The 57671-nt window shown below is 62.0% G+C and carries 46 protein-coding genes and 1 other RNA gene (1 of these 47 running past the window's edge); 19 read left to right on the forward strand and 28 right to left on the reverse strand.

Annotation, left to right across the window (positions count from 1 at the left end; translation table 11 throughout):
* Positions 1–405: 405 nt before the first annotated feature.
* Positions 406–1215 (reverse strand): alpha/beta fold hydrolase, encoded by an 810-nt coding sequence (locus B9Z34_RS08990; protein WP_108427787.1) that lies wholly within the window; start codon positions 1213–1215, stop codon positions 406–408.
* Between the two features lie 203 nt (positions 1216–1418).
* Here B9Z34_RS08990 and B9Z34_RS08995 point away from each other — a divergent pair, with 203 nt between their 5' ends.
* On the forward strand, positions 1419–4070 hold the full coding sequence (locus tag B9Z34_RS08995; protein ID WP_108427788.1) for a circularly permuted type 2 ATP-grasp protein: 2652 nt from the start codon (positions 1419–1421) through the stop codon (positions 4068–4070).
* A 16-nt stretch (positions 4071–4086) separates the two neighbouring features.
* Positions 4087–4986, forward strand: coding sequence for a transglutaminase family protein (locus tag B9Z34_RS09000; RefSeq protein WP_108427789.1), 900 nt, complete (start codon positions 4087–4089; stop codon positions 4984–4986).
* A gap of 34 nt (positions 4987–5020) precedes the next feature.
* Here B9Z34_RS09000 and B9Z34_RS09005 read toward each other — a convergent pair whose 3' ends face one another.
* Together B9Z34_RS09005 and B9Z34_RS09010 are read right to left on the reverse strand one after the other, a co-directional pair.
* Positions 5021–5998, reverse strand: coding sequence for an alpha-E domain-containing protein (locus B9Z34_RS09005; protein WP_108427790.1), 978 nt, complete (start codon positions 5996–5998; stop codon positions 5021–5023).
* A gap of 11 nt (positions 5999–6009) precedes the next feature.
* Positions 6010–7461 carry a circularly permuted type 2 ATP-grasp protein gene (locus tag B9Z34_RS09010; RefSeq protein WP_108427791.1) on the reverse strand — a complete coding sequence of 484 codons (1452 nt, stop codon included), beginning with the start codon at positions 7459–7461 and terminating at the stop codon, positions 6010–6012.
* 304 nt (positions 7462–7765) lie between these two features.
* On the opposite strand from B9Z34_RS09010, the gene B9Z34_RS09015 reads away from it, so the two are divergent.
* Positions 7766–11185 (forward strand): DUF2126 domain-containing protein, encoded by a 3420-nt coding sequence (locus tag B9Z34_RS09015; protein WP_108427792.1) that lies wholly within the window; start codon positions 7766–7768, stop codon positions 11183–11185.
* A 113-nt stretch (positions 11186–11298) separates the two neighbouring features.
* On the opposite strand, the gene B9Z34_RS09020 is transcribed toward B9Z34_RS09015, so the two are convergent.
* The 3 genes from B9Z34_RS09020 to B9Z34_RS09030 are packed head-to-tail and all read right to left on the reverse strand — an operon-like array spanning position 11299 to position 15713.
* The gene (locus B9Z34_RS09020) at positions 11299–12126 is read right to left on the reverse strand and encodes a proteasome-type protease (RefSeq protein WP_108427793.1); all 828 of its coding nucleotides are present in this window, start codon (positions 12124–12126) and stop codon (positions 11299–11301) included.
* Between the two features lie 11 nt (positions 12127–12137).
* Complete coding sequence (mutS, locus tag B9Z34_RS09025) at positions 12138–14765, reverse strand: DNA mismatch repair protein MutS (RefSeq protein WP_108427794.1); 2628 nt, start codon at positions 14763–14765, stop codon at positions 12138–12140.
* Between the two features lie 3 nt (positions 14766–14768).
* The gene (locus tag B9Z34_RS09030) at positions 14769–15713 is read right to left on the reverse strand and encodes an inositol monophosphatase family protein (protein WP_108427795.1); all 945 of its coding nucleotides are present in this window, start codon (positions 15711–15713) and stop codon (positions 14769–14771) included.
* A 149-nt stretch (positions 15714–15862) separates the two neighbouring features.
* Between B9Z34_RS09030 and B9Z34_RS09035 the strand changes: the two genes are divergently transcribed.
* A complete protein-coding gene (locus tag B9Z34_RS09035; protein WP_108427900.1) occupies positions 15863–16594 on the forward strand; it encodes an RNA methyltransferase in 732 nt (243 codons plus the stop codon).
* An 11-nt stretch (positions 16595–16605) separates the two neighbouring features.
* The gene (gene cysE / locus B9Z34_RS09040; protein WP_108427796.1) at positions 16606–17373 is read left to right on the forward strand and encodes a serine O-acetyltransferase; all 768 of its coding nucleotides are present in this window, start codon (positions 16606–16608) and stop codon (positions 17371–17373) included.
* 48 nt (positions 17374–17421) lie between these two features.
* Here cysE and dnaG read toward each other — a convergent pair whose 3' ends face one another.
* A complete protein-coding gene (dnaG, locus tag B9Z34_RS09045) occupies positions 17422–19548 on the reverse strand; it encodes a DNA primase (protein ID WP_108427797.1) in 2127 nt (708 codons plus the stop codon).
* Positions 19549–19676: 128 nt separating this feature from the next.
* Here dnaG and B9Z34_RS09050 point away from each other — a divergent pair, with 128 nt between their 5' ends.
* Entirely contained in the window at positions 19677–21335 is a 1659-nt protein-coding gene (locus B9Z34_RS09050) for an acyl-CoA synthetase (RefSeq protein ID WP_108427798.1), read from the forward strand.
* 133 nt (positions 21336–21468) lie between these two features.
* On the opposite strand, the gene B9Z34_RS14470 is transcribed toward B9Z34_RS09050, so the two are convergent.
* From B9Z34_RS14470 to B9Z34_RS09080, 6 genes are all read right to left on the reverse strand, one after another.
* On the reverse strand, positions 21469–21708 hold the full coding sequence (locus B9Z34_RS14470) for a hypothetical protein (protein WP_146179629.1): 240 nt from the start codon (positions 21706–21708) through the stop codon (positions 21469–21471).
* An 87-nt stretch (positions 21709–21795) separates the two neighbouring features.
* Complete coding sequence (locus B9Z34_RS09060; protein WP_108427800.1) at positions 21796–22344, reverse strand: NUDIX hydrolase; 549 nt, start codon at positions 22342–22344, stop codon at positions 21796–21798.
* A 2-nt stretch (positions 22345–22346) separates the two neighbouring features.
* The gene (locus B9Z34_RS09065) at positions 22347–23669 is read right to left on the reverse strand and encodes a TRAP transporter large permease (protein WP_108427801.1); all 1323 of its coding nucleotides are present in this window, start codon (positions 23667–23669) and stop codon (positions 22347–22349) included.
* Positions 23666–24187 (reverse strand): TRAP transporter small permease, encoded by a 522-nt coding sequence (locus tag B9Z34_RS09070; RefSeq protein WP_108427802.1) that lies wholly within the window; start codon positions 24185–24187, stop codon positions 23666–23668. Before B9Z34_RS09070 ends, B9Z34_RS09065 begins: the two co-directional genes overlap by 4 nt.
* Before the next feature lie 89 nt (positions 24188–24276).
* Positions 24277–25308 (reverse strand): TRAP transporter substrate-binding protein, encoded by a 1032-nt coding sequence (locus tag B9Z34_RS09075; protein WP_108427803.1) that lies wholly within the window; start codon positions 25306–25308, stop codon positions 24277–24279.
* A gap of 242 nt (positions 25309–25550) precedes the next feature.
* Entirely contained in the window at positions 25551–26246 is a 696-nt protein-coding gene (locus tag B9Z34_RS09080) for a fumarylacetoacetate hydrolase family protein (protein ID WP_108427804.1), read from the reverse strand.
* Positions 26247–26431: 185 nt separating this feature from the next.
* Between B9Z34_RS09080 and B9Z34_RS09085 the strand changes: the two genes are divergently transcribed.
* Complete coding sequence (locus B9Z34_RS09085; protein WP_108427805.1) at positions 26432–26869, forward strand: MarR family winged helix-turn-helix transcriptional regulator; 438 nt, start codon at positions 26432–26434, stop codon at positions 26867–26869.
* Between the two features lie 29 nt (positions 26870–26898).
* On the opposite strand, the gene B9Z34_RS09090 is transcribed toward B9Z34_RS09085, so the two are convergent.
* The 6 genes from B9Z34_RS09090 to trxA all read right to left on the reverse strand — a co-directional run bounded on the left by B9Z34_RS09090 (position 26899) and on the right by trxA (position 32638).
* A complete protein-coding gene (locus B9Z34_RS09090) occupies positions 26899–27201 on the reverse strand; it encodes an antibiotic biosynthesis monooxygenase (RefSeq protein WP_108427806.1) in 303 nt (100 codons plus the stop codon).
* A 36-nt stretch (positions 27202–27237) separates the two neighbouring features.
* Positions 27238–28599 (reverse strand): MATE family efflux transporter, encoded by a 1362-nt coding sequence (locus tag B9Z34_RS09095; protein ID WP_108427807.1) that lies wholly within the window; start codon positions 28597–28599, stop codon positions 27238–27240.
* Positions 28600–28602: 3 nt separating this feature from the next.
* On the reverse strand, positions 28603–30336 hold the full coding sequence (locus B9Z34_RS09100) for a hypothetical protein (protein ID WP_108427808.1): 1734 nt from the start codon (positions 30334–30336) through the stop codon (positions 28603–28605).
* 114 nt (positions 30337–30450) lie between these two features.
* Positions 30451–30711, reverse strand: coding sequence for a type B 50S ribosomal protein L31 (locus B9Z34_RS09105; RefSeq protein WP_108427809.1), 261 nt, complete (start codon positions 30709–30711; stop codon positions 30451–30453).
* 85 nt (positions 30712–30796) lie between these two features.
* Positions 30797–32059: a transcription termination factor Rho gene (gene rho / locus B9Z34_RS09110; protein WP_108427810.1), complete on the reverse strand. Its 1263-nt coding sequence runs from the start codon at positions 32057–32059 to the stop codon at positions 30797–30799.
* A 246-nt stretch (positions 32060–32305) separates the two neighbouring features.
* Positions 32306–32638, reverse strand: coding sequence for a thioredoxin TrxA (gene trxA / locus B9Z34_RS09115; protein ID WP_108427811.1), 333 nt, complete (start codon positions 32636–32638; stop codon positions 32306–32308).
* A 104-nt stretch (positions 32639–32742) separates the two neighbouring features.
* Between trxA and B9Z34_RS09120 the strand changes: the two genes are divergently transcribed.
* Positions 32743–34059: a TIGR03862 family flavoprotein gene (locus B9Z34_RS09120; RefSeq protein WP_108427812.1), complete on the forward strand. Its 1317-nt coding sequence runs from the start codon at positions 32743–32745 to the stop codon at positions 34057–34059.
* Positions 34060–34142: 83 nt separating this feature from the next.
* Entirely contained in the window at positions 34143–34436 is a 294-nt protein-coding gene (locus B9Z34_RS09125; protein WP_108427813.1) for a hypothetical protein, read from the forward strand.
* Between the two features lie 88 nt (positions 34437–34524).
* On the opposite strand, the gene B9Z34_RS09130 is transcribed toward B9Z34_RS09125, so the two are convergent.
* Complete coding sequence (locus B9Z34_RS09130) at positions 34525–36225, reverse strand: AMP-binding protein (protein ID WP_108427814.1); 1701 nt, start codon at positions 36223–36225, stop codon at positions 34525–34527.
* Positions 36226–36528: 303 nt separating this feature from the next.
* Here B9Z34_RS09130 and B9Z34_RS09135 point away from each other — a divergent pair, with 303 nt between their 5' ends.
* The gene (locus tag B9Z34_RS09135) at positions 36529–37698 is read left to right on the forward strand and encodes a serine hydrolase (protein WP_158268708.1); all 1170 of its coding nucleotides are present in this window, start codon (positions 36529–36531) and stop codon (positions 37696–37698) included.
* A gap of 61 nt (positions 37699–37759) precedes the next feature.
* On the opposite strand, the gene ffs is transcribed toward B9Z34_RS09135, so the two are convergent.
* Positions 37760–37856: signal recognition particle sRNA small type (gene ffs, locus B9Z34_RS09140), an RNA gene on the reverse strand.
* Between the two features lie 155 nt (positions 37857–38011).
* Here ffs and dnaX point away from each other — a divergent pair.
* The 4 genes from dnaX (at position 38012) to B9Z34_RS09160 (ending at position 42185) form a co-directional block, all read left to right on the forward strand.
* Entirely contained in the window at positions 38012–40000 is a 1989-nt protein-coding gene (gene dnaX / locus B9Z34_RS09145) for a DNA polymerase III subunit gamma/tau (protein WP_108427816.1), read from the forward strand.
* A 41-nt stretch (positions 40001–40041) separates the two neighbouring features.
* The gene (locus B9Z34_RS09150) at positions 40042–40365 is read left to right on the forward strand and encodes a YbaB/EbfC family nucleoid-associated protein (protein WP_108427817.1); all 324 of its coding nucleotides are present in this window, start codon (positions 40042–40044) and stop codon (positions 40363–40365) included.
* Between the two features lie 10 nt (positions 40366–40375).
* Complete coding sequence (gene recR / locus B9Z34_RS09155; RefSeq protein ID WP_108427818.1) at positions 40376–40966, forward strand: recombination mediator RecR; 591 nt, start codon at positions 40376–40378, stop codon at positions 40964–40966.
* Positions 40967–41144: 178 nt separating this feature from the next.
* Positions 41145–42185, forward strand: a complete 1041-nt coding sequence (locus B9Z34_RS09160; RefSeq protein WP_233249510.1) for an ABC transporter substrate-binding protein — start codon at positions 41145–41147, stop codon at positions 42183–42185.
* Between the two features lie 24 nt (positions 42186–42209).
* Here B9Z34_RS09160 and B9Z34_RS09165 read toward each other — a convergent pair whose 3' ends face one another.
* Positions 42210–43709 carry a transglycosylase SLT domain-containing protein gene (locus B9Z34_RS09165; RefSeq protein WP_233249511.1) on the reverse strand — a complete coding sequence of 500 codons (1500 nt, stop codon included), beginning with the start codon at positions 43707–43709 and terminating at the stop codon, positions 42210–42212.
* A 65-nt stretch (positions 43710–43774) separates the two neighbouring features.
* Positions 43775–44545, reverse strand: a complete 771-nt coding sequence (gloB, locus tag B9Z34_RS09170; protein WP_108427821.1) for a hydroxyacylglutathione hydrolase — start codon at positions 44543–44545, stop codon at positions 43775–43777.
* Between gloB and B9Z34_RS09175 the strand changes: the two genes are divergently transcribed.
* The 4 genes from B9Z34_RS09175 to B9Z34_RS09190 all read left to right on the forward strand — a co-directional run bounded on the left by B9Z34_RS09175 (position 44544) and on the right by B9Z34_RS09190 (position 50408).
* The gene (locus tag B9Z34_RS09175) at positions 44544–45374 is read left to right on the forward strand and encodes a class I SAM-dependent methyltransferase (RefSeq protein WP_108427822.1); all 831 of its coding nucleotides are present in this window, start codon (positions 44544–44546) and stop codon (positions 45372–45374) included. The genes gloB and B9Z34_RS09175 overlap by 2 nt on opposite strands.
* Positions 45361–45807, forward strand: coding sequence for a ribonuclease HI (rnhA, locus tag B9Z34_RS09180; protein WP_108427823.1), 447 nt, complete (start codon positions 45361–45363; stop codon positions 45805–45807). Before B9Z34_RS09175 ends, rnhA begins: the two co-directional genes overlap by 14 nt.
* Before the next feature lie 178 nt (positions 45808–45985).
* A complete protein-coding gene (locus B9Z34_RS09185) occupies positions 45986–47329 on the forward strand; it encodes an efflux RND transporter periplasmic adaptor subunit (RefSeq protein WP_108427824.1) in 1344 nt (447 codons plus the stop codon).
* Complete coding sequence (locus B9Z34_RS09190; RefSeq protein WP_108427825.1) at positions 47316–50408, forward strand: efflux RND transporter permease subunit; 3093 nt, start codon at positions 47316–47318, stop codon at positions 50406–50408. The genes B9Z34_RS09185 and B9Z34_RS09190 overlap by 14 nt, the downstream gene beginning before the upstream one ends.
* A gap of 202 nt (positions 50409–50610) precedes the next feature.
* On the opposite strand, the gene glp is transcribed toward B9Z34_RS09190, so the two are convergent.
* The 4 genes from glp to B9Z34_RS09210 all read right to left on the reverse strand — a co-directional run bounded on the left by glp (position 50611) and on the right by B9Z34_RS09210 (position 56003).
* Entirely contained in the window at positions 50611–51921 is a 1311-nt protein-coding gene (gene glp, locus B9Z34_RS09195) for a gephyrin-like molybdotransferase Glp (RefSeq protein WP_108427826.1), read from the reverse strand.
* A gap of 35 nt (positions 51922–51956) precedes the next feature.
* Positions 51957–52589: a molybdenum cofactor guanylyltransferase MobA gene (mobA, locus tag B9Z34_RS09200; protein WP_108427827.1), complete on the reverse strand. Its 633-nt coding sequence runs from the start codon at positions 52587–52589 to the stop codon at positions 51957–51959.
* A 5-nt stretch (positions 52590–52594) separates the two neighbouring features.
* Complete coding sequence (gene moaA / locus B9Z34_RS09205; RefSeq protein ID WP_108427828.1) at positions 52595–53737, reverse strand: GTP 3',8-cyclase MoaA; 1143 nt, start codon at positions 53735–53737, stop codon at positions 52595–52597.
* 196 nt (positions 53738–53933) lie between these two features.
* Complete coding sequence (locus B9Z34_RS09210) at positions 53934–56003, reverse strand: sodium-translocating pyrophosphatase (RefSeq protein WP_108427829.1); 2070 nt, start codon at positions 56001–56003, stop codon at positions 53934–53936.
* A gap of 216 nt (positions 56004–56219) precedes the next feature.
* On the opposite strand from B9Z34_RS09210, the gene ppa reads away from it, so the two are divergent.
* Positions 56220–56756, forward strand: a complete 537-nt coding sequence (gene ppa / locus B9Z34_RS09215; RefSeq protein ID WP_108427830.1) for an inorganic diphosphatase — start codon at positions 56220–56222, stop codon at positions 56754–56756.
* A gap of 82 nt (positions 56757–56838) precedes the next feature.
* On the opposite strand, the gene B9Z34_RS09220 is transcribed toward ppa, so the two are convergent.
* Positions 56839–57671 carry the 3' portion of a GNAT family N-acetyltransferase gene (locus tag B9Z34_RS09220; protein WP_233249514.1) on the reverse strand. Its footprint extends 355 nt past the window's final position, so 833 of the gene's 1188 nt are visible here — the last part of the coding sequence; the start codon falls outside the window, past its right edge — the gene reads right to left on this strand; its stop codon occupies positions 56839–56841.

Below are 57671 nucleotides of genomic sequence, written 5' to 3' on the forward strand. Positions count from 1 at the left end.
TTGAGCGTTATTGGATAAAACTTTATTGCGAACTTTGCCGTCAGGGCGCAGCAAAGCGCAATCGAACTTTGATTTGGCGATGTCGATGCCAAGAAAGTGTGTGTGCATAAAAACTCGAAAGATCAACCTTGTGAATGCGGGCTCACGCCAGGGGCGGGCCAAAGATACTGTCCGATCGTGGAACGAGGGTGAGCGCTTGGTGCAAGGAATCTACGTCACGGGCGGTCAAGCCCAAGGTCGGAGGCGGCATCCAAGCGCTCAGACCGAGGTGCCCCTCGGCCATGTCTTGAATATGTTTCAGAGGAAAACACATCCAAAGGCATTGAGAAAAATCATACAAGGTCGGTGGCTTTAGCCCCGACTTGAATTCGTTTCAACGTTCATGTCGGGGCTAAAGCCGCCGACCTACAGATCAGCGCCGATGTTGCGCAGACTGGCTTCGATCGCCGCCGCCGTGGCCAGGGGTTTTTCCATGGGGAAGAGGTGTGAGCCGTCGAGCATCATGATGCGGCCTTTGACCACCTTGTGCGTCAATTCGGCACCCGCTTGCCGCATTTCGGCCGAGTGTGTGCCGCCGATGAAGGCGGCGGGGCATTTGAGTGGTTTGCGCTTGAGCAGGCTGTCGAGTTTGTGGGGCAGGCTGTTGTAGATGGCGGTTTCGATGTCGCGGTCAAAGCTGAGCACGCGTTGGCCTCCCTCGTCGCGGGTGCCGTAGGCAATGTAATCCTGCAGAACCTGTGGGTCCCAACGCGCAAAGGATTTTTTGTGTTGAAAGCTCTCCAGCGCGGCTTGTGCACTGGGCCAGTGATTCCGGCGCTTTTGGCTGATGCGCCCTGGTGACAGGGAGCCGACCAAAGCCGTGCGTTTGGCCAGGCCCAGGGTGGTGGCCCGCCAGCCGCCCAGCACGGGCGAGTCGATCAGCACCACACCCCGCGCCAGATCGGGGTGACGGGCTGCACACATCAAACTCAGGATGCCGCCCAGCGAGTGGCCAACGAGGAAAGCGGGTTCGCCATCGCCTTGTTTGTCGCGTGCAAAGTCGGCCAGTTGCTCCACCAGATGCGGCCAGTTGTTGGTGACCGGGTATTTCGGATCATGGCCATACATCTCGACCGCATCGACTTGAAAGCCGCGCTGGCGCAGGTTGTCGAGCATGACCCGGTAGGTGCTGGCCGGAAAGCTGTTGCCGTGCGAGAAGATGATGCGTGGGGTCATGCTTTAAAAACAGAGTGAGTAAGAGATGGGAGGCAGGTTGACCCCGCTGCCATGTATTGGATGTGTCGCATCATCGACCAGCGACGACAAGTCCAATTGCGCAGGCATGGGCCTATTGTCAGCTCACTTTTTGTGGTCTTGGCGCAGTCGTGTCGGCATCTTAATACACGTGAAAAAGGTCAAAATCCAGCGACAATGGTCTGATGAACGACACCTCGCTCCAAAAGCTCAGTGCATTTGAAGTCGAAGCCATGAACTGGCTGGCGCTGGAACAAGAGCGTGCGCCTGTCGGGCATTGGGATGAGTTGCGAGGCGAAGTCGCACCCCAAGCCATCGCGCAGATACCTGCCGACTCCAACATGACCACCAGCTCGCTCAGCGAGGCATGGCAAACCTTCATTGACCCTCTCGCGGCAGAAACCACAGGCCGACTGTCAGACTTGAACAGCCGTATGGCCAACCTCCAGCGACAGGTGTGCGACAACGGCGTCACCTACAACGTGTATGCCTCTGCTGACCAGCCGCAAAGACCTTGGTCGCTCGATCTGTTCCCGCTCATGCTGGGACACAAGGATTGGCAGAGAATTGAAGTCGGGGTGATGCAGCGCATGCAACTGCTCGAACGCATCATGGCCGACGCCTATGGTCCGCAGAGTTTGGTGCTCAGCGGCCAGCTGCCTGCCGCTTTGGTGCAGGGCCATCCCGCTTACCTGCCTGCCATGCAGGGTGTGTTGCCTGTGGGTGGGCGCTACCTGTCTTTGGCTGCATTCGACTTGGCGCGCGGGCCTGACGGTGGCTGGTGGCTGTTGTCGCAGCGCACTCAAGCGCCTTCAGGCTTGGGTTATCTGCTCGAAAACCGGCAGATTGTGTCGCGTCTTTTTCCGCAAGCCTTCGAGGCATTTTCTGTGCAGCGGCTGGCCGAAACCTACAGCACGCTGATTGATGGCATCAAGGCTCGCAGTCCCGCCGGAGATCGCGCCCATATCGCCTTGCTGACGCCCGGTCCTTACAACGAAACCTATTTCGAGCATGCCTACTTGGCGCGCTATTTGGGTTTGAGCCTGGTACAAGGCAATGACCTGACCGTCCGTGACCAAAAGCTTTATTTGAAAACCTTGCAAGGCTTGCAACCTGTGCACGGCTTGCTCAAGCGTGTCGATGATGACTGGTTGGACCCCCTGGAAATGCGCGCAGACTCTACGCTGGGCGTACCTGGTTTGTTGCAAGCTGTGCGCAGTGGCCATGTTCTGGTGGCCAACACCCCGGGTTCGGGCTTTCTGGAGTCAAGTGCGCTGCTGGGTTTCATGCCCACATTGGCGCGTGATCTGCTGGGCGAAGAGCTGCAATTGCCCGCTATACCGAGCTGGTGGTGTGGAGAAGCCGCTGCGCTGCAAGACGTGTTGCCCCGCATCTGCAGCTGTGTCATCAAACCCACCTACCCCCACAACACCGACCGCCAAAGCTTTGAGCCCGTTCAGGGTCACACGCTTACCCCGCAGGCACAAGATGAATGGGCGGCTCGCATCTTGCGCGACCCGGATGCTTACACGCTCCAGTCGTGGCTGCCCTTGTCGCACCAACCGACATGGCAGACCGATGCCGATGGTGTGCCTGGCATTCAATCTCGCCCCTTGGTGCTGCGTGTATTTGCCGTGGCAGATGCCCGGGGTGGTTGGCAAGTCTTGCCTGGGGGCTTGGCTCGTCTGGGGACTCGCGAAGGCATTGCCTCGATGCAGCGCGGTGGCAGCAGCGCCGACGTGTGGGTGCAAAGTGTTGGCGCCGAACGCGGCAAGACAGCCTGTGAGCCCGAGCCATCAAAGCCTCAAAGCGCGGTATTGGCTGGTCTGTCGCAACGTCAACGCTTGGTCACCAGTCGCGCCGCTGAGAACCTGTTCTGGATGGGGCGCTACACCGAGCGGACAGAAAATACTTTGGGTCTGGTTCGCCTGAGTCTGGAAATTTTGGGCAGCGAAAACCAGCATCAGCCTGGTCTGCTCGATTTCATAACCCGCCTGGCCAATCGGCACGGTCTGGTGCGAGCAGGGGTGCCGCCAGCATCTCAGGCACACCGGGTGTTTGAGCGCTCGCTTGTTGCAGGCCTGTGGGACTCAAAGCTGGCCACCAGCGTCGGTTTCAATTTGCGCGCTGTGCGACTGGCCGCTGCTTCGGTGCGCGAACGCCTTTCCCCCGAGCATTGGCGTTTGCTCGAACAAGCCGAGTCACGCTTTTTCAATTCGGATGGGTCGAGTGCCACACCCGATACGCTGTCGGTGCAAAGCCTTCTGGCCGAAACCAGTCAAAGGCTGGCCGCTTTGACTGGTGCGCAAACAGACCGCATGAGCCGAGATGACGGTTGGCGTTTGCTCTCTATTGGGCGGCATATCGAGCGCATGCAGTTCTTGTCCAGCGCTCTATCAGAAGCCGTGCAGTTGGGTTTGATCGGTGAGCAAGCCGGCTTTGATGCTGTACTCGAGCTGTTTGACAGCACCATCAGTTTCCATGCGCAGTATCAGCAAAGCCGCACGCCCCAAGCTATGATGGATTTGCTGGTAACCAATTCTGACAATCCACGTTCTTTGGGCTGGGTTGCCCACACCTTGCGCGCGCGCTTGCTGCGCATGGGCCAATTGGCCGATGGCGCCACCTTGTCTTTGGCTGAGCTGGTGCCGCAACTCGTTGAAATGACGCCTGAGTCGCTGTGGCCTTGGGAGAACACTGGGGCTCAACCCGGTAAGACATTGCCTTTGCATGCCGCTCTGGTCCAGTGTCAAACCGCTGCCCGAGATGTTTCTGACCAACTTTGCGGCCTGTTCTTCACCCACAGCGGCGAAGCCCGCTACAGCGTTGGCGCCTGACTGGGCCCTCTAACCTATGCGCTTGGCCATCACCCACGAAACCCGCTACCGCTATAACCCTTCGGTACAAACCGCACAGCACGTGGCGCATCTGCAACCTGCCAATACGCCTTGTCAACAGGTCATCAGCCATGGGATGCACATCGAACCTGAAGCTGCAGTGCACCATAATGTGGATGCTTTTTTCAATCATCGGACGTATTGGGCCTTCACGAACCCACACGGTAGCCTCATGGTTCGGGCGCACAGTGAACTGGACACCATGAGCGTGGAGCCGTGCACATCGGTGCAAAGCTGGGAGTCGGTGCGCGAACGTTTCCGTTACCGGGCAGGGCAAGCTGGCGATGTGCACAGCCAATTTGTATTTGGCTCACACCATGCGCCCGTGCATGAAGCGTTCCGAGCCTACGCGCAAAGCAGTTTCACGCCCGGCCGCCCTCTGATGCAGGCCGCGCAAGAATTGACAACGCGCATGTACCGCGATTTCCGTTACGAAACGGCAAGCACCGACATCAACACCCCTGCTCTGGAAGCTTTGCAAAACAAACGCGGTGTTTGCCAGGATTTTGCACACATCCTGTTGGCTTGCTTGCGTTCATTGGGATTGCCAGCGCGTTATGTGAGTGGTTATCTGTTGACCGAACCGCCTGCGGGTCAGCCAAGGCTGCAGGGGAGTGACGCTTCACATGCCTGGGCTTCGGTTTATTTGCCCGAGCTGGCCGGGCACGTTTGCCAAGGTTGGCTGGATCTGGACCCGACTAATGACCGTACTGGCCTGGCCAGTCCGGGGGAGGACTATGTGCGGTTGGCCGTTGGCCGTGACTTTGCCGATGTTTCGCCACTGCGCGGCGTCTTGCAAGGCGGCGGTTCGCACACCCTCGAAGTGGCGGTGACTGTCGTGCCCCTGGATGCCTAGATGGGTGCTGGCCGAAGGCCTGAAAACCTTGTCCTCAAGAGGATTGAGGCATCAAAAATTCACGGCTGATGCGCCCGCCCAGAACATTCACACGCTCAAGGAACTGGGTCAAGTAAGCGTGCAGGCCCGTTGCCAGGATTTCGTCAATGCGGCCGAAAGCCAGTTCTGAGCGCAGCCGACCAGCATGGCGCAGCGTGTCGCTGTCCACATCATGCGAGACCAGTTTCAAGTTGGAGACCACTTCGTTCAGGCTGGCGTGCAAAGAACGCGGCATGTCGGGCCGCAAGATCAATAATTCGGCCACGCGCTCAGGGCGGATCACATCGCGGTAGACCTTGCGGTACACCTCAAATCCACTGACGCTACGCAAAATGGCGCTCCAATGGTAAAAATCGTATTCCTGAGAACTCTCGGTCTCTGATGTGCCGTATTGGGGCGCACCAAAAAAATCGTTTTGCATGGCGTGGAATTTCACGTCAACCAGCCGCGCTGTGTTGTCGGCGCGTTCCAGAAACGTACCCATCCGCATGAAGTGAAGCGACTCGTCCATCAGCATGGTGCCCACGGTCACGCCGCGTGACAGGTGAGAGCGGAACTTCACCCATTCAAAAAATTGACCTGGATCACCTTCCAGCTCACCGTTTTTGAGCATGCGGTTCACCTCCAGCCAAGTTTGATTTTGGGTTTCCCAAACTTCGGTGGTCAGCGTGCCGCGCACGGCACGCGCGTTTTCACGAGCTGCACGCAGGCAGGAAATGATGGAGGAGGGGTTGTCCACGTCTTTCACCATGAAGGACATGACATCTTTAGGGGTGATGGTTTTGTACAGCGCCAGGTAAGAGGGCAGCAACTCGCTGATGGACAAAATACCTTCCCAGCCCGCCTCGACCGCCGCAGCCGATTGGGGCAACAGCGAAGTCTCGTAGCTCACATTGAGCATACGGGCGGTGTTCTCTGCCCGCTCCATGTAGCGGGACATCCAGAACAGGTGGTCGGCGGTTCTTGAAAGCATGTGTGTTCTCCTCAGTCCTGCAAAATCCAGGTGTCTTTGGTGCCACCGCCTTGGCTGCTGTTGACCACTAATGAGCCTTTTTTGAGCGCTACGCGCGTGAGGCCGCCGGGCACCATCTGCACGGTGCGACCACTCAGCACAAATGGCCGCAGGTCGATGTGGCGTGGCGCGATGCCGCTGTCCACAAAGGTGGGGCAACTGGACAGGCTGAGCGTCGGCTGCGCGATGTAACCCTCGGGGTTGGCCAGCAGTGCACCACGGAAGCGTTCGATCTCTTCTTTGGTGGAGGCCGGACCGACCAGCATGCCGTAGCCGCCTGCGCCGTGAACCTCCTTGACCACCAGATCTTTCAGGTTGGCCAGGGTGTACTGCAGGTCGTCGGGCTTGCGGCACTGAAAAGTGGGCACGTTTTTGAGGATGGGTTCCTCGCCCAGATAGAACTTGATCATGTCGGGCACGTAGGGGTAGATCGACTTGTCGTCCGCCACACCTGTGCCCACCGCGTTGCAAATCGCGACATGCCCCGCCTTATAGGCCTCCATCAGGCCCGCGCAGCCCAGCGTCGAGGTGGGGCGGAACACGTTGGGGTCCAAAAAGTCGTCGTCCACCCGGCGGTAGATCACATCCACCCGCTTGGGGCCTCGCGTGGTGCGCATGTAGACGAACTTGTCTTTGACAAACAGGTCTTGCCCTTCGACCAACTCCACGCCCATTTGCTGCGCCAAAAATGCGTGCTCGAAATAAGCGCTGTTGTACATGCCGGGGGTGAGCACCACCACCGTGGGCTCGGCTGTGGTGGCCGGGCTGCTGGCGCGAAGGGTCTCCAGAAGCAGGTCGGGGTAATGCGCTACCGGGGCCACGCGGTGCTGGCTGAACAACTCGGGGAACAGCCGCATCATCATCTTGCGGTCTTCGAGCATGTAGCTCACGCCGCTGGGCACGCGCAAGTTGTCCTCGAGCACGTAGTACTCACCGTTTCCCGCACTGTCCGGGGCGCGTACGATGTCGATGCCACTGATGTGGGAATAGATGTGGTTGGGCACATCCACGCCCGCCATTTCGGGGCGAAATTGAGCGTTGTTTTCGATCTGCTCGCGGGGGATCACTCCGGCCTTGAGGATGTCTTGGTCGTGGTACACATCGTGGATGAAGCGGTTGAGGGCCGTGACGCGTTGCACCAGACCCGTTTCCATGCTTTTCCATTCTTGGGCGGCGATCACCCGGGGGATCAGATCAAACGGGATGAGGCGCTCGGTGCCTGAGCCATCTTCGTCTTTGTCGCCATAAACCGCAAAAGTGATGCCGACGCGGCGAAAAATCATCTCGGCTTCTTCACGCCTTGCCGTCATGGTCTGAGGGGCCTGTGTGTTCAACCAACGGGCGTAGGCTTCATAGTGTTGGCGGACTTCTCCTGCATGGCCTGGTGTGGGCAGGCGGCTGTACATTTCGTCGAATTGGCGCATGGCTCTTCACTCCTGGATCAGTATTAGCAAGATGTATACCTATGCTGGCTTGCCTGAATCCAGCAGATCTGAACGGGTATGCCGTCCGACTCTCTGCGGTCAGCGGTCATAGCCGTGTCGCACCCAAAATTGGGCTAGATCGTGCACATTGACGGTGCCATGTCGCGATTGGCACCAAAGAAGTGCGGCCTGGCACTCGTCTGGCGCTTTGAGCCTGGCGTCGGTGATTGGCGCGTGTCTTGCTAGTTGCACAGGCCCAAGCTGCATTTGTCATGCATGTAGCCCCTGTTGCGCTGCCAGAGATATGTCCATCCACGTTGCCCTGCACCACGTCACCCACTACACCTACGATCGACCTGTGCAATTGGGCCCGCAGGTGGTCCGCCTGCGCCCGGCCCCACACAGCCGCGGCCGCATCCTGAGCTACAGCCTCAAGGTCGAACCCGAAGAACACTTCATCAACTGGCAGCAGGACGCTTTTGCCAATTACCAGGCACGCTTGGTTTTCCCGAAAAAAACCACCGCCTTCAAGGTCACGGTGGATGTGGTCACCGAGATGGCGGTGTTCAACCCCTTTGATTTTTTTCTGGAACCCTCGGCCGAGGAAGTGCCCTTCAGGTACGCAGACCTGGTGAAAGAGGAATTGCAGTCCTACTTGGTCAAGGACCACAAGACACCCCAATTCAAAAAATACCTGTGCAGCCTGGACCGCAAGCGCCAGCGCACCATCGACTTCCTCGTCCAGATCAACCAGCGCCTGCACCAAGATATCCGCTACACCATTCGGATGGAGCCGGGTGTACAAACGCCTGAACAAACACTGACCCTGAAAAGCGGCTCCTGCCGGGACTCGGCCTGGCTTTTGGTTCAGCTGTTTCGCCACATGAACATCGCGGCCCGCTTCGTCTCGGGTTATCTGATCCAGCTGGCGCCCGATGTGAAATCGCTCGACGGCCCGAGTGGCACCGAGGTCGACTTCACAGACCTGCACGCCTGGTGCGAGGTGTACTTGCCTGGTGCAGGCTGGATCGGGCTGGACCCGACCTCGGGCCTGCTGGCCGGTGAAGGCCACATCCCGCTGGCTTGCACACCGCAACCTTCGGGTGCCGCCCCCATCGAAGGATTGATGGACAAGGCCGAGGTCGAGTTCAGCCACGAGATGAAGGTCACCCGCATCCACGAATCGCCTCGCGTGACCAAACCCTACTCCGATGAACAATGGGCCGATGTTCTGAAATTGGGCGAACAGGTCGATGCCCAGCTGGTCGCCGAAGATGTGCGCTTGACCATGGGCGGCGAGCCCACCTTTGTGTCCACCCAAGACCGCGATGGCGCCGAATGGAACACCGACGCCCTGGGCCCCACCAAACGCGGCCTGGCCACCGAGCTGGTGCACAAGCTGCGCCAGCAATACGGCCAGGGCGGCTTTTTGCATTTTGGCCAGGGCAAGTGGTACCCGGGCGAGCAGCTGCCACGCTGGGCGCTCAGCATCTATTGGCGTGCCGATGGCACGCCCTGCTGGCAAGACCCGGCGGTGTTTGCCGACGAACGCGAACCCAGCCACTACACCAGCGCTGACGCCCAGCGCTTCATGCAAACCCTCACACAGCAGCTGGGTCTGCCCGCAGACACCGTGCTGCCCGGGTTTGAGGACACCTGGTACTACCTTTGGCGCGAACGCCGATTGCCTGTGAACGTGGACCCGTTTGACGCACGGCTGGACGACGAGATGGAGCGCAACCGCCTGCGCCGCGTCTTCAGCCAGGGTCTGGACCAGGCCGTGGGCTATGTGCTGCCACTGCAAGCGATGGAGACGGGGGACCCGGCCCTCTCGGCCTGGCAGACCGGGCGCTGGTTTTTGCGCGACGAACGCATGTACCTGATGCCCGGCGACTCGCCCATGGGCTGGCGTCTGCCGCTGGACTCGCTGCCCTGGGCCGCGCCTACCGACCGCTGGCACCAGATCGAGCAGGACCTCTTCGCCCCTCGCGCCGCCTTGCCCACCTCGCCCAAGCTGCTGCAAACACGCCCACAGGGCATGACAGCCCATGCGGGGGCCAGCGCAGCCCATGGCTCGGTCACCGTGCCCGCTCAGCCCGTGTCGCGCTTCACGTCTGACCCGTCGGTGGTGCGTACCGCCTTGTGCGTGGAAGTGCGCGACCCCAGCCGGGCCAATGGGCCCAAAGCCGAATCCGACGCTGAGAAAAAAGGCGAAAAATCCGGGGTGCTGTATGTCTTCATGCCGCCCCTCGACCGCCTCGAAGACTACCTGGCGCTCGTGAATGCTGTCGAGGCCACCGCGCGCCAGCTGGGCATCAAGATCGTGCTCGAAGGCTACCCACCACCCCGCGACCCGCGTCTCAAACTTTTGCAAGTCACGCCCGACCCGGGTGTGATTGAAGTCAACATCCACCCGGCCCACAACTGGACCGAGCTGGTCGAGCACACCGAGTTTTTGTACCAAGCCGCTTTCGAGACGCGCTTGTCGGCCGAGAAGTTCATGACCGATGGCCGCCACACGGGCACAGGCGGTGGCAACCACATGGTGATGGGCGGGGCCACACCCGCCGACAGCCCGTTCTTGCGCCGCCCCGAGCTGCTGGCCAGCCTGATTCTGTATTGGCACAACCACCCGAGCCTGAGCTATTTGTTCAGCGGCATGTTCATCGGCCCGACCAGCCAGGCCCCGCGTGTGGACGAGGCGCGCAACGACCAGGTTTATGAGCTGGAGATCGCGCTGCGGGAGATCACGCGCAACCGCCAGAAGTACGGCGTCGATATGCCGCCGTGGCTGGTTGACCGCACGCTGCGCAACATCCTGATTGACGTGACGGGCAACACCCACCGCAGCGAGTTTTGTATCGACAAGATGTACTCGCCTGACAGCAGCACCGGGCGTTTGGGTCTGTTGGAGTTACGCGCTTTCGAGATGCCGCCGCATGCCCGCATGAGCATCGTGCAGCAGTTGCTGCTGCGTGCGCTGGTGGCCCGTTTCTGGGACGAACCCTATTCAGCACCCGTGACGCGCTGGGGCACCGAGCTGCACGACCGCTTCATGCTGCCGCACTGGATCCACAAGGACTTTGACGACGTGCTGACCGAACTGGGTGATGCGGGTTTCCACTTTGACCCAAGCTGGTTCGCACCGCATTTCGAATTCCGTTTTCCGCTGGTGGGTCAAGTCCAGGTCGACGGCGTGGTGGTGACCTTGCGCAACGCGCTGGAGCCCTGGCACGTCATGGGTGAAGAAAGCGGCGCAGGTGGTACCGCCCGTTACGTGGACTCGTCATTGGAACGCATCGAGGTGCATGTGACGGGCATGAATTCTTCGCGCCATACCGTGACCGTGAATGGCAAGCCGTTGCCCCTGCAACCTACGGGCGTGGTGGGCGAATACGTGGCCAGCGTGCGCTACAAGGCCTGGAATCCGCCTTCGTCGCTGCACCCGAGCATCGGTGTGCATGCACCGCTCACGCTGGACCTGGTGGACACTTGGATGAAGCGGTCTCTCGGTGGTTGTCAGTACCACGTCGTCCACCCCGGTGGTCGCAGCTACGACAGCTTCCCGGTGAATGCCTATGAGGCCGAAAGCCGTCGTCTGGCTCGTTTCTTCCGTATGGGGCATACCCCAGGTGCGATGCACCATTTGGCGACACTGGGGCCGAACGCTGGCTTGCATGCCAGCCTGGAGTTTCCGCACACCCTGGATTTGAGGCGGGTTTGACGCTTTTGAAACAGCCCGGGGTCTCTTTTGCAGAGCTTGCCCGTGCGGACGAAAGTGGACATGGTTTGACCGCATTCGCCCGCAGTGAACGAGCGTTTCAAATCGTCGTCAACTCAAATCAGCTTCTCGTCGGGTGTGGTGATTTTTTTGAGCAGGGCATTGCGCAGCGCGGGCACCATGAGCGGGATGTCGGTTGCGCCGCCATTCCACATGGGGTCTTCGATGCTGTCGAACATCTGGCGCAGCTTGTCACCCCAGCTGCTGCGCAACATCTGAAAGTACGGGTTGTGCTCGTCGATGCACATGATGCGGTCGGTCTGCAAGCTGCCCGCTTGGTACACCACCATGTCCAGCGGCAGGCCGACCGACAAGTTGGATTTGAGGGTGGAGTCCATCGACACCAGGGCGCATTTGGCGGCTTCGTCCAGCGGAGTGTTGGGGGTGATGACGCGGTCGAGCACGGGCTTGCCGTATTTGGATTCGCCGATCTGGAAGTAGGGTGTTTCGTCGGTTGCTTCGATGAAGTTGCCGGGCGAGTAGACCTGGAACAGGCGCATGCCTTCGTTGCCAATTTGGCCGCCAAAAATCATCGACACGTTGAACTCCACCCCTGAGGCGCGCAGTGCAGCGGCATCGCGCTCGTAGACACGGCGCACGGCTGCGCCCAGCACGCGGCAGGCGTCGAACATGCTCTTGGCGTTCCAGATGGTCAGGGGTTCGTCCTGGCCGGGTTCGACCAGTTTTTCGATCTGCAGCACTTCGCGCACCGATTGCGAAATGCTCAGGTTGCCCGCCGACAGCAGCGTCATGAAGCGGTCGCCCGCTTTTTCATAGACGATCATTTTGCGGAAGGTGCTGATCTGGTCGAGCCCCGCATTGGTGCGTGAATCGGACAGGAACACCAAACCTGCGCGGGTTTTGACGGCAACGCAATAAGTCATGTGGGGGCTCTTTAACTTTTGGGCAGCAGGCGCTGCAAGGCATACAGGGCGTCGAGCGCTTCGCGCGGGCTCAGGGCATCGGGGTTGATTTGGGCCAGCGCCGCTTCCACAGGGGATGGGCCTGTGGCTTCGGCCTCGGGCGGGGCAGCAAACAGGTCGACTTGCTGGCGGCTTTCGCTGGCCCCGGCTTCCAGGGCGCTGAGCGCGTGGCGGGCGTGGTTGAGCACCCCCGCAGGCATGCCTGCCAGGCGCGCCACCTGCACGCCATAGCTTTTGCTGGCGGGGCCAGGCTGCAACTCGTGCAAAAACACGATGGACGCGCCCGATTCGGCCGCGCTCACATGCATGTTCACCGCGGCGGTGTGTGTGGCCGGAAATTCGGTCAGCTCAAAGTAGTGTGTGGCAAACAGCGCAAAGGCTTGCGTTTTGTTGTGCAGGTGTGTGGCGATGCCGCTGGCCAAGGCCAGGCCGTCAAACGTCGAGGTGCCGCGGCCGATCTCGTCCATCAGCACCAGGCTGTGCGGTGTGGCGCTGTGCAGGATTTGCGCGGCTTCGGTCATCTCCAGCATGAAGGTCGATTGGGCGTTGGCCAGATCGTCGGCCGCGCCGATCCGGGTGTGGATGGCGTCGATGGGGCCGAGTCGGCAGCGGCTGGCGGGCACATGGCTGCCGATGCTGGCCAAAAGCACGATCAGTGCCACCTGGCGCATGTAGGTCGATTTGCCGCCCATGTTGGGGCCAGTGATGATCTGCAAGCGCTGGCGCGGGCCGAGTACCGTATCGTTGGCGATGAAGCTGGCACCAGACATTTCAGCCAGCCGCGCCTCGACCACCGGGTGGCGGCCTTGGCGTATTTCGATGCACGGCTCTTTGGTGAACTCGGGCGCGCACCAATTCAGGGTGAGCGAGCGCTCGGTCAGGGCGCACAGCACGTCCAGGCTGGCCATGGCTTGGGCCAGTGCGGTGAGCGCAGGCACAAAAGGCTGCAGCTGGTCGAGCAGGCCTTCATACAGCCACTTTTCGCGGGCCAAGGCGCGTTCTTGCGCCGACAGGGCCTTGTCTTCAAAGGTTTTGAGCTCGGGGGTGATGAAGCGCTCGGCGTTTTTCAGGGTCTGGCGACGGCGGTAGTCGTCGGGCACCTTGTCGAGCTGGCCTTGTGTGACTTCGATGTAAAAGCCGTGCACCTTATTGAACTGCACCCGCAGGTTGGCGATGCCTGTGCGTTCTTTTTCGCGGGTTTCCAGGTCGAGCAAGAAGGCGTCGCAGTTGGTCTGAATGCCGCGCAACTCGTCCAGCTCGGCGTCCAGACCGTCGGCGATCACGCCACCATCGCGCACCAGCGCGGCGGGCTCTTCGAGCAGGGCCATTTGCAGCAGCTCGGCGCAGTTTGTGGGCGGTGTGAGCCAGCGGGTCATGCCGGCCAGCAAGCTGCCGGGCTCGGGGTTCAGGGCTTGCAGTTGCGTGGACAGCGAAGCCGCACGCGCCAGCGCATGGCGCAGGGCCACCAACTCGCGCGGGCGCACCTGGCGCAGCGCAGTGCGGGCGGTGATGCGCTCCACGTCGCTGGCGCCTTTGAGCTGTTCACGCAGGCTGCTCCAAGGGCCTGCGCCGCTGTCGCCGCGCAACACGGATTGGGCGTGCAGGCGGTCGATCGCCGTCTGACGATCTCGCGGCGGGCTGAGCAGCCAGTTGCGCAGCAAGCGGCTGCCCATGCCGGTCATGCAGGTGTCCAGCAGCGAGAACAGCGTGGGCGAATCTTCACCACGCAACGTTTGTGTCAACTCCAGATTGCGGCGGGTGCTGGCGGGCAGGTCAATGAGCGCGTCCGAGCGCTGCACCTGCACGCGTTGCACATGCGGCAGGCTGCGGCCCTGGGTGTGTTCGGCGTACGTCAGCAAGGCGGCAGCGGCGGCGTGCGCGTCGGCCAAGGCGTCCGCGCTCCAGGCGGCGAGCGACGCAGCTTGCAGTTGTTCGAGCAGTTTGCGTTGGCCCAGGCCTGCGTCAAACTGAAAATCAGGCCGCAGGGCCAGGGCCCAGCTGCCGCGACCGGTGGTCTTGAGTGCGCGCAGTTTTTGCTCAAACGTAGGCGTCATGCCCGCGCTGGCCAGCAGTTCGCTGGAGCCGATGCGGTCGATCCAGTCGGCCAGTTCGTCCTGTGCGCATTCGGCCAGGTGCACCACGCCTTGCGTGACGCTCAGCCAGGCCAGACCGCAGCGGTTTTTGGGGGCCTGGTGCACGGCCAACAAAATGGCTTCGCTCTTGTCGGGCAGAAGTTCAGTGTCCGTGAGCGTTCCGGGGGTGACCACGCGCACCACTTTGCGCTCGACCGGGCCTTTGGCTGTGGCCACATCGCCCACCTGCTCGCACAGGGCCACCGATTCGCCCAGCTTGATCAGCCGGGCCAAATACGTTTCGACCGAATGGAAGGGCACGCCCGCCATGACCACGGGTTGGCCAGCGGACTGGCCGCGTCGCGTCAAGGTGATGTCGAGCAGGCCAGCGGCTTTTTCGGCGTCGGCAAAGAACAACTCGTAAAAGTCGCCCATGCGGTAGAACACCAGGGTGTCAGGAAATTCCGCCTTGATGGCCAGGTACTGGGCCATCATGGGGGTGTGGGCACTCAGGTCGAGCGCTGACATGGCTTAAAACGGTGCGTCTTTGGGTTCGGTGCCGTCAGCGGGGTCGGCTGCGACCTCGGCTTCCGGTTCGCCGCTGTCCGAGGCGCGGTCGCGGCTCAGGGTCTCGACCGCGGTGCGCACGGCGGCTTTGTCGCCCGCACTGGCGAATTTGCTGTACTTGCCCAAAATGGTGACCAGCTGGCCGTAAATGCGCGGCGCGCCAGCCAGGCATTCTTTTTGTTCCAGGAAGTCGGACTCACCCGTGAAGTTGCCGATCAGGCCCCCGGCTTCGGTGACCAACAGCGAGCCCGCAGCCACGTCCCAGGGGGACAGACCCGTTTCAAAGAACCCGTCGGTGAAGCCTGCGGCCACATAGGCCAGGTCCAGGGCGGCGGAACCCGGGCGGCGCAAGCCAGCAGTGCGCTGCATCACATCGCCCATCATGCGCAGGTACTGGTTGAAGTTGTCGCCCTTGCGGAAGGGGAAACCGGTGGAGATGATGCATTCCTGCAGGCGGATGCGCTTGCTCACGCGCAGACGGCGGTCGTTCATGAAGGCACCACGGCCTTTGGTGGCGGTGAACAGGTCGTTGCGGGTGGGGTCGTAAATGACGGCTTGCTCGACCTTGCCGCGCACTTGCAGGGCAATGCTCACGCAGTAAACAGGGAAGCCGTGGATGAAGTTGGTCGTGCCGTCCAGGGGGTCGATGATCCAGATGTGGTCAGCGAGCGGGTTGCCATGCGTGCTGCCCGATTCCTCGGCCAGGATGCCGTGGTCGGGGTAGGCGGTCAGCAGGGTGTCGATGATGACTTTTTCGCTGGCGTGGTCGATTTCGGTGACGAAGTCATTGACCTGCTTTTGCGAGATGCGAACCGCTTCAACGTCGAGCGCAGCACGGTTGATGATGGCGCCAGCGGCGCGTGCAGCCTTGATGGCCACGTTGAGCATGGGGTGGAGATTGGACGACATGAATTGTGTGAAGAACTGGACTGGCCCACGCACGATCGCGATGGCGAAGTGGGGATTTTCTCATGAAAAGCAGGGCGGACCGTCATTTTGGCGTCATGCAGCGCAGAGGCGCCTGCGGGCTGACGCTTCGCAGCGTGGACAATCGGGGCATGCAAACGCGATTCATCCTGATAGAAACCAGCCATGCGGGCAACGTGGGCGCAGCCGCCCGGGCCCTCAAAGTCATGGGTTTTGACGACCTGGTCCTGGTCAAGCCGCGCTGGCCCAATGTGCTGCGCAAGGAAGAAACCATCCAGCGCGCCAGTGGTGCCAACGATGTGCTGGCCAAGGCCCGCGTGGTTGAGACGCTCGAAGAAGCTTTGGATGGCGTGACCCATTTGTGCGCCACAGCCATGACGCCGCGCGACTTTGGCCCGCCGACCCGCTCGCCGCGTGAGCACTTTGCCGAGCTGACGCAAGCGGGAGCCCCCGCGCAGAGCGTGGCGTTTTTGTTCGGCTCCGAGCGCTTCGGCATGAAAAACGAGGATGTGTACCGCTGCCATGTGGCGCTGTCGATCCCGACGAATCCGCAGTTCGGCTCGCTCAATCTGGGCTCGGCGATTCAGGTCATCGCCTACGACTGGCGGGTGGCGCTGGGCGGTTTTCCGGTGCAAGACGCCGTGCCGCCTGCAGACAAGGCCGACGCGCAGCAGGTGGCGGGCATGCTCACGCATTGGGAGCAGGCGCTGACCGACATCGGTTTTCTGGACCCGGCCGCGCCCAAAAAGCTCATGCCGCGCCTGAACCAGTTGTTCAACCGGGCCGACTTGAGCCCGGAAGAAATCCACATCTTGCGCGGGGTGGCCAAGGCCATGATCCAAAACGCCAGCGCCAAGCGATAGACTCAAAGCCTATGTTTTCTCGCCTTCGCTCCGACATCCAATGCATCCTTGACCGGGACCCTGCTGCTCGCACCGCCTGGGAGGTGCTGACCTGTTACCCGGGGCTGCATGCCTTGGTGTTGCACCGCCGGGCGCACTGGTGCTGGAACCACGGCTTCAAGTGGCTGGGGCGTTTCATTTCGCATGTGTCGCGCGGTTTGACCGGCATCGAAATCCACCCGGGGGCCAAGATCGGCGAGCGGGTGTTTTTTGACCACGCCATGGGTGTGGTGGTGGGCGAGACCGCCGAGATTGGCGACGGCTGCACGATTTACCAAGGCGTGACGCTCGGCGGGACATCGCTCTACAAAGGCGCCAAGCGCCACCCCACGCTGGGCAAAGACGTGGTGGTGAGCGCCGGGGCCAAGGTGCTCGGCGGCTTCGAGGTGGGCGATGGGGCCAAGATTGGCAGCAATGCGGTGGTCATCAAGCCGGTGCCTGCCGGGGCCACGGCGGTGGGTATTCCGGCGCGCATCATCCCCTCCAAAGCTGGCGAGAGTGCCGATGTGTCGGGCACCGACCGCAAGTTCACGGCTTACGGCATCACCCAAGACGATGACCCGGTCAGCCAGGCACTGCGTGGCCTGATCGACAACGCCGCCGGGCAAGAGCACCAGATCGCCATGATCTGGAAAGCGCTGGCGCAGTTGTGTGCCCAGCAGCAGGTGGCCATGCCCGGCGATGCCGCCACCCGCGAGACCTTCGAGGCGGACAAGTTCAATCAGCTGGTGGGCAAGTGAGCGCTGCCTGACAAAGCCTTGTAGGAAGCTGCCCTTGCGGCCGAATCTTCAAGGCGTGGCTTGCAGTGCAGCCGCTGCCGCCATCAAGGCTTTGCGCCGTTCATGCAGGCTGCGCCAGCGTTGTTGGGCTTCGGGGTCTTGCCCGGTGCTGGCCTGGGTCAGGGCTTCGGTTTCGAGCTGCTTGAGGCGGTCGATCATCAGCATGTTGAGCAGTCGGCGCAGCTCCTGCCGGGCCTCTTGCGGGTCGGGCGGGGTGGTGTCTTCGCTGCCGGCCACGGCACTCAGTTTGTCTTGCGCCATCCAGCGGGTGGCGTCCTCGGCAAAGGGCTGCCCTTGCATGTGCTCGCGCAGGGTGGACCAGCCCAAAGCCCCTTGTTCATGGAACTGCGATTCAAGCCAGGCAAACAGCGGGCCGTGGGGGGCGGGCAGGGCGCACAGCATGGCGTGGTCTTCGCCCGCCAGGGTTTCCCACAGCGCCATATTGCCTAGGAGCAGGCGCGCGGCGTGGTCTGCACGGCTGGCGGGCACGGTGCGCGGGCCGGTGTAGACCGGGGGCTGCTCGCGTTTGTATTTGCCGTTGCCGAACTTGCTGCCCGGCGTCCAGTTGGAATTTTTGCGAGGCCAGTTGCCACCGCCTGAGAAATTCCCACCTGCGTTGCCATACGCGTTGCCGTAAGTATTGGCGTAGCCCGGTGCGCTGCCCGCCTGAGCGGCATCCATGCCCCAAGTGGGCGGTTCGCCGTAGTGCGGCTCGAATGGCTGGAATTCATGACCCCCCGCGCTGGCAGCCTGGCTGGAAGCAGCGTTGGCGGCAGAGGTGGAGGAGGGCGCAGCGCCAGGCCCCCGCGCCGCAGGCGCGAAGCGCTGTTCGCTGGCCGTTTGCTGGCCCCAGAGTTTTTCCAGGCCTGCGGTTTCCAGCTGGATCAGCTGGGCCAACTCCGACAGCAGTTGTTGTTTGAGGGCGCCTTCTGGCAGCAGCTGCCACAGTGGGCGGGCTTGGCTCGACAGGCGGGCGCGGCCCTCGGCGGTTTGCAGGTCGCAGTCGGCGCTGGCCGCTTCGATCAAAAAGCGCGACAGGGGCATGGCTTGTTTGATCTGCTCGGCAAAAGCTTCTTGCCCGAATTCGCGCACATAGCTGTCGGGGTCGTGTTCGGCGGGCAAAAACAGGAATTTGATGCTGCGCACATCGGTGGCGTAGGGCAGGGCACCGTCGAGCGCCTTGCGGGCGGCGCGGCGGCCTGCGCTGTCGCCGTCAAAGCCGAAGACCACCGAGTCGGTGAAGCGGAACAACTTTTGCACATGCTCGGGCGTGCAGGCCGTGCCCAGCGTGGCCACGGCGTTGGCAAAGCCCAGCTGGGCCAACGCCACCACGTCCATGTAGCCTTCGGTCACCAGCACATAGCCCGCGCTGTGCAGGGCTTCGCGCGCTTCGTACAGGCCGTACAGCTCGCGGCCTTTGTGAAAGACAGGGGTTTCGGGCGAGTTCAAATACTTGGGTGTGCCGCTGCCGATCACCCGCCCACCAAAGCCGATGCATTCGCCCTTGATGTTGCGGATCGGGAACATGATGCGGTCCCGAAAGCGGTCGTAGCGTTTGTCGTCCTCTTCGTTGACGATCACCAAGCCCGACTCGGCCAGCAGCGGATCGTCGTATTTGGGGAACACGCTGACCAAACTGCGCCAGCCTTCGGGCGCGTAGCCCAGGCCAAAGCGCTTGGCGATCTGGCCGGACAGGCCCCGCCCTTTGAGGTAGTCGATGGCGCGGGGCGTGATCTTGAGCTGTTCGCGGTAGGCCTCGCCCGCTTTTTCCAGCACATCGCTCAGGCTGTCTTGTTTGGCCTTGGCTGCGGCGGCGCGGGCGCGGTCCTCTGGAGACTGTTGTTCTTCGGGCACCACCATGCCGGTTTGCTGGGCCAGGTCTTTCACCGCTTCGATGAAGGTCATGCCCGCGTGTTCCATGAGGAAACCGATGGCATTGCCGTTTTTACCGCAGCCAAAGCAATGGAAAAATTGCTTGGTGGGGCTGACGCTGAAGCTGGGGGACTTTTCGCCATGGAAGGGGCACAGACCCATGAAGTTGGCGCCGCCTTTCTTGAGTTGCACGTACTTGCCCACCACCTCGACCACGTCGACGCGGGATAGCAACTCCTGGATGAAAGACTGGGGGATGGCCATAAGCGGGCTATTTTCGCCGATAAGGGCGGTTCATCCCGTGCAGGTTTCGGGGCAAACCAGCATGGATTTCAGCCACGGGTCAGGCAAACTGTTCAACATCCAACCGTCAGTCGCAACAGGAACCCTTCATGACCGATACCAAAGTCAGCATCTTTGACCAGGATTTGCCCCAGACCCCCGCCAACCACGCACCGATCTCGCCGCTGAGTTTCATTGAACGCACCGCCGAGGTGTACCCCAAGCGCCTGGCCATCGTGCACGGCGATTTGCGCCAGGACTGGGCCACCACCTACCGCCGCTGCCGCCAATTGGCCAGTGCGCTGGCGCATGCTGGCATTGGCAAGAACGACACGGTGGCCGTGATGCTGCCCAACACACCGCCCATGGTGGAGGCGCACTTTGGCATCCCCATGGTCGGGGCGGTGCTCAACGCGCTCAATACCCGGCTGGACCCGGAAACCGTGGCCTTCATGCTCGACCATGGCGAGGCCAAGGCCGTGATCGTGGACCCGGAGTTTTCGGGCGTGATGAAAAAAGCCCTGGCGCTGCGCCAGTCCACGCGGCCTTTGCTGGCGATCGATGTGGAAGATGCGCTGTACACCGTGGCCAGCGAAAAGCTTGGCGCGGTCACATACGAAGCTTTTGTGGCCAGCGGCGACGCTGACTTTGCCTGGAGCCTGCCCGGCAACGAGTGGGATGCGATTGCGCTGAACTACACCAGCGGCACCACCGGCAACCCCAAGGGCGTGGTCTACCACCACCGGGGGGCGGCCACCAATGCGATCTCGAACATCCTGGAGTGGGACATGCCCAAGCACGCCGCTTATTTGTGGACGTTGCCCATGTTCCATTGCAATGGCTGGTGTTTCCCGTGGACCGTGGCGGCGCGTGCGGGGGTGAACGTGTGTTTGCGCAAGGTGGACGCGCAGGCGATTTTCGACGCGATGCGCGACCATGGCGTCACGCACTACTGCGGCGCACCCATCGTGCACGGCTTGCTGGTCAATGCCCCGGCCGCCATGAAGGCAGGCGTGCCCGCCGGCATCAAGGCCATGGTGGCGGGCGCAGCGCCCCCGGCCTCAATGATCGAAGGCATGGAGCAGATGGGTTTTGACCTGACCCATGTGTATGGCCTGACCGAGGTGTATGGTCCGGCCACCGTGTGCCCCAAACACCCCGAATGGGATGCCATGGACATTGGCGATCGGGCCCGCCTGAATGCCCGCCAGGGCGTGCGCTATCATTTACAGCGCGATGTGCGCGTGTTGGATCCTGAAACCATGCAGCCCGTGCCGCAAGACGGCGAGACCATGGGCGAGATCATGTTCAAGGGCAACATCACCATGAAGGGTTACCTCAAAAATCCCAAGGCCACGCAAGAGGCTTTTGCGGGTGGCTGGTTCCACAGTGGCGATTTGGCGGTGCAGTACCCCGACGGCTACATCAAGATCAAGGACCGCAGCAAGGACATCATCATCTCGGGCGGCGAGAACATCTCCTCGATTGAGGTGGAAGATGTGCTGTACCGCCACCCCGCCGTGCTGGCCGCGGCGGTGGTGGCCAAACCCGATGCGCGCTGGGGCGAGACACCTTGCGCCTTTGTGGAACTGAAGGTGGGTGCGCAGGTCACAGCCGAAGACATCGTGGCCCACTGCAAGCAGCATCTGGCGGGCTTCAAGGTGCCGCGTGCGGTGGTGTTTGGCGAATTGCCCAAGACCAGCACAGGCAAGATCCAGAAGTTTGAATTGCGCAAGCAAGCTGGTTCGGCGGCTGCGATAGACGTCTGACGGAACTGGGTGCCAAGGATCAGGGCAGCAGTTTTTCAGTCAGCCCACCTTATGACAAAGCCCACCGCGAGGTGGCCTTTGTCATGGACGCCTAGCAGGGATCAGACCCTGAAAGACAGCGCTGTGCGCGGGTTCAGGCTTTGCTTTTCTTTTTGGATTTTTTGCTTTTCTTGCCTGTTTTTTTAGCTGCTTTTTTCTTGGCTGGCGCTTCGGCTTTGGGTGCGGCAGCTGGGCTGGGCGTTGGCGCAACAGCCGGGGGGACGGTCACGGCAGGTGCTGCAGCAGGTGCAGGCGCAGGAGTTGGTGCGGCCGTCTGGGCCATGGCAGTGGCAGCCAACAGGCTGACGAGGAGTGTAGTGGTGGACTTGATCATGCGTAACCGTTGGATAAATCGATGAAATAGAAGCCTTTGCATTATGAAATGCGGATATCCCTTTTTTGGCAGGGCCTTTCAAATTTTTTATGCGATGTCGAAGGCGTGCGTACCAAAGCGGCCCGCGCGTTGGTCGGCAAAATAGTGTTCCAGCGTTTCCTTGACGGTGCGGAAAGCCAACTCGTCCCAGGGAATCTCGTCTTCCCTGAACAAGCGCGCTTCCATGGTTTCGTGGCCGGGATCGAAAACGTCACTGGTCAGGCGGGCGCGGTAGTACAGGTGCACTTGGCCGACGCGGGGCACGCTCATCACGGTGAACAGGTCTTCCATGATGAACTGGGCACCGGCCTCCTCGGTGGTCTCGCGGGCCGCGCCTTGCGCTGTGGATTCGCCCAGCTCCATGAAGCCTGCGGGCAAGGTCCATTTGCCTTTGCGCGGCTCGATGTTGCGTTTGCACAGCAGCACCAGATCGCCCCAGTGGGGCACGGTGCCCACCACGTTCAGCGGGTTTTCATAGTGCACTGTGTGGCACGCGGTGCAAATGGCGCGCAACTTGGTGTCGCCATCGTCCGGCAAACGGTAAGCCACCGAAGCGCCGCACTGGCGGCAATGTCGAATGGCTTCTCGTGTGTGCATGGTCAAGCAAATATTTTCAAAGCCACGAGTGTAATGCTCGGGAAGAAAACAATCGCCGTGATGCGCAGAAGGTCAGAGATGAGGAAGGGAATGACGTATTTGAAAGTCTCTTTCATCGGCACGTCTTTGGCCATGTTGCTGATGATGAAGACGTTCATACCCACGGGCGGTGTGATCAGACCGATCTCGACCACCATCAAGGCCAGAATACCGAACCAAATCGCTTTGGACTCGTTGTCCAGCCCCCAAATGTCGATGCCCATGATGATGGGGAAGAACATGGGCACGGTCAGCAGGATCATCGACAAGCTGTCCATGATGCAGCCCAGCACCAGGTAGATGGCAATGATGGTGAAGACCACCATCAAGGGGTGCAGGTTCAGACCCACCACCCATTTGGCCAGTTCGGTGTTGACTTGGGTCAGCGCCAAAAACACGTTCAGCACATCGGCGCCCAGCAAGATCAGAAAGATCATGCCTGTGGCTCCTGCAGCGCCGTACATGCACTCCAGAAAGCCTTTGCCCTTGAGTCCACCCGATGTCCAAGCCACGAATCCTGTGGCGATGGTGCCGATGGAGGCCGCTTCGGTGGGGGTGAACAGGCCACCGTAAATACCGCCAATCACCACAGCGAAGATCAACAGCACAGGCCAGGTTTCGGCCAAGGCTTGGAGGCGCTGCCCCCAGGTGAAGCGGTCACCTCGGGGGGCTTCTTGCGGCCGTACACGGGCGATGATGCCAATCACCACCATGTAGCCGATGGCCGCGATGATGCCGGGGATGAAAGCCGCCAAAAACAACTTGGCGATGTTTTGTTCGGTGATGATGGCGTAAATGACCAGAGGCACCGACGGCGGGATCAGGATACCCAAGGTGCCGCCAGCGGCGATCACCGCCGTCGACAGGCGCGGCGAGTAGTTGTGCGCCTTCAACTCGGGCAAAGCCACTTGGCCCATGGTGGCCGCCGTGGCCAATGAGGAGCCGCAGATGGCACCAAAACCAGCACATGAGGTGACGGCAGCCATGGCCATGCCGCCACGCCAGTGGCCGATCATGGCGTTGCCGGCCTTGAACAGCGCTTTGGACAAACCGCCGTGCGTGGCAAATTGGCCCATCAACAAAAACAGCGGAACCACCGAGAGGTCATAAACCGAAAAACGGGTGTAGGCCGCTGATTTGAAGTAGTTGAGCAATGGATCGAGGCCCGACAAGGCCACATAGCCCGCTGAGCCGGCCAAGAGCATGGCCACGCCAATGTGCAGGCGCAAGGCCAGCAGGACAATCAGGCCAAAGAAAACAAGGCTGCCGAGTTCAATGCCGGTCATGACAGGATCTTTCTGAGGTCATCGCCAGCGACATACAGCGCCGTGATGCAAAGCAATGCAAACGAGGGAACCATGGGTGCATAGCTCCACCATGTCGGGATATCCAGCAGCATGGACGCTTCCATGGAAGCTTTGAGTTCCCCCAGGCCTTTCCAGATGCGCCAGGTGATCACGCCAGCAAAAAAGGCCAAGATCAAATTGGCCAACAAGTCCAGCAAGGCATTGAGTTTGGGGCTGGCGTGGGCCGTGAAAAAGTCCACGATCACATGACCGCGAATCCAATGGGTATAAGGCAGGCTCATGCTGACAGCAATGGCGCAAAAGGCTTGCACCAATTCGTAGTCACCCACGATGGGGCTGCTGAAAAAGGTGCGGCCCACAATGCTGGCAATCGACATGATGGCCATGGCCGTCAGGACGAGACCCGAACAGATGGCAAAAAATTTGCAAATCGTTTCGATGATCCTGCCTGCAGGGCCTCGGGATTGGGAGGTGTCGGTGAGGATGAGTTCGGCCACGGGCTTTCCTTGCGTTGCTTCAATCTTCGAGCTTCTGAGGGCGAAAAAAGGGCGGAGAAACTCCGCCCTTTTTTGGCTCAGGGGGCTGATTACTTGGTGTACTGCTTGATCAAGGCGGTGGCACTGTCGAGCATGGCTTTGCCATCCATGCCTTTGGCCGTCATTTCCTTGACCCAGGCATCATCCAGCGAGTCGGTGGCTTTTTTCCAGTTTTCCAATTCAGCCTTGGGGATCACACTGATTTTCTGGTTTTTGGCGTCCACGAAGGCTTGCTTGCTGGGGACGTCCTGTCCCGCTTGGGTCTTGCCCAGGAAAGCCGAGAACTCACGACCGGAGTTCTTGTCGATCACGGCCTTCAGGTCGGCAGGCAGGGATTCGTACTTGGCCTTGTTCATGGGCACCACAAACACGGTGGTGTACAGGGCGTTGTAGGAGCGGTCGGTTTCGGCCGTGAAGTTGGTCAGCTCTTGCACTTTGAGGCCAGGAGCGACTTCGTAAGGGATCACCGCACCATCGATCACGCCTTTGGACAGGGCTTCTGTCACTTGCGGCACAGGCATGGCCACAGGGGTAGCACCCATCATGGCGATCATTTTGTTGACCTGACGGGTCGGGGCGCGCACTTTCAGGCCTTTCAGATCGGCCATGGTGGTGACGGCTTTGTTCTTGGTGTAAATGTTGCCTGGACCGTGGACGTGGACGGCCAACATCTTGACGTCTTTCATGTCGTCAGCAGCAAACTTTTGTGCGTAGTCCCAAGCTGCGCGGCTGGTGGCTTCAGCGTTGGTCATCATGAACGGCAACTCGAACACTTCCAGCTTTTGCAGCTTGGCGGTGTAAGCCTGCAAGGTCCAGGCCACATCCACCACGCCATCGCGTGTTTGATCAAACAGCTGAACAGGTGTGCCGCCCAGTTGCATGGCCGGGAAGATCTGGCATTGCAGGCGGTTGTTGGAATCTTTGGCGATGTTTTTGCACCAGTCACCGAGCATGGTGGTGTGCTGGATGGACTGTGGGCCCAGGAAGTGGTGCACTTTCAGGGTGATGGTTTGGGCGTTCACCCCAAAACTAATGGCCATCAGGCCTGCGGCCAGAGCCGTTTGTTGCAGGAATTTCTTCATCGACTTGTCTCCATCATGGTTTGAAAATCGGGATGATAAACCAACCAGTTGGTCGGTTAATCGCAGTGAATGGGGGCATGGGCAGACGCATCCGACCAAACCTCTGTAAAACATGAATTATGTTGCAAGTATTGGCTTGATGGATCAGGGTAAACCCTTTTGATTGGCTGCTGTGTGCACTTTCGTTCATTGTTGGGTCAAGCCAGCAGCTGGCCAGGCGGCCAGTTCTGCTGGCTGATGCCTCAACGAATTTGGACTTGCAAGCTGACCAGGCCCGCCACCTGGCCGACCAAGGTATCGCCTGCCACCACGGCGGCCACGCCTTCGGGGGTACCGGTGTAAATCAAGTCGCCAGGCTGCAACTCCCAGGCGGCCGACAGGTGCTCGATGGTTTCAGCCACGCTCCAGATGAGTTTGGCCACGTTGCTGCGTTGGCGGTCTGCGCCGTTGACCTGCAGGCTGATCTCAGCGTGGTTCACGTCACCGGCTTGCGCTTTTGGGGTGATGGGGCCGATGGGGGCCGAGTGGTCGAAGGCTTTGCCAATGCACCATGGGCGGCCTTGTTTTTTCATTTCGTTTTGCAGGTCGCGGCGCGTCATGTCCAGACCCACGGCGTAGCCATAAATGTGCTCGGCCGCATCGGCCGCCCGGATGTTGCGACCACCTTTGCCAATCGCCACCACCAGCTCGATCTCATGGTGCAGGTTTTGCGTCAGGCTGGGGTAGGGCATGGAGCCCGTCTGGCCGGCTTCGACCACCACCAGGCTGTCCGCAGGCTTGAGAAAAAAGAAGGGCGGCTCACGTCCGGTGAAGCCCATTTCCTTGGCGTGCTCTTCGTAGTTGCGGCCCACGCAGTAGATGCGGTGGACCGGAAAACGGCTGGTCTGGCCGAGGACGGGCACAGAAACGGTGGGTGTTGGGGGGAACAGAAAACTCATGCGTGACTTTCTAAAGTGAGAGAGGGCTGTGCAAGTTGCGCGGGGCGATGCCCGCACAAATGCCAATACAAATGCCAACAGAGGCTCTTGGCGCAGGCTAAAAACTTGCTAAGCGCGCTTACTATAGGAGGCTGAGCCAGGACAGTGACTGGTGATAACCCTGTATTGGATGGAGAGACCTGCAAATGACCCACAGCTTTGATTTGGCCGCCGCGCCGGGGCACTTGATCCGGCGGGCGCACCAGATTTCCGTGGCGATCTTCAATGAGCACCTGAGCGCGGCCGATGTCACCCCGGTTCAGTTCGCGATTCTCAATGCCTTGCACGACACGCCGGGGGTGGATCAAATCACTTTGGCCAAGCATGTGGCTTTCGATCCGGCCACGTCGGGCTCGGTGATTGGCCGCCTGGAGAGCAAGGGTTGGGTCGAGCGGCGCGCCGATGAGGTCGACCGTCGGCGCAAGTTGCTGGTGTTGACCCCTCAGGGACTGCGGGCGCTGGCAGGCATGCAGTCGGCTGTGGCCGCGGTTCAATCGACGATCTTGTCGCCGCTCGCACCGACAGAGCAGGTGCAGTTCATGCAGCTGCTCAGCCGCTTGGTGGCTGGGCACGAGGCGGCCTGAGCGCAGACGATCGCGCGGGCCGATCGGCTTTAGGCCGATTTGACCGTCAGCTCGAAGTGCTCTACATGCGGAGGGGCTGCAAAAAATGGCCCGACGATGGCACGCCATTCGGTGAACAGGGGCGATTGACGGAAGCCCACGGTGTGGTCTTCGAGGGTGTCCCAGAAGATTTGCAGCACATAGCGCTCCGGGCTTTCGATGCCGCGGTTGACTTTGCCGCCTTGAAAGCCCTTGGCCTTGCAAGCCACGGTGTTCAGACCGAGCTCAATGGCTTTTTCAAATGCGGCTTGCTGGCCTGGGTGGATGCGGATGTCGGCAAGTTCGAGGATCATGTTGCGGGGGTGTTCAAAGTGAGCGAAGCCTCTACCTTAATGCATCTGGTCCCTCTGGGGTGTCAACCGTGAGGCACGCCAGACCATGGCCGTGAAGAGGACCGACACCAAGGCCAGGGCGGCGGTGCTGGTCATCCAGAAAGTGTCTACGCTGGCCCGCATGGGCCAAGCTGCCCAGTCGATGCCTTGGTAGGCCAGCACGTAGCCGCCATACAAGCCCACGCCCCACAGCAGGGCGGTGTAAATCAGCAAGGGCATCAGGGTGATGCGGTAGCAGCGCAGCAGGTAAGCGCAAACGGCTTGCACGGCATCGGCCAGGTGGTACAGCGCAACCCAGCCCAGCCAAGCCGTGGCCGCTTGCACCACGCTGGGGTCGGTGCTGAACGCCTGGGCCACCGCTTCGCGGCCCCAAAACAAGATGCCCGCCCCCAGCAAGGCGGCACCGACGGCCAAGCCAATGCCCAGACCTGCTGCGTGTCGGGCTTTGCGCGCTTGCCCGGCACCGAGCCAATAGCCTGTGCGTGCGCTGCTGGCAATGCCCAGGGCCAGCGGCACCATGTACAAAACAGCGGCCAGACTGGCCGCGATCTGGTGACTGGCCAAGGCTACGGCACCCAGACGTGCAATGAACAGGGCCATCAAAGTGAATGAGGTCACCTCGACCATGATGGCCAAACCCGCAGGCACACCCAAGGCCAGAAAGCGCCGGATCACAGGCCAGTCGGGTTTTTCGGGCCGTCGCCACAAGCGGTAGGGCTGGTAGATGTCTTGTGTGCGCAAGAGCCACAGACCGGCCAGCATCATCAGCGTGTTGACCGCCAGGGTGGCCCAGGCGCAACCCACCACGCCCATGCCGGATCCACCTGCGACGCCAAAGGTCAAGGCATACGACAGCGGCACTTTGACCAGCAGGGCACCCGCCTGTAACCAGGTCACCAAGCGGGGGTGCCCCAAACTCTGGTTGAGCGTGCTGTACATGCGGAACAGCAGGGAAGGAAGCAAGGCCAGCGCCAGGATGCGCAAATACGCACGCACATCGGGCCAGAGCGCTTCGGGGACCTCGGTGGCCGACAGCCACAGGTCTGGAAACCACAGGCCGCAGATGCCCAGCATGCCGGCTGCACCAGCGATGTAAAGCGCCTGCCTGACCGAGCGGCCCATTTCGGCTTGACGACCTCCGCCGTGCAGTTCGGCCCATACCGGCAGCAAGGCTTGCAGCAAACCGTTGAGCGCCACATAAATGCTGATGTAAATGGACGAGGCCAAAGACAGGACCGCCAGCGCCTGTGGGCTGTAGCGGCCCGCAATCAGGGTGTCGGCAATGCCGAAGGACATGACAGCCAGCTGCCCCACCAGCACGGTGCCTGCGTGGCGGGCAATGGTGCGCAGCTCGGACACGGCTCAGCGCCCCGGTACGTCAGCAGGCGCAGCCATGGCTTTGGCGGGACGGAAAATCACCAAAGTCTCGTCTTTGTCCGTGGGCCGCTTGATGGCCGTTTCTTCCACCCAGCCCAAAGACTGGATTTTGGCCGACAGCAAGGACCGGTTGACGCCGTCCATGATCAGCCAGGGGCAGTCGCTTTGGGGTGCTTGCATGGGCATGAGCCGGGCTTGCGCGTGGTGCATCAGGGCTGCGCCTTGCGCCTTGCTGAGGCCGGCGTATTGCAGGCAGCCGCCAGTGCCCGTGATGCGGCTGATTTTGGTGACCAGCGGGGCATAGCTGCGGGCGTAGTCGAGCAGGGGCAACCACAGGCTGGTTAGCAAGAGCCAGCACAGCGCGGCACCACTGGCGGGCAACACCAGGCTTTTCCAGATGGCGGCGCGGTGGTAGCCGGTGCGCCAGCGCACCAGCGCGCCCCAAGCCACGGTGGCGGCCAGTGCCAAGGCGAATGCCCCAACAGAAAACTCGGGCACGAATTCCGGCGCCAGGCGGGCCACATTGGCCGCGGGTTTGGCGGGTGTGCCGGTTTGCATGGCCACCCAGACCACCCAGATGATGAGCGCACAGACACTGAAAAACAGCAGCGTGAACCAGTCGATCAGGGCGCCCAGGCTGCGGCGCAACGTGGGCAACGCCAGAGCGGCCAAGGTGGCAATGGCGGGCAGCGAGGTCAAAAGTGCCCGGTCAGACAAGCCCGTGAACCAGGTGGCCCCCACCGTCACGATCACGAACCACAGCGGCAAACCCAGGTGCGGGTAGCGCCAGCCTCGAGAGAGTTGCCCTCGCCAGCGCCACAGCGCCCACAGAGCCAGAGGCCACGCCGGCCAAGTGAACCACACCATCAATTTGGCCAGCACATGGACATCGACCATGGTGTGGGGCACCACGCGCCAGCGCCACAGATCGAGTGCACCTGCAGTCGTGATGCACAGCAAGGCAATGAGCGCCATCAGGCCAACGTCCAGCATGGTCAAGCGGCGCTGAGCCGGGTCCGGCTGGGCGGTCGCGCAAATGAGCGAACCACCCATACCCAGCCAAAGGGCCAGGCTCGGGGCGCCCGACAGCGTCAGACCCAGCATGCCGGCAGCCACCGCCGCAGCGCTTTGGATGCGGTGGCGGGTCCAGGTGGACAGGCCAAAAAACACCAGTGCCGCAAAGCACAGCTGGCTCAGCGCAGGCGTGGTTTCGTGCGACAGCCGTGCCAAGCCCAGGCAAGCCAACAGCGCCAGCAAGCCGCCGTCGGCCATGGCCCGTGCGTAGTCCGCTGGCTTGGCTTCACCGCCAAATGCAAAAGCCACGGGTTGCGCGGCGGGGTGGCGGGTCAGTGCATAAACCGCGTACCAGGTGGAGGCCAACGTGATGCTCAACATCCCGATGAAGGGCAGACGGGCAAAAGCGGCTTCAAAACCTGCGGGTGCCCATTGGATGAAAACAGCACCCAGCCAATAAGGCAGCAAAGCCAGCTGGGCATCGGTGGTGCCCAGCAAAGTGGGCTGGAGCCAGGAGGCCGCGCCGCCCAGGCCGGCATCTGCCAATTGCAGCATGTAGCCAAAGGCTTCGATGTCTTGGGCTTTCCAGGGCGTGCGGCCCCAAAAGCCAGGAAGGACATAGGCCGCGCACAACAAAAGCAAGGCCAGCCGGGGCAGTCTGCGCACGGCGCTTTGTGCAACGATGGCGGGAGTGGGGTGGTTCACAGGATCAGAAGATATCAGTTTGGAGCGGCGTGTCGCGTGCGGCCAGGCGCAGTCCCATGCAAAAAGGGCAGGCCGGTTGCCCGGGCTGCCCTTTGGAAGACACCAAACGGTGAATTATTTGGCGACGGTGGTCTTGCCAAAGCGGTTGCGGAACTTCTCCACGCGGCCACCCATGTTGTCCACCGACTTTTGTGTGCCGGTGTAGAAGGGGTGCGACTCGCTGGTCGTGTCCAGCTTGTACAGAGGCAACTCGCGGCCGTCTTCCATGGTGATCATTTCCTTGGTGTTCGCGCAGGAGCGTGTCACGAACTTGAAACCATTGGACATGTCCTGGAAGCAAATTTCACGGTAGTTGGGGTGAATGCCGTCTTTCATGGGGAAATCCTTTTATTTTCGCTACGGTAGCCACTCTGCAGCCTATCTGAGAGCACTTTCCGCAAAACCTGACGATTATAGGGCATCAGCCGCCGCGTCGCATCATGTCGAAGAACTCTGAGTTGTTCTTGGTCGCTTTCATGCTCTTCAAGACCATCTCCATCGCCTCGATTTCGTCCATGTTGTACATGAATTGACGCAAGATGCGGGTTTTTTGCAGCACTTCGGGCTGGAGCAGCAACTCTTCGCGGCGGGTGCCGCTGCGGTTCAAGTTGATGGCTGGGAACACGCGCTTTTCGTACAGGCGGCGCTCCAAGTGAATCTCGCAGTTGCCGGTGCCTTTGAACTCTTCAAAGATCACCTCGTCCATGCGGCTGCCAGTGTCCACCAGGGCCGTGGCGATGATGGTGAGGCTGCCGCCTTCTTCCACATTGCGGGCCGCACCAAAGAAGCGCTTGGGGCGCTGCAGGGCGTTGGCGTCCACACCGCCCGACAGCACCTTGCCCGAGGAAGGCACCACGTTGTTGTAGGCGCGGGCCAGGCGGGTGATCGAGTCCAGCAGGATCACCACGTCTTTTTTCAGCTCGACCAGGCGCTTGGCGCGCTCGATCACCATCTCGGCCACGTGCACGTGGCGAGAAGCGGGCTCGTCAAAGGTGGACGAAATGACTTCGCCGCGCACGCTGCGCTGCATCTCGGTCACTTCTTCCGGGCGCTCGTCGACCAGCAACACCATCAGGTGCACATCGGGGTAGTTGGCGGTGATGGCGTGGGCGATCTGCTGCATCATCACCGTCTTGCCCGACTTGGGCTGCGCCACGATCAGGGCGCGCTGGCCGCGGCCGAGCGGGGCGATGATGTCGATCACGCGGGCGGTGATGTTCTCGTCGCCCTTGATGTCACGCTCCAGACGCATCTGCTCTTTGGGGAACAAAGGCGTCAGGTTTTCAAACATGACCTTGTGTTTGTTGTTCTCGGGCAGGTCGTCGTTGACCTTGTCAAGTTTGGTCAAAGCGAAGTAACGCTCGCCGTCTTTGGGGATGCGCACCTCGCCTTCGATCATGTCACCCGTGTGCAGATTGAAGCGGCGCACCTGGCTGGGGCTGATGTAGATGTCATCGGTGCTGGCGGTGTAGCTCGAATCCGGGCTGCGCAAAAAGCCGAAACCGTCGGGCAGGATCTCCAGCACGCCATCGGCGAAGACCTGTTCGCCCGCTTTGGCGCGCTTTTTGATGATGGCAAACATCAGCTCCTGTTTGCGCATGCGACCCGTGTTCTCGATTTCGAGCGCGTCGGCTTGCTTCAGGAGTTCGGACACATGAAGTGCCTTGAGTTCATTCAAATGCATGGGAGTTGGCCTGTGTCGAAGCGGACCGTAGAGGGCCGTTTTCAGATAAGCGGGTGGAAATGTTCAGAACCGGAGGCCGCCCGGGGTTGGGGGCTGGTACTGCCGGCATTCAAGGCGCTGATCCCTGTTCGGGTTGCCTTGTGGAAATTATGACAGGTTTTAAAGTGCGTCAGAAAACAAAAAACCGGGTCATCGCTGCCCGGTTTGGAAAAGCGGAGCCCGAAGAACTCGGGCCGCGAGCCGGCATCAAGCCAGTTGTTGGTCGATGAAGGCGGTCAGTTGTGACTTGCTCATGGCACCCACTTTGGTGGCGGCCAGTTGACCACCTTTGAAGATCATCAGGGTGGGGATGCCACGGATGCCGAACTTGGCGGGGATGTCGCGGTTGTCGTCCACGTTCATCTTGGTGATCTGGAGCTTGCCTTCGTAAGCGCCAGCCACTTCGTCGAGGATGGGGGCAATCATTTTGCAGGGGCCGCACCATTCGGCCCAGAAGTCGACCACGACAGGCTGGCTCGACTGGAGCACGTCGGCTTCGAAAGTGGCGTCGGTAATGTGTTTGATCAGATCGCTGGCCATGGCCTATTCCTTGTGAACATTGAAGATGCGGCTAAAGTTGCAGCTATTTTGACAGAATCCAAAGGCATTCACCTGTCGCACAGGCTTTGCCAACACGCCCCTCCATGACATTTCCTGCTGCGCTTGCTCACCCATCCCCTGCTCCTGTGCTGGAGGTCGATGTGGCCATTGTGGGTGGAGGGCCTGCAGGCTTGATGGCGGCGGAGGTCTTGTCTCAAGCCGGCGTATCGGTTCACCTGTTCGACGCCATGCCGTCAGTGGGGCGCAAATTTTTGTTGGCGGGCAAAGGCGGTTTGAACCTGACGCATTCAGAGCCCATGCCGCCCTTTCGCAGCCGTTACGGGTCCCGTCAAGCCGAAGTGGCCCAGTGGCTAGACCACATGGATGCCGAGGCCGTCAGGCGCTGGGCCCAGGGCCTGGGCGTGGAGACCTTTGTGGGCAGCTCGGGCCGGGTATTTCCGCTTGAGATGAAGGCAGCCCCTTTGCTGCGCGCCTGGTTGCAGCGTCTGCGGCATCCTGACTCGGGCGTGCCGGTGCAGTTTCACATGCGACACCGCTGGCAAGGCTGGGATGGGGACATTCTGGCTTTTGAGCCGACGGGCACTTCGGGTGTGACACGGGTGCGTGCCCGCGCCACCTTGCTGGCTTTGGGCGGGGCCAGTTGGCCCCGATTGGGGTCGGATGGCGCTTGGGTGCCCTTGTTGGCCGATCAGGGGGTGGAGGTGGCACCGCTTGCGCCTGCCAATTGCGGCTTTGACGTTTGGGGGCGTGAGGGGACGGGCTGGACCGAGCATTTCCGCAGCCGCTACGCTGGGCACCCCCTCAAGTCGGTGGTGTTGCGGGTGGAAGCCGCTTCAGGGCTGGGCCACGCACCGGACGCGCCTCCCAGATTTGAGCGGCAGGGTGAATTGGTGGTCACCGACACAGGCGTGGAAGGCAGTCTGATTTATGCCGCATCGGCCCTGCTGCGCGACGACTTGGCCCAGGGCGCTGCCCGCTTGATGCTCGATTTGCTGCCCGACAAAAGTCAGGAGCAGGTGCGTGCCGAGGTGTGCCGACCACGCGGCAGCCGCAGCTTGTCCAGCCACCTCAAAAGCCGTTTGGGACTCGATGGGGTCAAGATGGGCTTGATCTATGAGCTGTGCACGCCCGAGTGCCTGGCCCAGCCGGAGGCCTTGGCGCGGAGTCTGAAGAATTTGTCCATCCCGCTCAAAAGACCCAGGCCTGTGGCCGAAGCGATCAGCACTGCAGGGGGGGTGACTTGGGCGTCCATGACACCGGGCGGCATGTTGAAGCAGCGCCCGGGTGTGTACTGCGCTGGAGAAATGCTGGACTGGGAAGCGCCCACAGGGGGCTATCTGCTCACCGCCTGTTTGGCCAGTGGATGGTCTGCTGGACAGGCTATTTTGACAAATTTGTAACAAATTTACACAAGTGGTGTATGCCTGCGGGCCACATGCTGCGTTGTTAGCGTGTGAATAACTTTATCCATCACGAGGTCGACATGACGCCAGAAGCTTCCCAGGAATACCAGCGTGCCGTAGAAGAGGCCGCGAACGCTTTCATGAAAGTGATGGCGTTGCGTGGGTTCAACGTTCGCGACTATCCGCAAAATTTTGTGGCGCAAATGGCCCAGCAAACCCGTTTGGCTTTTGAAATCAATCCCCGCGGTGCCCACCGCAACGCCGACAGCCTGGTCTCCGAATTGCTGCGGGCTGTCCCGGCTGCTCCCCAACTCGTGGCATCCACCAAAGTCAAAGCCATGCCTTTTCCTGCGCTGCGTCGGCGCATGGCCTGAGTGTTGTCATGGCGCATTGGGCCTGACGCGCTATTTTTCGCGCGGGGGGTCCTGGAACCCAAGCCCGAGGCATCGCATTCACCCCTCCTCAGGGGTTTTCTTCCCAAAATTCGCCTGCGTAACGGCTGCCTTGGGCGGCGCGCACGTTTTCTTGGGCGCGCAGATCGACCCGGCGAATCTTGCCCGAAATGGTCTTGGGCAGGTCGCTGAACTCGATGCGGCGCACCAGTTTGTAGCCTGAGACCCGCTCTCGCATGAACTTGAAAATGCCCCTCGCCGTGTCCGCACTCGGCGCATGGCCCGGGGCCAGAATCACATAGGCCTTGGGCACCAGGCCGCGCACCGGATCGGGGGCGGGCACCACCGCCGCTTCGGCCACAGCCGGGTGTTCGATCAACGCGCTCTCCAGCTCGAAAGGGCTGATGCGGTAGCCCGAAGACTTGAACACATCGTCGGCCCGGCCCACATAGGTGATGTAACCCTGTTCGTCGCGCTGGCCCACATCGCCTGTGTGGTAGTAACCATCGCGCATGGCCTCGGCGGTTTTGTCGGCGTCGTCGGCATAGCCGTTCATCAGCGCCGTGGGGCGGTGCGCCAGGTCAATGCAAATTTCACCTTCGTCGGCGGGTTCGCCATCGGCATTGAGCAGCACCATCCGGTAGCCCGGCAAAGGCCGCCCCATCGAGCCCGCTTTGAGCGGCGCACCTGGCGGGTTGCCAATTTGGGCGGTGGTCTCGGTCTGGCCATAACCGTCGCGGATGGTGATGCCCCAGGCTGCGCGCACCTGCTCGATGACCTCGGGGTTGAGCGGCTCGCCCGCCGAAATCAGCTCGCGCAACTGCACGGGCCAGTCCTTGAGGTCCTCTTGAATCAGCATGCGCCACACCGTTGGCGGCGCGCACAAGGTGTTGACCCGGTGCTGCACCAAGGTGCCCAAAATGTCCGGCCCGTTGAAGCGCGCGTAGTTGTAAATGAACACACAGGCCTGCGCATTGAGCGGGGCGAAAAAACAGCTCCAGGCGTGTTTGGCCCAGCCCGGCGAGCTGATGGTCCAGTGCACATCGCCTTTTTGCAGGCCCAACCAATACAAGGTGGACAAATGCCCCACCGGGTAGCTTTGCTGAGTGTGCTGCACCAGCTTGGGCTTGGCCGTGGTGCCCGAGGTGAAGTACTCCAGCAAAGGATCGGTCACCCGGGTGGGCTCGGGTGGGGTGAAGGCGGTGCTGGCCTGGTGAGACAGCGCGTAATCGCGCCAGCCCGCAGGCAGGCCCGAGGCAGCGCCCGACACGCTCACCAGCGTCAGCCCGCTCGTCACGGCGCTGGGCAAATCTATCACTTTGGCCATGCCCCCGGCGTTGGTGATGATGCACTTGACCCGTCCGCGCTCTAGGCGGTCTTGCAAATCGTCGCCTGAGACTAGCGTGGTGGCAGGGATCAGCACCACGCCCAGTTTGATTGCGGCCAGCATGGTCTCCCACAGCGGCACCTCGTTGCCCATCATCAGCAAAATCCGGTCGCCCTTGCGCGCACCCAGGGCCACCAGCCAATTGGCCACCTGGTTGGAGCGCTGCGACAGCTCGGCATAGCTCAGGCGAAACTGCTCGCCCGAGGCTTCAACGATGTGCAAAGCCGGGGCCGGGTTGTCGCGCGCGATGTGGTCAAAGTAGTCCAGCCCCCAATTGAAATGTGTCAACTCAGGCCAGCGAAACGCCGCCAAGGCGGCTTCGTAGTCGGTGCGGTGGGTCAGCAAGGCATTGCGGCTGGCCAAAAATTGTTCTAGTTCGCTCATGGGCTCCTCGGCGGGGGTAGGTGTCTAGACCGTCTCGTCAAGGCAGTTTAGCGACTGCACAGGGGTCTGCGCATGGGGACTTGCCTAGGTGGAAACAGGTCAACCAGGCATCCCGAAAGCTTGGTGAGTTCTTGAAATAATGTTGAATTGGAGCATCCAGCCCCCAGCGGAGGATTTATGAATTTTGCAATGACCAAGTGGGCTATCAAGCGGTGCAGCGTTGGCTTTTTCTGCTTTTTCTCTTTGGCTGGGGCAGGCGAAGTGCACACGCGTCCCGATGGCCCGGATGCTGAGCGTTTGGGGATGAAACAAGGCTATCCGGTTTGCGCCCAGGCGCTGACCCGGCCTGAGTGCCGTGTGGGGACATGGTCTGCCAATGAAAAAGTTGCCGCCAGTTCTTTGGTGAGCCCCTCTGACGACCCCATGCCCTTGCCGCGCTGGCAAGACGCACCAGCCATCAGCTACCGGTGGGGGTTTTCCAGCAAGACGCTGGACGACTTCATGGCCGATACCAAAACCACGGGTCTGATGGTCATCAAGGATGGCCGTGTGGTGGCCGAACGGTATCAATATGGCCGACAGCCCGACATGCGATTTCGTTCTTTTTCGATGGCCAAGACCTTCACGGCCATGCTGGTGGGCATTGCGCACGGGAAAGGGCTGATTCGCTCACTGGACGACAAAGCGGCCGACTATTGGCCCGAAATCGCCCCTTCCGCTTATGGACAAACCACCATCCGCAATTTGTTGCGCATGTCCTCGGGCGTGCCCTTCCGAGAGCTGTACACATGGACGCCAGACGATGATATCTGGCTTTGGGGACGGGTTTTGTTTTTGCCTGAAAACCGCAATCGGCCAGAAAAAATCGCGGAATACCTCAATACCAAAACCACCCGCGAGGTGGAGCAAGGCCAGCGTTTCAAGTACGCCACGATCGAGACGGAAATACTGGGCCGGGTTTTGAGTCGCGCCGCTGGCATGAGCATCACCCAGATCACCCAGGAATGGCTCTGGAAACCCATGGGCGCGGAGACTGAGGCGCGTTGGCTGCTGGCAGGCGCTGACCAAGGTGAGGGCACTGGCGGCAGCTTCAATGCCACGCTGCGTGACTACGCCCGATTCGGCGTGCTGTTGGCCAACGATGGCCTCAGGGGGTATGCGCAGATCATCCCCCGCGAATTCTTGCTGGATGCCACAGACGCGGCACGCCAACCTGCAGCATTTCGGCCTCGTCGCGCGACACCCGGCATGGGCTACGGCTACCAAACATGGATTGCGCCCTTCAAGGAGCGAACATTTGCGTTGCAAGGCATCCATGGGCAACACATCATGGTGCAGCCCAAATCGGGCATTGTGATGGTTCAGACCTCGGTCAATGACCAGCCCAGCGGGCGACAAGATGGCCGACCTTATCAAATTCGTGACGCATTGTGGATGGGGGTGCTCAAGAGTCTGGGCGGGGTCACCGACTGAGGCAACGCCCGCGAGGGAAAGGGTTCGCCAAATCGCTGAATTGGACCCATTGCGCGAAAAAGGTGACGAGCCTTGACCCCGGCACTGGATTCACAGTTAGGGCTGCTTGGTTCCCCACCTGACCCGGTTGGCCGCTTCACCATGCGGGAAGGCCCGTCAGGGTCGATTGTAGGCGAGCTGGTCGGTGCTTTTGGGGCGCTCCCTGTATTTTCCCGTTTCTCATGAGGTCGATCTGCCGGTTCATCGCCTGCTGGTGGCCTCGACGCGCTGTTGTGGTCTGGGGCGTCTCGCCAGCCCGATAGAATCAGTCCCCATGTCTTACCTCGTTCTCGCGCGCAAATACCGCCCTCGCAATTTCACCGAAATGGTGGGGCAGGAGCACGTGGTACAGGCTTTGACCAATGCCTTGGTGCAGCAGCGCCTGCACCATGCCTATTTGTTCACGGGTACCCGGGGTGTGGGCAAGACCACGGTCTCGCGCATTTTGGCCAAGTCGCTCAACTGCCAGGGCGCAGACGGGCAGGGCGGTATCACCGCCGAGCCCTGCGGCGTGTGCCAGGCTTGCCGCGACATCGACGCCGGGCGCTTTGTGGACTACACCGAACTCGACGCGGCCTCGAACCGGGGCGTGGACGAGGTGCAGAGCCTGCTTGAGCAGGCGGTCTACAAGCCCGTGCAAGGTCGCTTCAAGGTCTTCATGATCGACGAGGTGCACATGCTCACAAACACCGCGTTCAACGCGATGTTGAAGACCCTGGAAGAGCCCCCTGAATATTTGAAGTTTGTGCTGGCCACGACCGACCCGCAAAAGGTGCCGGTGACGGTGCTCTCGCGTTGCCTGCAGTTCAACCTGCGGCCCATGGCCCCCGAGACGGTGTTCGAGCACCTGACCCAGGTGCTGGCTGCCGAGCAGCTGAGCGCCGAGCCGCTGGCTTTGCGCCTGCTGGCCCGCGCCGCACGCGGCTCCATGCGCGACGCGCTGAGCCTGACCGACCAAGCCATTGCTTTTGGCAACGGCCAGCTGCAAGAAGCGGGTGTGCGCCAGATGCTGGGCAGTGTGGACCGCAGCCATGTGCTGCAACTCATTCGCGCCCTGGCCGAAGGCGACGGCGCCACCGTGGTCAACCAGGTCAATGCCTTGCGCCTGCAAGGCGTGTCGGCCGCGGCCACGCTGGAAGACATGGCCATGCTGCTGCAGCGCATGGCGGTGATGCAGATGGTGCCCGGCATGGCGCAAGACGGCGAAGACCCCGACACCCAGGGCTTGGCCGATTTGGCGTCTGCCATGCCCGCCGAAGAAACCCAGTTGCTCTACAGCCTGTGCCTGCACGGCCGCACCGAGCTGGGCCTGGCACCGGACGAGTACGCGGCACTGACCATGGTGCTGCTGCGCCTGCTGGCCTTCCAACCCCAGGCGGGAACGGCGGAAAAAAAAAGCCCGCTGACCAGCCCTCGGGCCCAGATTGAGACCACGGCCGCGCCCTCGGCCGCCCCCGTAACAGCTTCTTCAGCGGCCCCAGCCACTGCGGCCTCATCCTCGGCAACCGTGACCCCGCCGGGCCACAGCACGCAGCCCCTTCGTTCCGGGCAGGCCGCACACGTTGGGACAAAACCTGCGCCTATGGCGCTGGATACCCCACCACCCGCCGCCCCAGCGCCCAAGGCCGAGCCTGTATCAGAGCCCCCGGCTGCGCAGCCTGCAGCCGTGGCCAGCGATGAGCCGCCGCCATGGGAGGATTGGCCTGACACGACCGACGACGCCGAGCAAGACGCCTTGGCTTCCGTCCCGTTGGATGCATCGCTCCCGCAGGCCCCATCCGCGCCAGCATTGCGGGCTTTGCCTGTGCGTGAAGCGCCCGAGCCCTCGGCACGCCTGGACATGCCCCGCGCCGCTGCACCAGCGACCGTCCAGGCCACGCCCGAAGGCGATGTCTGGCTGGAAGTGGTGCAGGGCCTGCTCGAGCAGGAGAGCATCACCGCGCTGGTGCGCGAGCTGGCTTTGCAGTCGCAGCTGCTCGGCCACGACGGTGCGCAGTGGCAGCTGCGCGTGGAGCGCGAGACGCTGAACCACGCCGCCAGCCGGGAGCGCTTGCAGGCCGCTTTGCTGGCGGCAGGCCACGGTGATGTGAAGCTGCACATCGAGGTGGGTCCTGTCACCGACAGCCCCGCGCGCCGCTTCGCGGTGAAAGCCGCCGAAAAAATGCTGGCTGCGCAAGAGCTCATTCAGAACGATCCACTGGTCCAGGCCATGGTGCGAGACTTTGGCGCGAAAATCGTGCCCGGCAGCATCCAGCTGATTTGATTTCCAACATCTCTTTCACATCTCTTTTCTAAGGAAACACCATGTTCAACAAAGGACAACTCGCCGGCCTCATGAAGCAGGCCCAGGCCATGCAGGACAACCTGAAAAAAGCCCAGGAAGAATTGGCCTTTGTCGAGGTGGAAGGCCAGTCCGGCTCCGGCATGGTCAAGGTGTTGATGACCTGCAAGCACAACGTGCGCCGTGTGACCATCGACCCCAGCTTGCTGGCCGACGACAAGGACATGCTGGAAGACCTGGTGGCGGCCGCCTTCAACGACGCGGTGCGCATGGCCGAAGAGGTCTCGCAGCAAAAAATGGGCAAACTCACCGCTGGTTTGCCACCGGGCATGAAACTGCCTTTCTGAGCGTTTGACCATGGCCGACACCCACGCCCTTGCCACTTTGGTGCAAGCCCTCAAGGGCTTGCCGGGGGTGGGCATCAAGTCGGCCCAGCGCATGGCTTTTCAGCTGCTGCAAAACGACCGGGCCACGGCTCGGCAACTGGCGGCTGCTTTGCACCATGCGGTGGAAAAGATCCGCCATTGCGAGAGCTGCCACACCTTCACCGAGGCCGAGCTGTGTGACACCTGCCTCGATCCCATCCGTGACCGCACCGTCTTGTGCGTGATCGAAACCCCGGCCGACCAGTCGGCCATCGAGCGCACGGGCACTTACCGGGGTTTGTATTTCGTGCTCATGGGCAAGCTCAGCCCGCTCGACGGCATCGGCCCGCACGACATTGGCTTGGCCAAGCTCAAACAACGCGTGGCCGATGGCGTATTGACCGAGGTGATTTTGGCCACCAACTTCACCGCCGAGGGCGAGGCCACCGCGCACGTCATCTCGGAGATGATCCGCCAACAGGGCCTACGGGTCACGCGCTTGGCCCGGGGCGTGCCCGCAGGCAGCGAGCTGGAATACGTGGACCTGGGCACCATTGCCCACGCCCTGGTCGACCGGCGTTAGGGTTGGGGGCTTTGCGCCGGGGCGGTTGCTGAGTCTGTCCATGCAGGCCGCAGCAGGTGGCGTGAACTACCTGCAATCCATTACGTGAAAACCCGCTCGGGAACAATCCCGATGCGCTGTGCAGCGCTTGTCCCTATGCTGGGTGCATCGAATTTCCGATGGTCACAGGAGTCTGCTGGTGTCTGGCGTCAATGCGCGGCGACGACAACTCGTGCTCTCAGCGATGGGCGCCTGGGCAGGCACTTCTGCGTCCCATGCGGCCAACGAACCTGTGCGGGGTGCGCACCGGGTGACCATCGCCTTGGCGGCGCGGCAAAGCCTCTACCATTTGCCACTCACCCTGGCCGAGCAGTTGGGTTACTTCAAAAAGGCCGGGATTCAGGTCGAGTGGTCGGCCCACGAGTCCGGTGCCAAGGCCTTGGCCAGTGCCTTGCAAGGGCAGGCCGAGGTGGTGGCGGGTGCCTTTGACCATTTGTTTGTCTTGCAAAGCAAGGGCCTGAATTACCAAGCTTTTGTGCAAATGGGCCGAACACCTCAGGTCAGTCTGGGCGTGGCATCGCGGCTGGATCTGCCGTCCTTGCTGGCGCTCAAAGGGGCCCGCTTTGGCGTCACCGCGCTGGACTCCAGCACCTACTGGATGACTTGTCAGTGGCTGTTGCAAAACGGGCTGCTGCCCGAAGACGTGGTGTTTGTCGAAGTGGGCTCTTCTGCTGCGGTGGCCGATGCCTTGCGACAGGGCGCCATTGATGCTTTGTGCAACCCGGACCCGGTGATGTATGGCCTGGAGCAAAAGAATGACATCCGGGTGTTGGCGGAGGCGCGCACCCTCATGTCCACCCGCAAACTGATGGGCGGCCCGGTGCCCGGTGGGTGCTTGTTTGCCAAGACGGACTTTTTGCAGCGTCAGCCCGAGGTGGCCCAGGCTTTGAGCGATGGGGTGGTGCATGCCCTCAAATGGCTGCAAACGGCCGGCTTGACCGACATCCTGAAAACGGTGCCCCCCGTTCATTGGTTGGGCGATCGGGCCGTTTACCTGGGCGCATTCGAGAAGTTGCGCGAGTCTTATGCCCTGGACGGTTTGATTGCCGTAGACGCCGTCTCCAACGCCTGGCGTGCGCACACCCGCTTGCCCGGACGCCAGGGCAGCGCCCGGCTGGCTGTGGCGCAAACCTACACCAATGGGTTTGCGCAGAAGTCCAAAAATCGCTTCGCTGCCTGAGCGGCTGGGAGGCACGAGCAGCCTTCAGCGTTTGGCTTGAAGGGTTTTCTTCTGGGGTGCTGCAGAGGGCTTGGATTTGCCGGACTTGCCGGAGGGGGCCCGCGCGACGCGTCTGGAGGCTTGCGACGGCACGAGGATCGTCAGGGTGTCGCCTGCACTCACCCGTGCATTGACTTTGAGCTTGTTCCAGGCGGCGATGTTCGCTTCGGACACACCATGTCTTGCGGCCAGACTGGCCAGAGAGTCGCCTTTGCGGGCCTTGACCGCGATTCTTTTGAGCACCACCTCGGGCGCCAGACCGAGCTGACCGTTGTCGGCGAGGTGCTCTGTCACGTCGTTGTCCAGACGCCCTTTGCGGTGCACCAGCAAGGTCGAGCCTGCTGTGACCATCATCCGCGGGGGGATCCCGTTGACCGAACGCAGCTGGTCCACCGGCATGTCCAGCTGCTGGGCCACATCTTCGGGCCTCATGGTCCTGGGGGCTTGCCAGGCTGTCCAGGTGGCTAGGGGCTGGTTGGCGTGCGCTTGCAGGTTGCGCTCAAAAACCGTGGCGTTGTCCCAGGGCAGCAGGATTTGGGGCGTGCCCGCCGCCAAAATGACCGGCCGGTTCATCGAGGGGTTGAGTGCCTTGAAGTCCGCCAGGCTCACACCAGCGAGCTTCACGGCCACAGCCACGTCAATGTCGCGCTCGATCGGCACGCTCTTGAAGTAAGGGTGGTTCTGAATGAGCGGGAGCTGGGTGTTGAAGGCTTCGGGTTGGGCGATGATGTTTTTGACCGCCTGCAACTTGGGCACGTAATAGCGGGTTTCGTTGGGCATGGTCAAGTCGCTGTAGGTCAGCGGCTTGCCCTGGGCCTTGTTGCGGGCGAGTGCGCGGCTGACGCTGCCTTCGCCCCAGTTGTAGGCGGCCAGCGCCAGATGCCAGTCGCCAAACATGGCGTAGAGCTTTTGCAGGTAATCGAGCGCTGCGCGGGTCGATTCCAGCACGTCCCGACGGTCGTCCCTGAACAGGTTTTGCTTCAGGTCGAAGTACTTGCCGGTGGCTGGCATGAACTGCCACATGCCCGCCGCTTTGGCGCTGGACACCGCCTGCGGGTTGAAGGCCGACTCGATGAAGGGCAGCAAAGCCAACTCGGTGGGCATTTTGCGGCGCTCCAGCTCTTCCACCACATGGAACAGGTAGGGGCGTGAGCGCTCGGTCATGCGCAGCATGTAGTCGGGGCGGCTGGCATACCACTGCTCCCGGTTGCGCACCAGGTCGTTTTCGAGGTCCGGCATGGCAAAGCCGCGCCGAATGCGCTCCCAGACATCGGTGGGCGGCGTCAACCCCAGTTGACCTTGGGGTTTGAGTGTGACCGTGCTTTCAGCGGAGCTGGGCGTGACTTTGTCGGCCGCAGATCCGCTGGGGCTTGTGGAGGCGGCTGCCGTGGGTGCCGCCGCTTGGGGGGCTGGCAAGCCCGATGTGTTCGATGGTGCGGTGGCACAAGCGCCCAGCAGCAAGCTCAAGCCCATGCAGACGGCCATGTGCCAGTGCCTGAGGGTTGGGCGCTCTGGCACTGCCCGGGGGCAATGGCTGGCAAGTGAGTTCGTCAAAATTCGTTCTTCCATGAGCGCAGTGCGGCGAAGGTCGCGACATCGTCTTGCGCAGCGGCATCGCGCTGGCGCACGGCCTGGGCGACAGCGCTGCTGCGGCTGCGTAAAAAGGGGTTGATCGCGCGCTCGGTCGACAGCGGCACGGGCAGGGTGGCCAGGTTTTGTTGGCGCAGGGCGGTGCACGCCTGGGCGTATTCGCGCAGAGCGGGGTTGTCCGGGTCGACCGCCAGGGCAAATTTCAGGTTGGACAGGGTGTACTCGTGGGCGCAGCACACGCGCGTGTGGCCGGGCAGGGCGGCCAAACGGTCGAGCGAGTCGAGCATTTGGGCCGGCGTGCCTTCAAACAGACGTCCGCAGCCGCCCGAAAAAAGGGTGTCGCCGCAAAAAAGCAGCGGGTCTTGTCCGGCGGGCTGCGCCCAAAAAGCGATGTGACCCAGGGTGTGGCCCGGAACATCGTGGACTTCAAAACGCAGGCCGTGCCAGTCAAATTGGTCGCCTTGCTGCAGGCCACGGGCCTGCACGGGCATTTTTTCCAGGGCCGGGCCGACCACCTGCGCCCCCGTCTGGGCCACCAGATCGGCAACGCCGCCCGTGTGGTCCGCATGGTGGTGCGTGACTAAAATCAGGTCCAGCTGCAAGCCCGGATGCTGCCCCAACCAGGCCAGCACAGGCGCACTGTCCCCGGGGTCCACCACCAGGGCATGGTGGTCGTCGTGCAACAACCAGATGTAGTTGTCTGAGAATGCGGGCAGTGCAATGAGTTTCATGGAGAGTCAGATTATAGAAAGCCAGCATTCAGGGGACGCCTGGTTGGCCCGTTTGGGTCAGCCGGTGGCGTCGCGCCTGCTGGCCTGGGAGCAGCAGCAGGCCGATGCCTTGCTGGCCGATGTGTTCGGTTACCACGCGGTGCAACTAGGCTGGCCCCAGCTGCAGGCCTTGCGCAGCAACCGCATGCCCCACCGCTGGATGGCCCGGGCCGAATTTGAGCCCCTCTTGCCCGAGTCTGAACCGGCCACACCCGGCGGGCCGCATGTGTGTCTGGACAGCCGGGCCTGGCCTTGGCCCGCCGACAGCCTGGACTTGGTGGTTTTGCCGCACGCGCTGGAGCGATCGGCCGACCCGCACGCCTGTTTGCGCGAAGTCGAGCGTGTCCTGATTCCCGAGGGGCAGGTGCTGATCACCGGGCTCAACCCCTGGAGCCTATGGGGTTGGCAGTCAATGCGACCGCACCGGGCCAGTGACTTGGGCACTGCACAGCCTGGCACCTTGATTGGCTACCGGCGTTTGCGCGATTGGCTGCGTTTGCTGGGTTTTGAGGTGCAGGTCAGCCGTTTTGGCGGATGGGCGCCTGCCCTGGGCAGCGAACGCTGGATGCAGCGGCTGCAGTGGATGGACAAGCTGGGCGAACGCTGGTGGCCGATTCTGGGCGGGGTCTACCTCATCATGGCCACCAAGCGGGTGCCCGGTGGCCGCCTGATTGAGGGACGCCGCTGGCGCACGGTACGATCGCCCGCTGCAGCGACGGCGCCAGTGGCCCGTTCAGATACCACCATGGGCCCAACCCGGGCCTCGAAAGATTTTGTTGACCCACGTTGAAATTCACACCGATGGCGCCTGCAAAGGCAATCCCGGACCCGGCGGCTGGGGCGTTCGCCTGCAGTCGGGCCAGCACGTTCAAGAGCTGTTTGGCGGCGAGCTGAACACCACCAACAACCGCATGGAGATGACCGCCGTCATCGAGGGCCTGCTGGCCTTGAAGCGCCCCTGCCAGGTCACGCTTTATCTGGACAGCGAGTACGTGCGCAAAGGCATCACCGAATGGATTCACGGCTGGAAAGCCCGCGGCTGGCGCACGGCCGCCAAACAGCCGGTCAAAAATGCTGATTTGTGGCAAAAACTGGACGCGGTGGTGTCCACTTCGGGACACCAGATCGAGTGGCGCTGGGTCAAGGGCCACAACGGCGATCCGGGCAACGAGCGGGCCGATGCACTGGCCAACCAGGGCGTGGAAAAAGCTTTGGGCCGCTGAAGGCGCTGGTTGTCCGGGCCTTTGCCTCGCGCTGAACCCTGGCCAGCTGCGCTCATAGGGTCTTGAACGGCCCCCTGCCTGACGGTCCCGGATCGCCGTGTTGTCCCCATTGGGCGAATGGGGCGGCGCTGTTACATTCTGACAATCTTGGTGAATTCAACCTGCGAGAGAGATCTGAATGGCTTACAAGAAGAAATACGCCGTGCTGGCATTGGTGGGTTTGGGCGTGGCGTCTGGTGCCGCTTGGTGGCTTCAAAACAAAAGCGGTGCATCGGAAGAGGCGGTCAAACCGGCCACCACGGCAGCTGCATCCGCAGGCCCAGCCAGAGCCCCCGCAGTGGAGGTCGCCAAAGTGGACACCATGACCCTGGTGGACGAAACGCAGGCGGTGGGCAGTTTGCGCTCGCGTCAGGGCGTCATGCTGCGGCCCGAGGTGGGCGGGCGTGTCAAACAGATCTTTTTCAACGATGGCCAGCGTGTGCGCAAAGGCCAGGTGCTGGTGCAGTTTGAAGACCAGCTGCAGCAAGCCCAGTTGTCACAGGCCAAGGCCGAGCTGTCGATTGCCGAGGCCAACCACAAGCGCAACCAGGAGCTGGTGACGCAAAACTTCATCAGCAAGCGCTCGCTGGATGAAAGCGGTGCCGCGCTGGAAGTCTCAAGGGCCAAGCTGGCCTTGGCCGACGCCACCTTGCAACGGCTCAAAGTGCTGGCCCCGTTTGACGGCATCACGGGTCTCAAGCAGATCAACGTGGGCGATTACCTCAAGGATGGTGTTGACATGGTCAACCTCGAAGACATCGACGCCGTGTTGGTCGACTTCCGTCTGCCCGAGCGCTTTCAGGCCAAGATTCGGGCAGGCCAAAAGGCCCAATTGACGGTGGACGCCTTGCCGGGTCGCCCGTTCACGGCCATCGTGCAGGCGGTGGACCCCTTGATCGAGGCCAACGGCCGCTCGGTGGGGGTCAGGGGCTGCATCGACAACCGGCAGCAGCAATTGCGTCCGGGCATGTTTGCCCGGGTGAACGCGGTGTTTGGCGCGCGTGAAAACGCACTGGTGATCCCGGAAGAGGCCATCATTCCCCAAGGCGGTCGCACCTTTGTGGTCAAGGTCGTGGCGGGTGACAAGCCCGACGTCCAGGTGTCCGAGCGTGTGGCGGTGAAGGTCGGCCTGCGCCAGCCGGGCAAGGTCGAGATTCTGGAAGGCTTGGCCGCAGGCGACACTGTGGTGACAGCAGGCCACCAGCGTTTGCAAAAAGACGGCACCGCAGTGCGGGTGGTGGATTTGTCCCAGCCCGGTGGTGGTCGACCTGCCGCTGGGGCGGGTCCGGCTGGCGCACCTGCGGGTGGCGCATCGGCGGCGCCTGCCGCATCGGCCTCTTCATCGACCGCTGTAGCGGCTGGCCCGGCTCCTGCCAGCGCTGCCGCTCCGAGTGCGGCTGCCAAGCCAGTACAGCCGCCTGTCAAGCCCGTGGCCCTGTCGGGCCCCAACTCTTGCCTGAGGGGTGCCGATGCAGCTCGCTGAAGTCTCCATCCGGCGGCCGGTCCTGGCCGTTGTCATGTCCTTGCTGATCGTGCTGATCGGTGCGGTCAGTTTCAAAAGCCTCTCGCTGCGCGAGTACCCCAAGATCGACGAACCCACCGTCACGGTGACCACCCGCTATGTGGGCGCATCGGCCGAGGTGGTCGAGTCGCAGGTCACCAAACCTCTTGAGGATTCGATTGCAGGCATTGACGCGGTGGACGTCATCACCTCCATCAGCCGGGCCGAGCAGTCGCAGATCACCGTGCGTTTCCGTCTGGAAAAAGACGCCGACACGGCCGCCGCCGAAGTGCGTGACCGCACGTCGCGGGTGCGCAACCGCTTGCCGCAAGCCATCGAAGAGCCGGTGATCGCCAAAGTCGAGGCCGATGCCTTCCCGGTGATCTGGCTGGCCTTTTCGAGCGACACGCTCAACCCCTTGCAAATCAACGACCTGGTCAACCGGGTGGTCAAGCCACGCCTGCAGACCGTGACGGGTGTGGCCGATGTGCGCATTTTTGGTGAGCGCAAATACGCCATGCTGGTGTCGCTGGACCATGCCCGCCTGTCGTCCTACAAGCTCACGCCGCAAGATGTGGAGGACGCCATCCGGCGCAGCAACCTGGAGTTGCCAGCAGGGCGGATCGAGTCGACCAACCGCGAGTTCAGCGTGTCCTCGCAAACCGATCTGGCCCGTCCGGGCCAGTTTGGCGAGATCGTGATCCGCAGCGTGAATGGTTTTCCCGTCAAGCTGCGCGATGTGGCCCAGATCAAGGAAGACGCCGCCAACGACCGCAGCATGGTGCGCCTGAACGGCCAGCCCGCGATTTCTGCCGGGGTGATCCGTCAGGCCACGGCCAACCCGCTGGAGTTGTCGGCGGGTGTGCGCGAGATGATTCCACGTCTGAAGGCCGACTTGCCGGGCGACATGGAAATCAATGTGGCCAACGACAACTCGGTGTTCATCGACCGCTCCATCAAGAACGTGTTTTCCACGATCGTCGAAGCCGTGGTGCTGGTGGCCTTGGTGATTTTCGTGTTCCTGCGCACCCTCCGCGCCTCCATCATCCCGATCATCACCATCCCGGTCAGTCTGATTGGCGCGTTTGCCATGATGGCGCTGGCGGGTTTCACCATCAACACCCTGACCTTGCTGGCGTTGGTGCTGGCCATTGGTCTGGTGGTGGACGATGCGATCGTGGTGCTGGAAAATATTTACCGGCACATCGAGGAGGGGCTGGACCCGTTTTCAGCGGCCATCAAGGGGGTGCGCGAGATCAGCTTTGCCGTGGTGGCCATGACCATGACGCTGGCGGCGGTGTTTGCGCCTTTAGCCTTCACGCCCGGGCGCACGGGCAAGCTGTTTGGTGAGTTTGCCTTGGCGCTGGCCGGGGCGGTGGTGGTGTCCGGCTTTGTGGCCCTGACCTTGTCGCCCATGCTCAGCTCCAAGCTGCTGCGCCACAACCCCAACCCTGGCTGGTTTGACCGCAGCATGGAGCGTTGGCTCACGGCGCTGTCGACCGGCTACGAAAACCTCTTGCGCCGGATTCTGACGCGTGCCCGCTGGGCGGTGGTGTTGGTGATGATCGGCTCGGGTGTGGGCATTGCCTGGATTTACCCCAGCATGAAGCAAGAACTCGCGCCCCTGGAGGACCGGGGCACGATTTTGGCCACGGTCAACGCCCCCGATGGCTCCACCCTGGAATACACCGACCGCTATGCCCGCTCGCTGGAGAAGTTCGGTCAGGCTTACCCCGAGTTCGACCGCATCTTTGCCAACATGGGCAACCCGACTGTGGGCCAAGGCACCGTGGTGTACCGCGCGGTGGACTGGGATGAGCGCAAGCGAACGACACTGGAAATCGCCCGTGAGCTGGGCGGCAAGTTCAACAGCTTGCCGGGCGTGAATGCCTTCCCCATCACGCCGCCTTCTTTGGGGCAAGGCTTCCGCGAGCGGCCCCTGAACTTCGTGATCCAGACCTCGGACAGTTACCAGAATCTGAACCTGATCACGCGTCAGATGATGGACGAGATCGCCAAGAACCCGGGCATTTTGTCCCCCGATGTGGACTTGCGCCTGAACAAGCCCGAGCTGCGTGTGGAAGTGGACCGCGTCAAGGCCGCCGAGTTGGGCGTCAGCATCGAGGTGGTGGCCAAAACCATCGAGACCATGCTGGGCGGCCGCGTGGTGACCCGCTACAAGCGCGATGCCGAGCAATACGACGTGATCGTGCAAACCCTGCCGTCTGCCCGCAACACGCCGGACGACATCGACGTGATCCAGGTGCGCGGCCGTAACGACACCATGATTCCTTTGTCGAGCCTTGTGAAGGTGCGCGAGAGCGTGTCGCCGCGCGAGTTGAACCACTTCGGTCAGCGCCGCTCGGTGTCCATCACCGCCAACCTGGCGCCCGACTACTCGCTGGGCGAAGCCTTGAAGTTCATGGACGAAACGGCTGCCAAGGTGCTCAAGCCGGGCTACACCACCGAACTCAACGGCACCTCGCGCGAGTTCAAGAGCTCGCAAGGCGCTTTGGTGATCGTGTTTGTGCTGGCGCTGTTCTTCATCTTCTTGGTGCTGGCGGCGCAGTTTGAGAGCTTCATCGACCCCTTCGTGATCATGTTGTCGGTGCCGCTGTCCATGATTGGGGCGCTGTTGGCGCTCAAGTTCACGGGCGGATCGCTCAACGTGTACTCGCAGATCGGCCTGATCACGCTGGTGGGGCTGATCACCAAGCACGGCATTTTGATCGTGGAGTTCACCAATCAGCTGCGCGAGCAAGGCCTGGCCACGCAAGAGGCGCTGATCAAGGCCTCTGGTCAGCGTCTGCGCCCGATCCTGATGACCACCGGGGCCATGGTGCTTGGCGCGGTGCCGCTGGCGCTGGCCACCGGGGCGGGTGCTGAAAGCCGCACGCAAATCGGCTGGGTGATTGTGGGTGGCATGAGCCTGGGCACCTTGCTGGCCGTGTTTGTGGTGCCCACCATGTATTCGCTCTTGGCCCGCAAGGCGGTGCCAGGGCCGAACAAGACGGTGGCGCACGACGAGCCTGCGGCGGCAGGGCATTCGGCCGGGCATTGAATACCAGTGGGGCGAGCATTCGCGAGCGGGGGCAGTCACCCGAGTCTGGATGCCTTTCACCTTGTGGGAGGCCGCCCCTGCGGCCGAATGTTGACCTGTTTGTGGGCTGGCATTCGCGAGCAGGGGCTCGCTCCCACCAAGTCATCAACCCTCATCCCTTGAGGCGACCGCTTTTGCAGGTGTCAGGTCAGCAGTGGCCCGCTCAAAGGTGCCCGTCAAACACCATCACATCCACCTCGTCACCCACCGCCACATGGCCTTGGTTGTGTCCCAACACGATCAGGCCGTTGGCCTGCACCATGGAGCTGAGCACGCCCGAGCCTTGGTTGCCGGTGGTGCAGACCACCAATTCGCCTGCCGCATTGGTGCTGACGATGCCGCGCTGGTATTCGGTGCGGCCGGGTTTCTTGCGCAGGGCTTCTGTGCTTTTGGCCTTGAGCAAGGGCAAGGGTGGCGCTTGCCAGCCCATGAGCCGTTGCAGGGCCGGCCGCACAAAGGCAGCAAAAGTCACCATGACGGCGACCGGGTTGCCTGGCAGACCAAACAAGATCGCAGAGCGTTCGCCACGCTGGATGCGGCCCACGGCCATGGGGCGGCCGGGGCGCATGGCGATGCGCCAGAAGGCCACATCGCCCAGTTTTTTCATCATGGCCTTGGTGTAATCGGCTTCGCCCACGCTCACGCCACCGCTGGTGATGATGGCGTCGGCTTGGCTTACGGCATGCACAAAGGCTTGCTCCAGCGCGGTGGGCTCGTCGCGCACCACGCCCATGTCGATCAATTCACAGCCCAGGGCCTGCACCATGCCCGCCACGGTGTAACGGTTGCTGTCGTATACCGCGCCTTCGCGGGGGGCTTCGCCCAGGCTCAGGATCTCGTCACCGGTTGAGAAATAAGCCACTTTGGGTCGGCGCCATACGTTTGCGGTGGGCAAGCCCAAGCTGGCCAAGAGGCCGCAGGCGGCGGGGCCGATGCGGGTGCCTGCAAGCAGGGCGGGGTGCCCAGCCATCAGGTCTTCGCCCGCCAAACGGCGGTTGTCGCCCGCTTGCAGCAGGCCGGGGGAAATCTGCACCTTGTCGCCGTCCATCTGGACCAGCTCTTGTGGCACCACGGTGTCCAGCCCGGCGGGCATGATGGCCCCGGTCATGATGCGCACGCATTCACCTGCATTCACCGTGCCTTGCCAGGCCGCACCCGCCAAGGCGGTGCCCACCACGGTCAAGACGGTAGGGCGGTCGGTTTGGAGTTCGGTGCCGCGAAAGGCGTAGCCGTCCATGGCCGAGTTGTCGTGCGGCGGTACGCTGATGGGCGAGACTACGTCGCGGGCCAGGATGCGGCCGTGCGCCTGCATCAGGGCCACGGTTTCTTGTTCGCGCACCGGTTGGACCAGCTGGGCCAGAAAGTCGTTCACATGGCGGGCCGACAGGGCCTGCGGGTCGTAGCCTTGCAGACGGTCGGCAATTTCGCTCAGCGACGGTGCGGGTGACAGGGTGGTTGACGGTGGCGTGGTCATGGTCTGCGCGGCCACTGCAAGCGTGGCGGGTGGGGTCAGAGGGCTTCGAGTTGTTGCAGTTCGGCCAGGGTGTTGGCATTGGCAAAGGCCTGGGCGCTGTCGCCCGGCCGGTCGAACGGCACGATGGCGCAGCGGTGCTGCCCGGTCCAGGCATCGATCTTGCGGCCACCGCCTTGGGTGAACGTCACCAGGCTTTCGAGCAGCTCGACTTTGAGCAGGCAAAACACGGGCTGCGGGCGCACCGCCCCATCGGCCTCGGGGGCGGCGGCCATCGCGATATCGGCGTTTTGTTCAGTCATGGCGGTGTGCAGGCGCTCTACCAGATCGAGCGGGAACATCGGCGTGTCGCAAGGCACCGTCAGCAGCAGCGGGGTTTCGCAGCGCTCCAGCCCGGTGAGGAAACCCGCCAGCGGCCCGGCAAAACCGTCGATGCTGTCGGGCCAGACCGGCACACCCAGCGATTCGTAGGCCGAGAGGTTGCGGTTGGCGTTGATCAGCACTTCTTGCAGCGGCAGGCTTTGCAGCTGCAGGCGCATCAGGGTTTGCAGGGCCAGTGGCAGGCCGCGGAAGTTTTGCAGGCCCTTGTCGATGCCTCCCATGCGCGAGCCGCGCCCGCCTGCGAGGATGAGGCCGGTGATGCCCGGTGCGTTGGGGGTATGGGGGGTCATGGCGCTCAGCCTCCGATGTAGCTCATTTCCACCCGGCGGCCGGGGCCGCTGGCGGTGTCGGGCCCGTGCAGGCTGCGCAGACGCGAATATTGGTCGGTACGCCCGCGCCAGATCGCATGAACCGTGGCCGCCAGTTGCGTGTCTGTTTGCGCCGGGTCACGCAGCAGCTGGCGCAGGTCGTAGCCCTGGCTGGCAAACAGACACAAATACAGGCGGCCTTCGGTGGAGAGGCGGGCGCGGTTGCAGTCGCCGCAAAAAGCCTGCGTCACGCTGCTGATGACGCCGACTTCGCCCAAAGCCGGGTCGTGTTGGCCCTTTGCGTTGGCGTAACCCCAGCGCTCGGCGGTCTCGCCCGGGGCAGACGGGTCGAGTTGCACCAAGGGCAACTCGGTTTGCAGCCGGCGGATCACGTCGGCGCTGGGCAGCACCTCGTCCATGCACCAGCCATTCGTCGCGCCCACGTCCATGTATTCGATGAAGCGCAGCACGATGCCCGTGCCCCGGAAGTGCCGGGCCATGGGCAAAATCTCGTGCTCGTTGGTGCCGCGCTTGACCACCATGTTGACCTTGATCGGCCCCAGACCTGCGGCCTGAGCCGCGGCAATGCCTTCCAGCACATCGGCCACCGGAAAGTCCACATCGTTCATGCGGCGGAAAACGGTGTCATCCAGCCCGTCCAGGCTCACCGTGACGCGTTGCAGTCCGGCGTTTTTCAGGCTTTGGGCCTTGCGGGCCAAAAGCGAGCCGTTGGTGGTCAGGGTCAGATCCAGCGGCTGGCCATCGGGTGTGCGCAAGGCCGCGAGCTGTTCGATCAGGATTTCGATGTTCTTGCGCAGCAGGGGCTCGCCCCCGGTCAGGCGGATTTTGCGAACGCCCTGGCCCACAAACACGCCTGCGATGCGGGTGATCTCTTCAAAACTCAGCAGCTGGCTGTGCGGCAGGTAGGCGTAATCCTTGTCGAACACTTCCTTGGGCATGCAATAGCTGCAGCGGAAGTTGCAGCGGTCGGTCACGCTGATACGCAAATCGGTCAGGGGGCGACGCAGGCCGTCCAGGGGCAGTGCGCTCAGGTCTTGCCCCGAGGGCAGGGCAGGCAAAGGCAGGCTGGGGTGTCGCTGGTCAACCAGCGCGATGACGCGTTCAGACATAGGGGCTCGATTGTGCCCTTAAACCCGGTCAGGCGGTCATGACCCCTCGGTCCTGGGTTGTTCTGGCGTGGCCCCCAGGTTTTTGAAACTCGCGGTCGATTTTTCAAGAAGAGGGGTTTGGATCGCGGATGACACCGGGGGGTGAGTGCCATGAAAAAGGCCCGCCGAAGCGGGCCTTGGAGGCGGTCAGCTGGGCTCAGCTGCCGTGAAATTTCATCACCAGCGGCACGATCAGGAGTGCCACGATGTTGATGATTTTGATCAGTGGGTTGATGGCCGGTCCGGCCGTGTCCTTGTAGGGGTCGCCCACGGTGTCACCGGTCACAGCGGCCTTGTGGGCCTCGCTGCCCTTGCCGCCGTGGTGGCCGTCTTCGATGTACTTTTTGGCGTTGTCCCAGGCGCCACCGCCGGTACACATGGAAATGGCCACGAACAGGCCAGTGATGATGGTGCCCATCAGCAAACCGCCCAGCGCCTTGGGCCCCAGCAGCAAACCGACCAGCACCGGCACCACCACGGGCAGCAGGCTCGGGATGATCATTTCCTTGATGGCGGCCGTGGTCAGCATGTCCACCGCCTTGCCGTATTCGGGCTTGGCCGTGCCTTCCATGATGCCGGGGATTTCCTTGAACTGGCGGCGCACCTCGACCACCACGCTGCCTGCGGCGCGGCCCACGGCCTCCATGGCCATGGCGCCAAACAAGTAAGGGATCAGGCCGCCAATGAACAGGCCAATGATCACCAGCGGGTCGGACAGGTCAAAGCTGATCGCCTTGCCGTAGGCCTCCAGCTTGTGGGTGTAGTCGGCAAACAGCACCAGCGAGGCCAGGCCTGCCGAGCCGATGGCGTAACCCTTGGTCACGGCTTTCGTGGTGTTGCCCACGGCGTCCAGCGGGTCGGTGATGTCGCGCACGCTGCTGGGTAGCTCGGCCATTTCGGCAATGCCCCCCGCGTTGTCGGTGATGGGGCCATAGGCGTCCAGCGCCACCACGATGCCCGCCATGGACAGCATGGACATGGCCGCCACAGCGATGCCGTACAGGCCACCCAGCGCAAAGGCGGTCCAGATCGCCAGGCACACGAACATCACGGGCCAGGCGGTTGAGCGCATGGACACGCCCAGGCCCGCAATGATGTTGGTACCATGCCCGGTGGTCGAGGCTTGGGCAATGTGCCGCACCGGGGCGTACTGCGTGCCGGTGTAGAACTCTGTGATCCAGACCAGAGCGGCGGTGAGCACCAGCCCCACGGTGCAGGCGCCAAACAGCTTCATCTGTGCGCCGGTGCCGCCCAGGGCGTTGTCGGGCATGAGCCACACGGTGACAAAGTAAAAGGCGACCAGGGACAGCACGCCCGAGATGGCCAGGCCTTTGTAGAGCGCGGGCATCACATTCGTCATGCCCGGAGAGGCCTTGACGAAGAAGCAGCCCACGATGGAGGCGATGATGGACACCGCGCCCAGGGCCAGCGGGTACAGCACGGCCTGGCCAGGAGCCGCCGAGATCAGCAGGGCGCCCAGCACCATGGTGGCGATCAGGGTGACCGCATAGGTCTCGAACAGGTCAGCCGCCATGCCCGCGCAGTCGCCCACGTTGTCGCCCACGTTGTCGGCGATCACGGCCGGGTTGCGCGGGTCGTCTTCAGGGATGCCTGCCTCCACTTTGCCCACCAGGTCGGCGCCCACATCAGCGCCTTTGGTGAAGATGCCGCCGCCCAACCGGGCAAAGATCGAGATCAGCGAAGAGCCAAACGCAAAGCCGATCAAAGGGTTCAGCAGGGTGGCCAGATTTTTGTCGGGCGTCAGGTTGCCGTTGCCGGTCAGAAACCAGAAAAAGCCGGTCACACCCAAGAGCCCCAGGCCCACCACCAGCATCCCGGTGATGGCTCCGCCCCGAAACGCCACATCGAGCGCCGGGCCAATGCCGTGGGTGGCCGCCTGGGCGGTGCGCACATTGGCTTTGACCGACACGTTCATGCCGATGAAGCCGCAGGCCCCCGAGAGCACGGCGCCGATCACAAAACCCACGGCGGTGACGCCGTCCAGAAAGACGCTCATCAAAATGGCCAGCACCACCCCGACGATGGCAATGGTTTTGTATTGACGGGCCAGATAGGCTGCTGCCCCGGCCTGGATGGCGGCCGAGATTTCCTGCATCCGGGCATTGCCGGCATCTTGAGAAAGGATCCACCCTCGGGCCCAAATGCCGTAAGCCACGGCAATCAGACCACAGACGAGCGCCAGAATGAGCGCCGAATTTCCTGTCATCGTTGAACTCCTCGATGGTTGTCGCTGAACAGAGGTGCAACGCGCTGGAGGCACCTCCACGGCGTTGCTTCCTCGATCGCCGAAACCGGAGAACGATTGGCCAACGCTTCATTAAAGGGGCCGAATTGGGGTTTGCGCAAGCCCTGTGAAAGTAAAATCGGGGTTAATCCTTAGCGATTTGCCTTTTTCTTAACTTTTCACAAAGAGACCCGCAAGATGTCCCTCGACAACGTCACCCCCGGCAAAAATGCCCCTGAAACTTTCAATGTGATCATCGAAATCCCGATGAACGCCGACCCGATCAAGTACGAAGTCGACAAGGAAACCGGCGCCCTGTTTGTGGACCGTTTCATGACCACATCGATGCACTACCCAACCAACTACGGTTATGTGCCTCAGACCCTCTCGGGCGACGGTGACCCGGTGGACGTGTTGGTGATCACGCCTTACGCTTTGCACCCGGGTGTGGTGGTGCCTTGCCGTGCCCTGGGCATCCTGATGATGGAAGACGAGGCCGGTGTAGATGGCAAAGTGATTGCGGTGCCCACCACCAAAATTTTGCCCATGTACGAGCACTGGCAAGACATCGAAGATGTGAACGCCATGCGCCGCAACGCGATCGCGCACTTCTTCGAGCATTACAAAGACCTGGAAAAAGGCAAGTGGGTCAAGGTGCTGGGCTGGGAAGGGAAAGCCTCTGCCCACAAGGAAATCCTGGACGGCATCGCCAACTACAACAAAGCCAAGGCCTGATGGGCCTTGGTCCGTGCCCACTGGGGTGGGCACGGACCCCCACCGCTCAACGCCTGCCTGGTTTGCGCCATGCAGGCGTTTTTCATGGGGTTTTCTTCAAGGGCGAGTGCTGGTGCAATGCTTCCAGGTAGTTATCCACCCCCGCTTTTTCCCGCTCCAGAAAGCGCGCCACCGCTTCTGAAAAAGCCGGGTGCGTCAGCCAGTGGGCGCTGTGCGTGGGCGTGGGCAGCAGGGCGCGGGCCATTTTGTGTTCGCCTTGGGCCCCGCCTTCAAAACGCTGCACGCCGTTGGCAATGCACCATTCAATCGGTTGGTAATAACAAGCCTCAAAGTGCAGGCAGTCCACCCGCGCGAGCGCGCCCCAGTAGCGGCCATAGGCCACCTGCGGCTGGCCTTGGGCGTCCAGATGCAGGCCGATCAGGCTGATGCCGATGGGCTGCCCGTCGCGCTCGGCCACAAACAAGAGCCAATTGGCGGCCATGTCGCGGCGCATGGCGTCGAAAAATGACGGGGTCAAATAGGGCGGATTGCCGTGTTCCCAATAGGTTTGCTGGTAGCAGCGCAGCAGCAAGGCCCAGTCGTCGCCGGTTATGTCGGGGCCGCGCACGGCGCGAAAGCTGACGCCCGCCTCGTGCACCTTGCGACGTTCTTGCCGGATTTTTTTCCGTTTTTCCTGGTTCAGGCTGCCCAAAAAATCATCAAAGTCGCGCCAGCCTTGGTTCTGCCAGTGGAACTGCACCTGGCTGCGCTGCAGCAAGCCGGCTTGCTCGCAGGCCTGCAGGTCTTGCGGGCTGCCGAACAGGATGTGCAGTGAGGGGATGTCGTGGGTTTGGCAAAGCTCCAGCAAGGCGGCCAGCAGGGCCTGGCGTGCGGCATCGCTTTCGGCCAGCAAGCGGCTGCCGGGCACGGGCGTGA

It is taken from the genome of Limnohabitans sp. Hippo3, from assembly GCF_003063665.1.
Lineage (GTDB): Bacteria > Pseudomonadota > Gammaproteobacteria > Burkholderiales > Burkholderiaceae_C > Limnohabitans_A.

Excerpts from the sequence above, each read along its gene's own strand:
- B9Z34_RS08990 (WP_108427787.1), bottom strand. The coding sequence starts at position 1,215 with ATGACCCCACGCATCATCTTCTCGCACGGCAACAGCTTTCCGGCCAGC.
- B9Z34_RS09035 (WP_108427900.1), top strand. The coding sequence starts at position 15,863 with ATGCAAACGCGATTCATCCTGATAGAAACCAGCCATGCGGGCAACGTG.
- B9Z34_RS09125 (WP_108427813.1), top strand. The coding sequence starts at position 34,143 with ATGACGCCAGAAGCTTCCCAGGAATACCAGCGTGCCGTAGAAGAGGCC.
- B9Z34_RS09090 (WP_108427806.1), bottom strand. The coding sequence starts at position 27,201 with ATGATCCTCGAACTTGCCGACATCCGCATCCACCCAGGCCAGCAAGCC.
- B9Z34_RS09030 (WP_108427795.1), bottom strand. The coding sequence starts at position 15,713 with ATGTCGTCCAATCTCCACCCCATGCTCAACGTGGCCATCAAGGCTGCA.
- B9Z34_RS09050 (WP_108427798.1), top strand. The coding sequence starts at position 19,677 with ATGACCGATACCAAAGTCAGCATCTTTGACCAGGATTTGCCCCAGACC.
- B9Z34_RS09120 (WP_108427812.1), top strand. The coding sequence starts at position 32,743 with ATGACATTTCCTGCTGCGCTTGCTCACCCATCCCCTGCTCCTGTGCTG.
- B9Z34_RS09185 (WP_108427824.1), top strand. The coding sequence starts at position 45,986 with ATGGCTTACAAGAAGAAATACGCCGTGCTGGCATTGGTGGGTTTGGGC.
- B9Z34_RS09065 (WP_108427801.1), bottom strand. The coding sequence starts at position 23,669 with ATGACCGGCATTGAACTCGGCAGCCTTGTTTTCTTTGGCCTGATTGTC.
- cysE (WP_108427796.1), top strand. The coding sequence starts at position 16,606 with ATGTTTTCTCGCCTTCGCTCCGACATCCAATGCATCCTTGACCGGGAC.
- B9Z34_RS09060 (WP_108427800.1), bottom strand. The coding sequence starts at position 22,344 with ATGCACACACGAGAAGCCATTCGACATTGCCGCCAGTGCGGCGCTTCG.
- recR (WP_108427818.1), top strand. The coding sequence starts at position 40,376 with ATGGCCGACACCCACGCCCTTGCCACTTTGGTGCAAGCCCTCAAGGGC.
- B9Z34_RS09010 (WP_108427791.1), bottom strand. The coding sequence starts at position 7,461 with ATGCGCCAATTCGACGAAATGTACAGCCGCCTGCCCACACCAGGCCAT.
- B9Z34_RS09135 (WP_158268708.1), top strand. The coding sequence starts at position 36,529 with ATGAAACAAGGCTATCCGGTTTGCGCCCAGGCGCTGACCCGGCCTGAG.
- dnaG (WP_108427797.1), bottom strand. The coding sequence starts at position 19,548 with ATGGCCATCCCCCAGTCTTTCATCCAGGAGTTGCTATCCCGCGTCGAC.
- dnaX (WP_108427816.1), top strand. The coding sequence starts at position 38,012 with ATGTCTTACCTCGTTCTCGCGCGCAAATACCGCCCTCGCAATTTCACC.
- moaA (WP_108427828.1), bottom strand. The coding sequence starts at position 53,737 with ATGTCTGAACGCGTCATCGCGCTGGTTGACCAGCGACACCCCAGCCTG.
- glp (WP_108427826.1), bottom strand. The coding sequence starts at position 51,921 with ATGACCACGCCACCGTCAACCACCCTGTCACCCGCACCGTCGCTGAGC.
- B9Z34_RS14470 (WP_146179629.1), bottom strand. The coding sequence starts at position 21,708 with ATGATCAAGTCCACCACTACACTCCTCGTCAGCCTGTTGGCTGCCACT.
- B9Z34_RS09080 (WP_108427804.1), bottom strand. The coding sequence starts at position 26,246 with ATGAGTTTTCTGTTCCCCCCAACACCCACCGTTTCTGTGCCCGTCCTC.
- B9Z34_RS09165 (WP_233249511.1), bottom strand. The coding sequence starts at position 43,709 with ATGGCCGTCTGCATGGGCTTGAGCTTGCTGCTGGGCGCTTGTGCCACC.
- B9Z34_RS09190 (WP_108427825.1), top strand. The coding sequence starts at position 47,316 with ATGCAGCTCGCTGAAGTCTCCATCCGGCGGCCGGTCCTGGCCGTTGTC.
- B9Z34_RS09085 (WP_108427805.1), top strand. The coding sequence starts at position 26,432 with ATGACCCACAGCTTTGATTTGGCCGCCGCGCCGGGGCACTTGATCCGG.
- B9Z34_RS09000 (WP_108427789.1), top strand. The coding sequence starts at position 4,087 with ATGCGCTTGGCCATCACCCACGAAACCCGCTACCGCTATAACCCTTCG.
- B9Z34_RS09015 (WP_108427792.1), top strand. The coding sequence starts at position 7,766 with ATGTCCATCCACGTTGCCCTGCACCACGTCACCCACTACACCTACGAT.
- B9Z34_RS09130 (WP_108427814.1), bottom strand. The coding sequence starts at position 36,225 with ATGAGCGAACTAGAACAATTTTTGGCCAGCCGCAATGCCTTGCTGACC.
- B9Z34_RS09005 (WP_108427790.1), bottom strand. The coding sequence starts at position 5,998 with ATGCTTTCAAGAACCGCCGACCACCTGTTCTGGATGTCCCGCTACATG.
- ppa (WP_108427830.1), top strand. The coding sequence starts at position 56,220 with ATGTCCCTCGACAACGTCACCCCCGGCAAAAATGCCCCTGAAACTTTC.
- B9Z34_RS09105 (WP_108427809.1), bottom strand. The coding sequence starts at position 30,711 with ATGAAAGACGGCATTCACCCCAACTACCGTGAAATTTGCTTCCAGGAC.
- gloB (WP_108427821.1), bottom strand. The coding sequence starts at position 44,545 with ATGAAACTCATTGCACTGCCCGCATTCTCAGACAACTACATCTGGTTG.
- B9Z34_RS09150 (WP_108427817.1), top strand. The coding sequence starts at position 40,042 with ATGTTCAACAAAGGACAACTCGCCGGCCTCATGAAGCAGGCCCAGGCC.
- B9Z34_RS09020 (WP_108427793.1), bottom strand. The coding sequence starts at position 12,126 with ATGACTTATTGCGTTGCCGTCAAAACCCGCGCAGGTTTGGTGTTCCTG.
- B9Z34_RS09210 (WP_108427829.1), bottom strand. The coding sequence starts at position 56,003 with ATGACAGGAAATTCGGCGCTCATTCTGGCGCTCGTCTGTGGTCTGATT.
- mutS (WP_108427794.1), bottom strand. The coding sequence starts at position 14,765 with ATGTCAGCGCTCGACCTGAGTGCCCACACCCCCATGATGGCCCAGTAC.
- mobA (WP_108427827.1), bottom strand. The coding sequence starts at position 52,589 with ATGACCCCCCATACCCCCAACGCACCGGGCATCACCGGCCTCATCCTC.
- B9Z34_RS09175 (WP_108427822.1), top strand. The coding sequence starts at position 44,544 with ATGGAGAGTCAGATTATAGAAAGCCAGCATTCAGGGGACGCCTGGTTG.
- rho (WP_108427810.1), bottom strand. The coding sequence starts at position 32,059 with ATGCATTTGAATGAACTCAAGGCACTTCATGTGTCCGAACTCCTGAAG.
- B9Z34_RS09075 (WP_108427803.1), bottom strand. The coding sequence starts at position 25,308 with ATGAAGAAATTCCTGCAACAAACGGCTCTGGCCGCAGGCCTGATGGCC.
- B9Z34_RS08995 (WP_108427788.1), top strand. The coding sequence starts at position 1,419 with ATGAACGACACCTCGCTCCAAAAGCTCAGTGCATTTGAAGTCGAAGCC.
- trxA (WP_108427811.1), bottom strand. The coding sequence starts at position 32,638 with ATGGCCAGCGATCTGATCAAACACATTACCGACGCCACTTTCGAAGCC.